The sequence below is a fragment of the Photobacterium sp. GB-210 genome (assembly GCF_003026075.1).
GTDB lineage: Bacteria > Pseudomonadota > Gammaproteobacteria > Enterobacterales > Vibrionaceae > Photobacterium.
In genome coordinates this window covers 1-56,126 of the sequence record NZ_PYNU01000023.1, presented here as the reverse complement: position 1 = coordinate 56,126, position 56,126 = coordinate 1, and the positions used below count along the sequence as shown (strand labels likewise).

Genomic DNA, 56,126 nt, shown 5'->3' with positions numbered 1-56,126 from the left:
ATTGTTCTAATTCAAACAAGATTTTCTCAACTGGTTTTACTGCTTGGCTAAAGATCTCTCGCCCTGCTTGTTCACCTTGTCCGTAACCTTGTTGAAAACCGTCTTTTTGCCCTTCTATAACACCTTGATCACGACCTTGCACAACGCCTTGGTTAAATCCTTCGTCATAGCCTTTGTTTAGCCCTTGTTGAAAGCCTTCATCCAATTTTTGTTGTAATTCAAACTGGCTGTCTTGCCAATTAATCGCAGGATCAACATCGCCTAATTCATCATTAAAACCATGATTTACTGGCTCTGCCACAGGAGGAAAACGATGAGGCCGATATTGCCCCGGTGATAACTGATGTATTTTTACTTTCTTCATCATTACTCCACCGTCATTTCCTGATAGAGCTGAAGATCAATTTCACCATTTTCTGCCAGCTCACGCACTTGATCCATAATGGCAGTTCGGGCGCGTTCTACCTCACTCACAGGTACTGCACCTTTTAGCGCCATTTCATCTTCTAGGGATTTCACCATACGCTGTGGCATTGAACGTTTAATCGCTTGTTGTAAGCTGATCTCAGCACCTTTTAACGCAATCACCCACGTCGCAACAGGGATTTCTTGCACCAATCTATCCATGGTCGATTCTTTCTGGCGACCAAGCACCATAAAGTCAAACATGTTGGTTTCAATTTCGTGCACCATGTCTTCATCATGCAAACGGAGTAATTCCATTAATTGGCCGCGATCACCTTCGAAACGGTTGATAATATCGGCAACTTGCTTAGTTCCTAAAATAGGTGCATTTTGCGCTTGTGACATATGAGCAATGCAACGTTCAATCAAATCATGTAAGTCAGCGGCAACATCATGATCTATTTCATCAAGTTGCGCGATGCGATATAGCAGCTCGTCATGATAATCCACTGGCATTTTCGCCAACACTTTCGATGAGGTTTCTGGCGGTAAATAGGCTAAGAATATTGCCTGCATTTGTGGGTGCTCTTGGCTAACGTATTTAGCCAATAATTCTGCATCCACCCATTGCAATCGCTGCATGTTGTTACGTAATTCATCACCATAAATGTTATTAAGTAACCCTTTGGCTAAATCATTACCCAACGCTTTACGCAAAGTATTTGAAAGGTATTCTTTCGATGCGCCACGAATACCACTGTGCGCACGAAAATCTTCAAAAAAGTGCTGAATTACCCCTTTCGCACTATCACTTTGAATACCACTTAATGCCGCCATCGAACGGGTCACACGCTGCACTTCATCACGGGTAAAGTGCTTCAATACCTCCGCGGCGGCATCTTCTCCCATTCCCAACAATACGACGGCTGTTTTATCAACATAAGTCAGTGCAGGGGTTTTACTATCCGTCTGATTTTTTGTTTGTGATTGACTCATTAACATTCACCCATTGTTTTAAGACTTCAGCAACACGCTCTGGCTCTTCGGTTGAAATAAGCTGTAAGTGTTTAAGTTGGATTTCTAATGGCGAGCCCTGTGGTGGCAGCAAATCATTGTTGGCACTAAAGGCGTTATTCGTTCCGTTTATCCCTTTCGCGGCTAAACGCTCATTTAACGTTTCTTCGTGTTCTTGCTCTTCGCGAGTTTGCAGACTTTCATCGTAAGAGTGCGCCATACCTTCTTCCGCAAAAGTTAACTCATCACGTCGACGATCTAATCCTGTTAAATGACTTATAAGCGGTCTTAGCACAAAAAAGATCATCGATAAGCCGAGAATACCGCCGATCATGTAGCGTAGTGGTTGTTGAACGGTTGGATCTTGCCACCACGGAATAGCAGGAGGCGCATCAATTGCAATCGGTGTGAAGTTGAAACTTAAAATACTCAAACTGTCACCACGAGCAGCGCTGATCCCTACCGCATCTTTGATCATATTGCTAATTTGCTGTGTTTCCGCTTCTGTCCATGCTTTACCATTTGGTGCAGCAGTAGAATTAAGTAACACAGAGACATTGAGTTTATTTAATTTGCCTTGTTGATATTGGGTATGACGAACACTGCTGCCTAACGCATATTGACGATTGATTTCCGTTCGTTCATTGGTGTTTTTACTGTCTTTGTTCTCTTCTTCGCCAGTAATGGGTGGCTTGTTACTTAATGAACCCGGTACACCTAAAGCAATATTATCAATACTGTTATTTTCAATACGGTGCTCGTTTTTCACTACAGGCGTTGAATCAACCACCTCTTTGGTTTCTTGGACATGGCTAAAATCAAGATCAGCGGCGACTTGCACGCGGTAATTACTTGGTCCGACAATCGGCGTTAGCATATCAGCGGCACGTTGGATCACCTGCTTTTCGAGATTCTTCTGATAATCGAGGTATTTAGCATTCACTTTACCCATTTCAGTCGAGCCAACATCAGCACTGAGTAAACGCCCATACTGATCAACAACTGACACATTTTCTGTCTTCATTCCTGTCACACTGCCAGTAACAAGGTTAATGATGGCTTCAACTTGCTCAGTTTTTAGATCTTCACCCGGTTTTAGCTCAACCATTACTGACGCTGTTGGCGCTTCCGCATTGTGGCGAACAAATAAGGTTTTTCGTGGAATGGCTAAGTGAACGCGGGCATTAGCAATAGCATCAAGGGCAATAATAGTACGCACTAACTCGCCTTCCAATCCATGACGGTAACGTGCGGTTTCCATGAACTGGCTGGTGCCTAACGACGAATCTTCTTTTAATGAATCAAGCCCTGTCGGTAACTTGGCTTTGATCCCTTTTGCTGCCAGTAACATCCTAATTTTTGCGACCTCACCTTCTGCCACCAGCACTTGTCCGTTGGCTTCTTGTAGGCGGTAAGGGATCCCTTCTGTTTCTAATACCGAGATGATTTCACCGCTATCAAAACGTTCTTGCTGCCCATATAACGGGCGGTAATTTTGACTTGAACTCCATAGCGCTACCACAATAATGGCAGCGACAATTGCAGCAAGCACAGCAGATAAGACCAAATTGCGCTGACTACTATGCCAAAGATTTTTAAGGTTATTAATATACGGATTTGACGACAATCCACTGCTCGCAGTTGAACCTGTTGCCGTATTTGTCATCGATGGTTGGGCAATGATTTCAGACATAAGTTACACCGGCATCTTCATAACATCTTCAAAGGACGCAACCACTTTATTACGCACTTGCATGAGGGCAGAAAAAGATAAACTGGCTTTTTGGCTTGCCACCATCGCGCCTACTAAGTCGTCACTTTTCCCCAATTCAACCGCTGTCACTTTGTCACTGGCGATTTTTTGATGTTGATTAACGGTGTTTAAAACACCTGTCATAGCTTGCGAAAATGACAATGGCGAAGCGGCAAACTGTGTATTGGTTGCGTCGACCTGCATCAGATTAGGTTTTACGATGAAATCAGCTTGAGTGCGTTGCTGCATCTGCTGCATTTTATCAAGCATGAGTTGTTCAGATGATACAGACGGTAGCGAATTATTTGTGCTCATTTAACTCTCCTTTTATGCCGCAGAACCTAATACAGCATCGATGTCTATTCCCTGTTCACGCATCGCGGCTAACTTGTAACGCAGTGCGCGAGTAGTAACGCCCAATTGCTGAGCCGTCTTGGTTCGGTTACCACCGAATTGTTTAAGAATTTTGATAATGTATTGAAATTCTGCCATTTTCTTCGCTTCTACCCGACCATTCCCTCCCTCCGTTTGAGGTAAAGATGGCGCAGCATTAGGATCAATTGGCAACATTAAATCTTGTGCGGTAATGAAATCACCATGACGCATCACCAAGGCTCGTTGCATGACATTTTCTAACTCTCGGATATTGCCCGGCCAGTGATATTTAGACAGTGCAAAACACGCATCTTCCGACAACTGGCACGCACTTCCCATTTGATATTTATTGATGAAAAATCGCGCCAGAGGAAGAATATCAGCGCTTCGATCTCGCAGTGATGGCCAATGCAACGGCAGCACATCTAAACGGTAATAAAGATCTTCTCGGAACGTCCCTTTTTGAATTTCTACACGAAGATCTTTATTGGTTGACGCTATGACGCGAATATCCAATGGAACGGTTTTATGACTCCCCACTTTTTCGACTTCACGCTCTTGCAACACACGCAATAATTTAGCTTGAAGACTGGGTGACATTTCAGCGATTTCATCTAATAAAATCGTACCACCATTGGCTTCTTCAAATTTACCGGTTTGCGTTTGTGTCGCGCCAGTAAACGCCCCTTTCACATGACCAAACAACACTGCTTCGAGCATGGATTCAGGAATAGCGGCACAGTTAACGGCAACAAAAGGCGCATTTGAACGCGAAGAATGTTGGTGCACATATTGCGCTAATACTTCTTTCCCGGTGCCAGATTCACCGGTGATCAATACGGTCGCGTTTGTCCCTGCCGCACGGTGTGCTAACTGCAACACTTGCTTGCTACGCCATGATTCCACCACGATATTGGTTAAGGGTTTATCTAGTGCTTCAACGCGCGCGAGTAAGCCCAGTAACTGTTCAGATTCAAAAGGACGTAGTAAATAATCGGTTGCGCCTGCTTTCATTGCATCCGCCGCCATCATTCCTTGCGCCTGATCGACAATAGCAATAGAAATAGGTGTGGAAGCACGGTTAGTCGCGACAGTTTTTTGATGGAATTGACGTATAAAATCAGTCAGTGAGATATCTGTAATATGCGAGCTGACCAAAGTAATGGCTGAGCGAGATTGATATAACGCAGCACGTCCAGAAGTGAAGTGATTAACGCTATAACCTTTACCTTCAAGCACAGCAATAATTTGGTTTGCTGCACTTAAATTTGGCTCGACTAATTGAATATTGTTAGGCTGCATTAGCTACCCTTCCTTTTTACTGCATCTTCCTTGCGAATAGCGCGAATAGTCACGCGACGATTTTTAGCTTTTCCATCTTGGGTATTGTTGTTGGCAACAGGATAGCGAGAACCATGAGAGCGAATTTCCATCAGCGATGAACGCACACCGTTTTCACGCAGAATGCTGGCTACATCGTCAGCACGAATTTTTGAAATCTGTAAATTGGCAACATTGGAGCCAACATTGTCTGTATGCCCATCAATCAATACACGTTTGACATTTTTGTCATGTTTTAAATAACTCGCTAAATCAGCCAAGATTTGTTTTTGTGATGAACTGACCACACGTTGACCTAACTTAAATTGCAATACTACGTCTCTCGCATCTTGGTATGCCATTGCAGGTAACTTGGCTCGACACAAATTAAAATCAGCCATTGCATGAGCCATATTCACTGAAGGGACTGTTACATCAAACGTGTTGTTTTGGTTCGACGATGACAGCCTTACTCCTAACCAATTACCTTGCGCCATGGCTTCAAGTAACAGTTCAATATCAGTATAAAAAGAGACTTGTCCTGATTTTTTATCTAAATCCACCTCATCGACTGTGATAGGTGCGGTATTCAATGCCCAAGGTGACTGTACTTGGCTCAATATGGCACGCTCATAAGGCGGTTTTACATGGTAGCTTTGTACCTGTATACCAAGTGGCTGCTTAGGTTTCGCAACGAAGGTAATTGCCCCAAATTGGCTAATGGTTTGACTCAATGAACAACTAAATTTATCGCCTTTATATTCCCACGAAACAAGATCCATCGGTAAAAATAACTCTTTAGCGACAGAACTCATGGAAAAGAATAAAGAAATAAAAATCGAATATATAAATATAATTGCATATTTTATGAGTGTCATAATAAGCATTCACCTCTACCTATTAATCACATGATTTATTATAGCCAAAAAATCTTATGGCGATTTTATATTTAACCCTAATATTCTAACGCTTGAATATATCTATTTAATAACCATAGAAAACAAGTCGAATAAATATTATTTGACGCTCTTGATGGCATTTTTTTGACGTTTGTATTAACGATTTAATGTCATACTAAAGTCTAATATTATTCCATTATTAATCATAAGTTTAGCAACACACTTCTATTTGATTTAACTTCATCATAATCGAAGTTTTTTAAATTTAAACATTAAAACAATTTTTATTTCATCGAATACTAATGCTATGAACTAAAGTCACATTTTTGCTCTTAAAAATTTTTAATTTATATCTTCATAGTTATAAACGCGATAAACATATTTATATATTACGAATAAACATCAACTACACTTTGTTTTTACCCTCTTAACTATGATAACTATGGAATATATAAAATCAGATTTTGACAATAGATATCCCATATTGAATGTGGAATTGCTAGGAAAACCTATTCATATAATCAAAGATGAATTAGCTAATATTTTAAGTAATTCATTACTGGGATTAACTGACCAAATACAAAAGTGGGTGAAAACCCATGAACTGACGATGTCGGTTACTAGTATTGATTTTCAATCGCCAAAACAGGGACAACATGCGGCATTTACGGTGGCCCATAATGACGGGGGTATGATGAATTTTCGCTGTTCTGCACCCTTGCTCATTGTACTCGCCGATCGCTTTTATCACTCATCTGTAAATCGTCTTAATAGTGCTAAAAGTCAAACGATTACAACGAGTGATTTGCGGTTACAAGAACGCATAGGACGACTTTTTTCAGCCCAGATAGCACCAGAAAATATGTGGCAAACCTGTGATAATTCACTATCAGATGATATCGGCTTAGTCATTCAACTTTCCGTTACCTGCGAAGAGACGATTGGCGACATCATCATCTGTATTGATTCCGCATTAATTCAAACATTAACCAGTGTTATTGGCTTACAACCCACATCTGAACTTAATGCACTCTTTAGTCAGCAACTTGAATCGACCAAGGTCAAACTCAATACAGTTTTATGTGAAAGACAGATGCCTTTAGACCAAGTATTGCAGCTAAAGCCCGGTGACATCTTTGATATTGATTTACTGCAATCCTCTCCGATCAGTATTGGTCAAGAGCATTTATTTAACGGCCATGTCGCAGAGCAAAACGGCCAACTTGTTTTAATCATCAACACCAGTAAGGACACATAAGCATGAGCGATATTAACGAATCCGACCTATTTAATGGTGATGACCTCAATTTCGACGATCTTCAGTTAGAACAATTTGATGAAACACCTCAACTTAATAGCAGCATGTCGCAACGTAGCTTAAGTTTTTTCAAAAAGATCCCCGTGACTGTGACTCTTGAGGTCTCAAGCACAGAAATCTCATTAGGTGAGTTAATGAAAGCCGGTGAAGGCAGTGTGATTGAGCTAGATAAACTCAACGGTGAACCGCTTGATGTGAAAGTGAATGGGTCACTGATGGGCCATGCCGAAGTGGTTGTGATCAATGATAAATATGGCCTACGGCTAATTGATGTCGTCGAATCACCTCTTAACACCATGGATAGTTAAAAAATGATCGATCAGGGATACCGCTTGCTGATAACAACATCTCAACAGCGCCATTGTCTGTATTTACTCACTTTGCTACTTATTGCGCTCGGCGTACTGTTTTCTTCGAGCGCAGAAGCCAATAGTGGGCTGAACTTCTTGACCGTTACAGATGATCAAGGCGAGCAAGAATACAGTGTAAAATTACAAATCTTGTTGTTAATGACAGCACTGAGTTTTATCCCTGCCTTTCTGCTAATGGCGACCAGTTTTACCCGCATCATTATCGTACTTTCTATTTTGCGCCAAGCACTGGGTTTACAGCAGAGCCCGCCAAATAGAATACTGGTGGGTATCGCGCTCTCTTTAACAATTTTGATCATGCGTCCGGTCTGGACGGATGTCTACGATAATGCTTTTGTCCCTTATGACAACGGTGATATTACCCTTTTACAAGCCTTTGATACTGCCGAAAAACCCGTTCGTGATTTCATGCTAAAACAAACCCATCAAAGTGCTTTAGAGCAGATGATGCGAATTGCTAACGAACCATTAGACCAAGATGTGGAAGATATTTCGTTTGCTATCGTGTTACCTGCTTTTGTGATCAGTGAGCTTAAAACAGCGTTTCAAATTGGTTTTATGTTGTTCATTCCTTTTTTGATCATCGATCTCGTGGTTGCCAGTGTCTTGATGGCTATGGGTATGATGATGCTGTCACCGCTGATTATTTCTCTCCCTTTCAAATTAATTGTGTTTGTACTCGCTGATGGCTGGACCATGACGGTCGGATCGCTATCTGCCAGCTTTGGATAAAAAAGAAAGGAGTAAATGATGACCCCAGAGCTTGCTGTCGATCTATTTTCTAATGCAGTTTGGCTAATTATTAATATGGTAATGGTACTTGTTATCCCGGGGTTATTAGTCGGGTTAGTGATTGCCGTTTTTCAAGCCGCGACCCAGATCAACGAGCAAACCTTAAGTTTTCTCCCTCGTTTAATCATGACTTTGCTGATGGTGATTTTTGCCGGACATTGGATGCTAAGACGCTTAATGGAATTATTTGATTACCTCTTTTATAACATTCCGGGAATGATTGGCTAATGGCTATCTCGTTTGCAGAGCTTAACGCCCTTCTCGCTCAGTTTTGGTGGCCGTTTTTTCGCATTGGGGCTGCCATGTTAGCCATGCCATTTTTTGGTGATGCGTTAATTCCTATTTGGGTACGCGCTTTATTAGCAGTTGCTATCAGTTTTATTGCCGCGCCACTGATGCCAGCTATGCCCACGACAGATTTACTTTCTCTCTCGGCACTTATGCTGGCTTTTGAGCAAGCAATATGGGGGCTGTTATTTGGCTTAATTATCCATTTCCTATTTTCCATCATGACATTGTTAGGTCAGATCATTTCACTGCAAATGGGCTTAGGGATGGCAATGATGAACGATCCCGTTAATGGTGTTTCAGTCGCAATTCTTGGGCGAATGTTTTTACTGTTTTCTACCTTGTTATTTCTGGCTTTAGATGGGCATTTATTGGTTATTGATATTTTAGTGCAAAGCTTTACCTCTTGGCCTGTAGGCAGTGGGTTGGCTCTATCTTCAGTAAAACAAATACTCGCACTTTTTGGTTGGATGTTCAGTTCAGCCCTTGCCATCGCTCTGCCCGCTATTGTTTCAATGCTTCTGGCTAATATCAGTTTCGGGGTCATGAACCGCGCCGCGCCTAGTTTGAACGTATACGCATTAGGCTTTCCTATGACCATGTTGTTAGGACTGTTTAGTGTCTTAATTTCTGTCAGCGGTGTACCAGCGCGTTATGTCGAGTTAGTCCACTACAGCCTAGATCAGCTTCAACTCTATATTTCGGGAGGCGCATGAGTCAGTCATCGGCACAAGATAAAACTGAAAAAGCCACTCCGCAGAAGATCCGTCAGGCCCGAGAGCAAGGTCAGATCCCACGCGCCAAAGACTTCACAGCAGCTACGATTTTTATTGCGGTTGTGGTTTTCTTTTATTTCCAAATTGATGCGATTTGGCAGGCGCTGAATGGCGTATTTACATTGAACATGACAATCTCTCGTGATGATTTACGCTCACCTTGGCTAGCGATTGAAGCATTAGGCACAAGCTTAGCCATTATTATTCAATTACTACTGCCATTATTTGGTTTAATTCTAATCACCACTATCGCCAGCAGTTTACTGATTGGTGGTTGGCTATTCTACCCTGCAGGCGTATTGCCAAAATTATCAAAAATCGATCCCATTGCGGGGATAAAAAGGATGTTTTCAACCCGATCTTTGGTTGAGCTTTTAAAATCGACACTCAAAGTCTGTGTGATTTTCCTCCTGCTCTATCTCTATCTTGATGCCAATTTAAGCCGCTTATTAGGGATGCAAAACTTGCCACTAAAACAAGGCGTGTCATTAATTCTGACGATTCTCTTTCATGGTATTTTGCTGATGGGCGTGGCGCTATTGTTATTTGGTTTAATTGATATTCCCTACCAAAAATGGGAGCACGCCAAAGAGCTGAAAATGACCAAACAAGAGCTGAAAGAAGAATTTAAAAACAATGAAGGTAGCCCAGAAATCAAGCAACGCATTCGTCAAATTCAACAGCAGTTCGCCCGAAGAAAAATAGATAAAGCAGTGCCTAAAGCTGATGTGGTGATCGTCAACCCAACCCATTATGCCGTTGCGATTAAATACGATACCACACTGTCTGAAGCGCCCTTTGTGGTAGCAAAAGGCATAGATGAAACGGCGATGCATATTCAAACCATTGCCAAACAGCACGATGTTGAGATCTTACATTCACCACCATTAACGCGTGCGATTTATCACAGCACCCAGATAGAGCAAGCGATCCCAAGCCAGCTCTATGTCGCTGTGGCGCATATATTAACTTATGTTTTACAGCTTAAAGCCTTTCGACAAGGTAAAGGAAATCAACCACAAACGTTACCCAATTTTGTTATCCCAAAACATTTACAGCATTAATTTCAGCGCATTTTTACCGGATTGGATGAAGGACTTCACATGTTAAATTGGCTCACAACACTCAAACAGTCGAGTAAAGGTTATATCGGTATTCCTATCGCCTTACTGATGATTCTGGCAATGGTAATTTTGCCATTACCTCCTATGCTGCTCGATGCCTTATTCACCTTTAATATTGTCTTGGCCATCTTGGTATTGTTAGTCAGTACCACAGCAAAAAGGCCGTTAGACTTTTCTGTTTTCCCCACCATTCTATTAGTCGCGACATTAATGCGACTCACTTTGAATGTGGCCTCAACACGTATTGTATTACTGGAAGGTCACAATGGTGGCGATTCAGCAGGTAAAGTGATCCAAGCTTTTGGTGAAGTCGTTATTGGCGGTAACTATGTTGTGGGTATGGTGATTTTCGTGATTTTAATGATCATCAACTTTGTGGTGATCACCAAAGGTGGCGAACGTATCTCTGAGGTAGCAGCCCGTTTCACCCTTGACGCCCTACCCGGTAAACAGATGGCAATAGATGCGGATTTAAACGCGGGGATTATTGACCAAAACCAAGCAAAACAGCGCCGTCGTGATGTTGCCAATGAAGCGGATTTTTACGGTTCAATGGACGGTGCTTCAAAGTTCGTTCGTGGTGATGCCATTGCGGGTTTATTGATCCTATTTATCAATATCATTGGTGGTATCAGCATCGGTGTTTTTGAATACGGACTCAGCGCTTCTGATGCTTTTAAAACTTACGCCTTACTGACCATTGGTGATGGTCTTGTCGCGCAAATTCCTTCACTGTTATTAGCCACCTCTGCCGCTATTATTGTCACTCGTATTAACGACAGTGATGATGACATGACGCAAGCTATGCAGAACCAACTGCTTGCCTCGCCTGCAACCTTATTCACTGTTGCTTCTGTGATGGCCATCATAGGTATTGTGCCAGGCATGCCGCACTTGGCATTTTTCAGCTTTGCCGCAGTATTAGCCTTTGCGGGCTGGCGACAATATAAAAAACCTCACCACCACCAGCAACTCGACGAAGTTGAAGCCGTTTCTCAAGCCATGCAACTCGACCACGAAACGCCATTAACATGGGATGATATTCCTCATGTTCAAAGTATGTCGTTATCGCTCGGTTTTCGTTTAGTTCATCTGGTGAATAAAGAACAAGGCGCGCCACTCACCCAGCGTATTCGCGGTGTTCGTAAAAATCTTTCTGAGCAAGTCGGCTATTTGCTGCCTGAAGTGAATATTCGCGACAACCTAAGCTTAAAACCGAACCATTATACTATTGCCGTTCATGGCGAGATCATTGAACAAGGCAGCATTGAGCCTGAGCGTTTAATGGCTATTGCCGTGGGTGATACCTATGGCGAAATAGATGGCATCCTTGGTCACGATCCTGCTTATCAACTCCCTGCGGTATGGATTGAAAATAGCAACAAAGCAAAGGCCTTGAACATGGGCTACCAAGTCGTAGATGACGCTACCGTCATTGCCACTCACATAAGCAAAGTGATGAAAGTACATTTAGCCGATTTGTTTACCCATGATGATGTGGATTTTATTAATCAACGTTTGGCGCAACAGGCACCCAAATTGGCGGAAAGTTTAAGTGCTGCATTAACGCCTGCTCAGCAACTGAAGGTGTATCGCCAATTACTCATTGATCAAGTGCCGCTTAAAGATATCCGTACCATTGCCAATACCATGTTAGAAGCGTCTGAAAACACCAAAGATCCAATCTTAATTGCTGCTGATGTGCGTTGCAGCTTACGCCGTACCTTGGTGAATCTACTCAATGGTGATAAGAAAGATCTTAACGTCTATGCCTTATCCGATGAACTTGAACAGATGCTATTAACATCGCTCCAACAAGCACAAGCCAGTGGCAATGTGATGCTAGATAGCTTTCCAATTGAGCCAAATATTTTAAGCCAATTTCAACAAAATATGCCGCTTGCGAAGCAACAATTAAAACAGCAAGGCGCAGCCCCTGTGTTGCTAGTAATGCCACAATTACGACCACTGCTATCTCGCTATGCGCGTACTTTCGCCCAAGGCTTAGCAGTATTGTCTTATAACGAAATTCCTGAAAATAAGAATATCAATATCATTGGCAACTTAGGTTAATTCATTCCCGTGAAATTGAACGAGGACGAGCTATGACAACTCAACACACATTACACACCATGGACGAACTTTACAGCTATATTCAAAGTATTATCCCATCGTTAACCCGCAATAACGACGATGCGATCCTACTTGACGCATTTGAGCAAAACGATGTTAGTCATGTCTGTCAGGCTATTCGCGAAACCACCACCAATCAAGTCACCTACCAACACCTAACATTACGTTTTGGTAGTAATAACGAGCAAAGTGTTTACCAATTTGATGTTTCTAAACCTGTACAATTTCTGTTTGATCTCTATAGCTTATATTTAGCCGTCCGCCATATTGAGTTTCAGCTATCGACTTTCCATAAAGATATTATTAATCCGTTAGTGGTGCCGATAAATTCAGAAACGCTATCATGGCCTATTGGACAAGGCTTTATTAATCAGGTTTTTCAACATCATTCCGTTGCAATGCAATACATTATTCCCTGTGTTCAACTTCATGACATGGAAAATAGTGAATGCCATAACGTAATGACATTAAATGCAAATTTAGAATCATTAAAAAAGAAAGCGGTTAAACTCTGGATAGATATTATTCCACCCACCCGCTATTTAGAAACAATAAAAAACATTAAACCTGATGCAATTAAAACGTCGCATATTCTCAATGATGATCATAAGCGCTCAGGCCTGATTCCCGTCATTCGTTTTATCCGTAAAAACAATACATTATTTATTGCTGGACGAGTGGGAAGCCAACACGAACTCAATCAATATCGTCTACTTGGCGCGCAATATTATTTCGGTTATGTCAGTGATATACCAATGTCGGTATCAATGAAAAAAAAGGTTGCGAATAATAATCAAATATAAAACCATGACTTTTATATCTCTACATCCCCTTAAAAATTAATGAGGTTTTCTTATTTAATATCAACACGATTTAATAAGAAAACCTCATTTATTTGGCTCAATATCAAATTTATTCTCCAATTCTTTTATTTTTTGAAAATATTAAAAATAAAAATTAATGATCTTTTCCAACTGACCGCATAGATACAGTGAGCAGGAAATACCTCGATAGATTGATTACAAGGAGAACTATCATGGCTCTATCTATGCACACCAATTACGCATCACTGGTTACACAAAATACACTGAGCAATACTAGCAATTTGTTAAACACAGCAATGGAACGTTTAAGTACAGGTTTCCGTGTAAATTCAGCTGCAGATGATGCTGCTGGTCTTCAAATCGCAACACGTCTAGATGCGCAAACTCGTGGCATGTCTGTAGCTATGCGTAACTCGCAAGACGGTATTTCAATGATGCAAACCGCTGAAGGTGCGATGGATGAAATGACTAACATCGTCTACCGTATGAACGACCTTGCGACACAGGCATCAAACGGCACAGTATCAGCCAATGACCGTGTAGCTTTGGACGCAGAATTCCAACAGCTTGGTGAAGAGCTTGCCAACGTAATGGCATCAACCAGCTTTGGTGGACAAGATATTTTGACCGATGCAGGCTCATTTGGTGCAGGCGCAGTCAACTTCCAGATTGGTACTCAATCAGGTGATCAACTAGCTGTTGATGTATCAACTGAAGTACAAGCCGTGAATGCAACTATTGGTACTTCAGGCGCATTAGCTTTAGGTGATTTGACTTCTGCAGCTAACGCGCAAACAGCACTAACGACCCTAACAGGTGCTAACGGTGAAGCGGGTTTACTGAAAGAAATTGGTGATGCACGTTCAGCACTGGGTGCCAACATTAACCGCCTTGACCACACTATCACTAACCTGGGCAATATGGTTGAGAATGTATCTGCAGCCAAAGGTCGTATTGTTGATGCTGACTTTGCTGTTGAATCTTCAAGCATGACTAAAAACCAAATGTTAATGCAAGCCGGCACAACGGTACTTTCACAAACTAACCAGTTACCGGGTATGGCAATGTCACTACTTCGCTAAACTGTAGTTTCTTTTTCCTAAGCCTCCTTCGTGGAGGCTTTTTTGTAGCCATCATTAAATATCAGTAAGTCGGTATGTCGGAAAGCTAGCCATTAGTAACCCTTTGGTTAATAAACGGAACATAGGAATAAAGCAGGAAATAACAAACGGAAATCACATTTCCGCCACCTAACGCGACAATCATAACTACCTGTTTTTAAATGCTTTATATCGAGAAAGTTTTGGCATAGCTCTTGCCAATATAAATAGTCACTTAAGGAGCAATCAATGAATTCGTTAGATCCTATTCAAATGGCCACTCAACTCGCCACCTTTGATGTACAGCCATTTCAGCAGCGGTATCAATTACAAGCTGATAAGTACCAGAGCCAATTAAGTGCATTGGGTAAAGTAGAATCTGCCCTACGTGATTTTCGCGCAACAATTCAAAGCATCAACAGCTCAACTGCCAGCATTATTCAAAATAAAGCGACATTAAGTGACGACAGCCACTTTTCCGTCAGTGCAAATGCAAAAGCGTTAAGCGGCAATTATCAAGTCTTTGTTGAGCAAGTTGCCAGTGCCCATCAGGTCAAAACTGATATGCCAACAAACTTGGAGTCAACAACGTCTGTACCTAATACAGGAACCCTTTCATTCACTGTCGATGGTCAGACTCTAGATCTTGATCTTTCGACAATAGATAGCGATGGTGACGGGCAATCCACCATATCAGAGCTCACTACAGCAATTAATAACCACCCCGATAACCCCGGAGTCAATGCCACGTTAGTTCGTACCAGTGGTCAAACTCATTTCATGCTAGCAAGTAACGAAACAGGGATTGCGAACACATTAAGTGTTTCTTCGAGCACAGGCACAACATGGTTTGATGATGCTTTTACTAACTTAACTGAAATAAGTGCGCCACAAGATGCAGTGATTTGGCTTGGTGCGGAAACCACGGGCTTAAAACTAACCAATAGCAGTAATACGTTTTCCAATGTTATTGATGGTATTGATATTACTGCAACCAAAGCACAAACCTCTGGTGATACAGCCATTTCTATGGCTATCGATGCCGATCAAGATGCCACCTTGGAGCAAGTTAATTCATTTATTGAAAGCTATAACAAGGTGATATCCAACCTTGATAGTTATACCCAAACAGGGTCAGCAGATACCAAACGTGGTGCACTGGCAAATGATCCCACTCTTCGCTCAATAGAATCGCAATTAAATAACCTTTTACGCGATCAATTTGAAGGCAAGAGGCTGTCTGAAATTGGGATCAGTATTAACCGCGAAGGCAAACTTGAAGTTGATAAAGATACCTTTAAAAACGCACAACAAACCATGGGTTCAACCATTGAATCCATGTTTAACGGTGACGGTAATTTATTCGATTCATTAGAAGATTCACTTAAGCCTTTTCTCCAATTTTCTTCAGGCATGTTTACTTCTCGCAAAGATGCCCTGAGAAACAACATCGATCGTATCGACGATAAACAAGCCAACCTTGAACGTAAATATGACATGGCTTACACCCGCTACCTCAAACAATTCACCCAAATGAATCAAATCATGACCCAAATGCAGCAAACCCAAGGTTTATTTGGTTAAAAGGAGTACAACAATGTTAATGCAAGATGCAGGTTTTAATTCATATCAACAAGTCGACTTGGATGCACAAGCCGCTTCAGCCTCCCCTCATCAATTAGTTTTAATGCTTATTGATGGCTTTCAAGATGAACTGATCCGTGCACAAGGACATATCGAAGCAAAACGACTCGATGCCAAGGGGATCAGTATCAATAAATGCATGAATATCTTAATAGGGCTAGATAGTGCGTTAGATCTAGAACTTGGCGGCGAAGTTGCAGCTAATTTGCATGATCTTTATGAGTTTTGTCAGCTTGAGCTTTACCAAGCAAGTGTCAAAAACGATCTCTCCCACCTCGATAATGTCACTTTAGTGATGAACAATATTCGAGAAGGTTGGCAAGGGTTTGGGCAGCATGCAGCCAAATAATTCCATATCGCTCAAAGTACTCACAGCAAAAATTCAGCAAGCTGCTGAGACTGAAAATTGGTCTCGCTTACAGCAGCTTGATGAAGTGTTACGTGCGCTGTTACTACCACTTAAATCAAAACCTAAAACAGCGCAACAGCAAGGACAAATAACGGCGTTAATGGCTGCACATCGCCAAGCCTATCTTGCGTTACAACAAGCACAACAAATACTGCAACACAAAATAGCAACTGCTGACAAGGAAAAAGAACGCCTTGAGGCTTATCAGTCAGCCAACAATATGGAGTGAACGATGTTAATTAATACTGCGCTCACCAAAATTGACAATGTATCGTCATCATCTGATATCAAACAAGCTGGGATGCTTGTTGAAAGCTCAGACGCTACGGTAGGGCAAGAAGGTTTCTCGCAAACATTACAAATATTTTCTCAGCAAAGCGAAAGTACGTTACCAGAGCTACTATCAGGCAATGCCAATACAACCGATCTTGAACAGCGAGACTCTGCATCAGCACCGCAACATCAAACATTGCTGCCGATACCGCCAAGTGAAATTGAAATAGCCGTAACTACACCAACCATTGGCAATTTTCCACTTAATCACTTAGCTACACCATCAACAACAAGCACACTATCCTCTGCTTCATTTGCGCAGAATGCATTATCAAGTTCTCATCAGGTGCTAAACGGTGTCAATACATCTGCGCTTAACCACGCAAACAATCCTATTAAGGAAGTCATCGCACCACTAACTATAACTTCACTACCCAGTTCTGCCTTAGAACAAATGTCATCGTTAAACGCGGTAAAAATACCGCTTTTCAATGGTGAAATGCCTGCACCACAATTGGTTCAAAATCTTACCGCAGTCGAACAAGTTTTATCTGCTCAAGCACAAACACAAACACAAACCAACATAACGGTTAATCGTGTGAATTGGGCTCCCATAAGTGTTGATCCTCAATCTTCACAATGGGGTGAGAAAATGCTGAATATTCTACAAGATCGCGTTTCTCTTCAAGCGACACAAAACATGCAAGAAGCACGTATTCGTTTAGATCCACCAGATCTTGGCAAGCTTGATCTGATCGTCAAAATGGATGGCGATAAGTTGAATGTTCAAATCAGTGCTAATAACAATGCAGTACGTGATGCACTTAACCAAGTCTCTGAACGTTTACGTCATGATCTCCAGCAGCAATTTGTCAGTGTCGATGTCAACATCAGTCACGGTAAGCAAGATTCCCATTCAGATCAAACCGCACAACATTCAACCCAAGATGATAACGATCACAGGGTAATCACTTCCACGTCATCTGCAGACGTTGAAACATCGACAACCAATGAGCATTGGCTATCTACGCTCGCATAATTTTCTTATTTAGGATCAGGATGATGACTAATAAAAAAACACTTTCTAACCTGTTTATTATATTGCTGATCAGCATTATTGTTGCTATTGCCACTTTTAGCGCCACTCTATGGTATAGCCAACAGAATACGTCCACTCCAAACATCGATGTATGGTTCACAAACGTCTTTGAATCAGAGCCAGAAGCTACGGCACAACCTGCCTTTCATCCTCTCGATAAGGTCGTTGTTAGTGTAAAAGGTGAACGCCAAACTCATTATGTGATGATTGAGCTAGCAGTCCAAACCCACTATCCCGAACGAATAAAACAAATCGATAGCTACATGCCGCTCGTTCGCAATGCATTACTCAAAATGTTCAGCAAGAAAAAGTATGAAGAGTTACAAAACCAACAATCTATCGATCAATTACAGCAAGAAGTAAAACAAACCCTGACCGCAGCCTTTGCCAATACCACGATCGCTCGTGATATTGATGATGTGCTTTTTACCAAATACGTCATTCAATAATGAGGTGAGTATGCTTGATCACAACCCAACCACTCACTATAACCTCGACACGGCCCCATCGCCGCAACAGCATCATATTGATGAAGATTTATTAATCCGTCATCACCTTGTTTTAGTAAAGCGCGTGGTTAATCAACTTCGTCACCATACTAGCCCACATTGCAGTTATGAAGACATGCAGCAAATTGGATTAATTGGGCTGTTAGAAGCGGCGCGACGTTATGGCGATGTCGAAGATCCTCAATTTCCAGCATTTGCTGTATGTCGTATTCGTGGGGCGATTTTAGACGAACTGCGACGATTAGATTGGCGTTCTCGTCATACACGCCAACAAGCTCATGAGCTGAACGACATCACCCGTGACTTAATGAAACAACTTGGCCGACAGCCCACAGAAGCTGAGATCACATCTGCGCTTGGTATTGATAGTGAAAATTATCAACTGCGTTTACAAGCCAGTATGGCAAGTGAAATGCAAAGCCTTGATCAACTGCTAGAGGCCGGTAAAGAGCTAGATGCACCGTTGGAATATAACGGTGTTGAACATGAACATATGCGTCGCACACTGGAATACGCTTTAACGCAATTATCAAAACGAGAGCAGTTATTGCTGACCCTGTTTTATCAACATGAACTCAATCTACATGAGATCGCGTTAGTGCTAAACCTTACTCCACCGCGTATTTGTCAGCTGCATAAACAAGCACTGAAATCCCTCAATCACTATTTATCGGCTTAGGAGCTGTATATGCAAAAGTTAATCGGTGCCATCATCATTATTATTTGTGTTTTTGGTGGCTATGTTTGGGCTGGCGGAAATTTACGTGCAATTTGGCAACCCGCCGAGTTTTTAATTATTGCCGGAGCAACATTGGGCTCCTTGATCATTGGTAACCCACCGCATGTTTTAAAGGAAATGCGTCAGCAATTTCGTCAAGTACTCTCGCCTCGTAATAATGAGGCTCAGTACTACATGGAATTAATGGCATTACTGCAAACCTTGCTTGATACCGTTCGTAATAAAGGCTTTAAAGCACTCGATGAGCATATTGAGTCGCCTCAAAGCAGCACGATTTTTAATCGCTACCCTCTCATTAAGCATGACCATCATGTTATTTCTTTCATTACAGACAATTTACGTTTAATGGCAATGGGACAAATGTCGCCTTATGAACTTGAAGGGTTACTAGAACAAGAAATCAGTGCAATAGAAGAAGACTTACTCTTGCCTTCGCGTTCTATGCAACGTACCGCAGAAGCCTTACCTGGATTTGGTATTTTGGCAGCGGTCATGGGGATCATCATTACCATGCAAGCCATTGATGGCTCTATCGCCATGATTGGCTATCACGTTGCTGCCGCATTAGTCGGTACTTTTCTTGGAATTTTTGGCTGTTATTGCATTCTAGATCCTGCCAGTAATGCCATGGCACAGCGTGTTAAACGCAATATGTCAGCATTTGAATGTATAAGAGCAACACTTGTCGCCTATGTCGCTAAAAAGCCGACCTTATTAGCTATTGACGCAGGAAGAAAACATATTCAGCTAGACATTAAACCTACATTTAACGAAATGGAGAGGTGGCTAACTGAACAGGAGGGATAATGCAGAACACAGAGCAGATCGTCTTTAAACGTGCAACAAAACGACATTCACATGAACATCACGGTGGCGCATGGAAAGTCGCTTTTGCTGATTTTATGATTGCTCTTATGGCACTATTTTTAGTGCTTTGGTTAATGCAAGTGGTTGATCAAAAGGAACGTAAAGCCATTGTTGCTTATTTAAATAGTGCCAGTGTTTTTGACGAAGGCGCTGGCAATCCTTTTGATACCGCCAACAGCTTATCCCCTATTGATTTCGGTGGCGAAGCTGCCGATCTAAGTTCTCACAATGCAGCGATGACAATAAAATCGTTTTTTGATGGTAACGGTGATGGCCCTGAAAGTGATGCGTTAATTCCAGGTAGTTTTGAAACCCAAGCGCAATTAGCGATCCTTGCTTCAGTTGTTGAAGAAACCGCTAAGCAAGTATCAGCTCAAGGTAATATTTCAGTTGATGTGACACCGCAAGGGTTGAGGATCATTTTACAAGATGACTTCAAACAAAATATGTTTCATCGTGGCAGTGCTGATTTAACGCCCTTTTTTGAAGATGTATTATTAAACATTGCCCCTATTTTTAAACAAATCAGCAATTCACTGATCATCAGTGGCCACACAGATGCGACTCCGTTTAAACGCCAGTTTAGTAATAGATCAAACTGGGAACTCTCTTCTTCCCGTGCCAATGTCGCAAGACAGACGCTGATTGCTGGCGGCATGCCAAGCAATCGAGTACTTCAAGTTGCAGCAATGGCAGAACGTGCCCTACTGAACAAACAATCCCCTAATGCCAGTGAAAATCGTCGAATTGAGTTATTTATCTTAACGACACCCGCAGCCAGTGTTGTAGATGCTCTTTTTGGTACAGGAAATCCTGATAACATTGTTGATAAAGCTTACGAAAAAGCGCGTCTTAATCAACCCGTGCTACGAAGCGACTATATAAACCATTCAGTCACCCAACCAAAAGAAATACAGCCCGTCGTGTCTAATTTATAAGCTATATTTTATAAATATTGAATACAATGCTTGGTTTTGGTGAGATTTTAGTGGATGTGTGCCCAATGACTCATACACAAATAAAACAGCGTAAAGCTGATAATTTACAAAAGACTTTTCTATGGCTGATCGTCATTGATTATGTTCTGCTGTCTTTTTTTCTATTTCAGCTTGGTTCGCTCGATTTACGTACTGGCACAATGATCAGCCTGTTATTAATCTTTTATAATGGTTTGTTAGCGTTTTTTTGTTTTCATCGCGCGAATAGAATAGATGATAGCTACATTATTTACCCTATCATCTCGGCTATATTGCTCGCTTTCGTCTGCTTCTTGTATTTCTTCTTTTTAGTGGCTTAACGTCGACGACAAAAAAATCTTACCACTATTTTCCCCAGCCAAAAGCTAACCGCAAACAATGAGATAAAAAAGACACTACTACATGCGTACGCCCACATAGCAGATAAACGAAAGAAATATCCAAAGCTAAATGCTATGCCATTAAATGCTTCAAATGGCATCTGTAACCATGGCGTATTGGAAGAACTTCCTATTGTTGCAACGACACAAATTAAAACAATGCAGGCAATACATAAGCCCAGTTTATTTTCGACATGCTTCATTTTATTCATCAGCTCAGTATTCGTTATTGTGTTTCATAAACGAATATATAAATTACCATAGAATGACTTCAGCATTAATTGAAGCAAGACAATTAAAGAAATAGAAAAATACAAATGGATAAATCTAAAACGGGTTACCCAGCAGTCATCATTAATCACTGCTGGATGCCCCTTTAATCGTTACTTCTTCACACACACGACGATTGCATTACCTGATTCCCCATTCCAAGGAATAAGTTTCTCGTAGTCATGTTCAAACATATGAACATCGAAATATGGCTCAAGTAGTGCTTGAAGTTCAATAAAGCTCACCGCAACCATTGGATGCTCATCATGCCAAATTTCAGTATTGAGTGTGTCGGCTTTTTCAATACTCAATTTCAGCGCTTGTTTCTCACCTTCACCTTGATAATACCAACCAGAGCTAAAAGTAAAACGACTGTTATCATGTTCCACACTGTGGCTGACAAAGTAATTATTGTTGATTAAGTTCTTTTCAACCGCATTGAAACAAAATATACCATCTTCTTTTAATGCCGCATGTGCACTTTCAATACAGCGCGTTAAATTGACAAGACCGTCACTGTAATGAATGGAATATAAAAAACAGGTAATCAAATCCAATGGCTGATCAACTTTAAATTCGCACATATTCTGTAAAACAAAGTCGGCTTCTGGACAGCGAAGTTTTGCTAGATCAAGCATTGGCTGATTGATATCTAAGCCAGAACTTTGAAAACCATGATCAATAAAGTGACGAACATGAGGACCTGTTCCACAGGCAAGATCTAGATGTCGCGTACCTTTATTACCAAATAATTGGTGAAGTCGACGAACACATTCTGCTTGGGCTTGGTAGTTAATATCTGCACACATGAGATCGTAGTAAGAAGATAGATCAGTGTACAGCGCAGTAGAAGATGTTGTAGTCAATTCGATATACCATACAGGAGTAATTGACGCGGATAGTATAGTAATTACTAATCGTTAAAAAACACACTTCTTTGTCGTAACGATAAATATGATTAATCAAAAACCGCGAGATCAATATTGCTTGGATGTATTCCAAAAACGCTAAGCTAAAGCTCACCTAATACATCAGATTACATTTTATTTTTTACATCCCGTTACAAAATAAAACGTGAGTTCAAAGCCTTGCTTATAAACTCACCTTTCACATAGGATAAAAGCATACTTTTACAGCTAAATTTAATTAGAACGCTATAGCTAAATATTATTTCAATGTATTAGCAGCACCAAAGACGTATTACTCAAACTTTCGTTTTCAATTTTTATACGCTTGGTGAAATATAAGGGAATAATTATGGCGATTAAATTTCAGTTTTTTACGCTTAACAACGACAGAAAACAATACACTTTTATAGATATGTCATCTTCGACATTTCTGAAAGAGAAAGAAGCATTACTGTCTCAAGGCTTTGAAGTGTTAGATGATGTGATTTATGCAGAAACAAGTGAAGAAGCAGTAGAGCACTATAAGTCGAACTTCATCTACGTATTAGAAGAATATAACAAAGCTGATAATCCCTTTTATAGTGTATTACTCATTTTCGAATCTATTCGAGATTACTTTAAGCGTAAGTAATTAAAACAAAACTATTTAGCTAAACTCATCGTATAGATACTTTGTTATTTCAATACGATGAGTTTCTCTTTATGCATATATTGATATTAGGTGGCACAGGTGGCATTGGTTCAGCCTTAATAAAAGCATATCTAAGCCAAGATGCAGTCAATCATATCCATGCGACATACCACAACAGCCATCCAACTATTGAATACCCTCAACTTACTTGGCATCGTACTGATGTCAGCAAAGATTCTGATGTGGCTAAATTATCAGAAACAGTTGGCCAGCTTGATATCGTGATCAATACGGTTGGCATGTTACACAATGGCGATATGATGCCAGAAAAAACGATTACTCAATTTGATAGTGATTTTTTCAATCAAAATATCGCAACGAACGTATTACCTACACTGCTCATCGCTAAGCACTTATCTCCTAAATTAAAATCAAAAACATTGAATTACTTTGTTACTGTTTCGGCAAAAATTGGCAGTATTGAAGACAATCATTTGGGTGGATGGATAAGTTACCGAAGTTCAAAAGCAGCATTAAATATGGCTTTGAAAACCATTAGTATTGAATGGAAAAATAAAAAATTTAATACCTGTGTATTCGCTTTTCACCCTGGCACGACAGACACAAACTTATCAAAGCCTTTTCAGCGCAACGTGCCAGAAGGTAATTTACAAACGCCAGAAAAAGTCGCTGCAGCATTAATTAGCTTGCTACAGCGACTGAGCTTAAAAGATAATGGAAAATTCTTCAGTTACGATGGCACTGAAATTCCATGGTAGTTAAAAAATTATCCATACTAATAAGAAGTGGCCACTACCCACTTTCCTGATTCAAAAGGGGGACGTACTACTGGCCTTGGTATTGAGCATCTACAGGTCCAAAAGCTGCTGCATAATATTCGGCACCAGCAGAAACGGCACCATAAACAGCATTTTGTATAAAACCGCCATCACCTCCAGCATCCACTCTTGATATTTCATCTACAGTTAAATTATTCCTTCTATATTATAAATACACTACAATCATTTAAAATTATAATATAAAAATATCATACACATTCTCGTTACATTAACGAATAACTCTTTTATGACAACAAACTTTTGAAATGAACATTGGTATAAACGCCACTATTGATATTAATATTAATTTAGTAAAGAAAGGAAATTTAGAAATTACAATAAAACTTATACAAACAGATGATATTGCAATGTAAAAATAATAAGAATTTTTAAACTTTATTTCAGAATTACATTTAGAACACACTACCTTTTTTCGAACAGATAATTTATATAAATCATATATACTTATCGTTTTATTAAAACAGTTAGGACAACTTTTCATTTGTAGTCTCTTCTCCTTATATATCAAGAAATAAATTTTCACCTTCATTCCATGACATTGGTTGGAGAACATACCTATTTTCAATCATGAAATCTGAATAAGTATTGTCATCAACCCATGCCTACGTAACCAGAATATTCTAACTTTCCTTTCTCTCTTATTAAGAAAAATTGATCATGAAGAATTGCAGGTTTAACCCAGTTCAAGAAAGAAGATATATTCACATTACTATTTTTTTGTTTTTAATAGCAACTTCAATCAAAAGACCAATTTAATAACATATTTGTTCTTTTCCTTTTCCTGTTTGATTCCTATCTAAAAACAATGAATTTCTTTTACTAACAGGGACTTTAATAATCGCGATCAAGGATTTAAACCATTTAGTTGATTAACTTAAAACTAATATTATCAAGGTATTTAATAATCAAAAGTTATTTATCAAAATGTATCTAAAATATTAGACGCAATTCATAGATAAAATTTTTATTACACCCCTCTTTCAAAAAGTAATAATAAAAACATATCACCAAATAAAAACAGATTTAAAGCACCTTTAACTACTTAAAGGTGCTTTAATACGCAATATTAATATTTAATTTAATATTTATTCTTATTAAATGTTAACCATAAAGCGTCAACATGATATAAAAAACCAGACAAAACACACGCGTCATAAATATGTAATATTTAATTCACAATAATACTATAAAGATAATGGAAAATTCTTTATCTACGATGGCACTGAAATTCCATGGTAAGGATTAAAAAATCCAGCTATATAAGTAACCTGAACTCATAGCCATGGTTAAAACAACCGCAACAAAAGCAATAATCATTGGTGTTTTAAATATTGATTTCAATAAGATAACTTCTGTTAAACTTGCGCCAGCACTACCAATAATTAATGCCATCACCGCCCCTAATCCCATTCCTTTTGCAGCTAATGCGGCACTTAATGGAATGACAGCTTCTGCACGAATATATAATGGAATACCAATGACAGCCGCTACCGGAATGGCAAATGGATTATTATCACTTGCTATTTTTGCAATGAATTCAGTTGGCATAAAACCATAAATAAATGAACCAATAGCAATACCACCGATTAAGTATGGCAGTACTTTTTTGAAATCTTTCCATGTTGTATTCCAAATTTTTTTCCATTTATTGGTTTCAACTTTCACTCCACCATAGCTTTTAGCACCACATGATGATTCAGGTTCAATATAGGCTTCTGGTTTTACAAAGCGCTCAAAATTGAGCTTTTCTAATAGCACGCCGGCAATAACAGATACACCCATCGCCATCACAAAATAGAATGCCGCAACTTTAATACCAAAGGTTACAACAAATAAGCCAATGATTACGGGGTTAAGCAGTGGACTCGCGAAAAGGAACACCATCATAGTGCCAAAACCCGCTTTAGCTCTGAGTAATCCTTTTAAGAACGGAATTGTCGAACAAGAACAAAACGGAGTAATAGCTGCTAATAATGCAGCAACAACATAACCCTTACCTTTCTTTCCGCTTAATATCCTCTGAATTTTTTCCGGTGGTATATAACTTTGTAACACACCAACCAAAAAGCTAATCAACAAAAACAGTAGCGTTAATTCAATAGCCAAAAAGAGGAACATCTCTAACGTATCTTTTAACATCACAACACCAATCTATATTTCTAGAATAATCGAAATATAGTTGATCTCTATTGGATAGATCAAGTTATTTCTAGTATTATCGAAATATAAAGTCAGTAAGGGTAGTAACAATGGATACAGAGATCATCGCTAAAGCATTTAAAGAATTAGGACATCCGACACGATTGATGATTTACAAAACAGTGATTAGAGCAGGTCATCAAGGTATTGCAGTAGGTGGTTTACAAGAAAAATTGTCCGTTCCAGGCTCAACCCTCTCTCATCATATTGCTGGGCTGGCTTCTGCTGGACTCATTTCACAACGCAGAGAAGGACGAACTTTGTTTTGTGTCGCTGAATACCAAAAACTAGAATCAGTGATGGCATATCTGCAAGATGAATGTTGTGCTGACGAAAATCAGCAATAAACATGCAGTCAGTGACATTATTTCAATAAAGCGACAACCGTATGACGATGTACATTTGCTTGTGCTGCTAAAGAGCGATACGTTGCACTAAATTGCTGGTTTCCAGCCCCCGAGAGTTGGCTAAGCTTTTCTTCTACTTGCTTAACATCTCCCAGCGACGTGTTTGCCTTCGCATCTGCCATTTGTTTAGCCAATACCGCCTGATAAGCTTTGATATCATCAAGGCTTTGTTGCACTTGCCGTAAATGTTGGTTCACTTTTACTAAAGTATCGCGAATTTGCTCACGGTTATTAAAAGTAAATTGACTATCTTCAATACCTTCTGGCTCAGGCTTAATCGTGAGTGTATTGGCCTGTCCTGCAGGGTATCGATGCCCTTGACCAATAACCTGTACTTTTCCTTCCAACCCTTGAAAGCTTTGCTCATTGGTTCGAAATACAATATCGCCGTTATCTTGTTGCGATGCTCGAAGACCAAAAGGGATTACATGACGATCTATTTGCGAAACTAAGGCTTTATCGCTTAATTTCGCATCCATATTCACAACAACCGTTCCTAACTGTTGAAAGCTTAATTTAATCAGTTCACTGTGCTCTCGCTGACGCTGAACATTCAGACCGGGAACAGAAAATGTACGTGTTATTGGTCTATCAATATTAACTTTAAGCTCTGCATCAATAACACGAAGTCCGTCGCTCTTAGCGTTATTCAATGTGTGTTTTATCGAATCAAGATGATGATTCGCATTGCTTTGAGCTGACGGAGAAACTGCGCGTTGAGCAATAAGCTCAGTACTTAAGATCTTCTTTATGGCTTGTAAGTCACGCCCTACAACGCCTAAAGCTTGTTGTGCTATTTGTACCGATGTTACTTGCTGCTGCCCCTTGGCAAGTAAGGTTTTAGAAACCGTATATCCATCTTGCTGATAGCTTAATTGTTTTAAGTTCGAACCCGCAATTTTCTTGGTATCGATTGTGTCTGCGGCTGACGGAACAATGGCAGCTTGCTTGCTCGCATTAGCAAAATTTATACTCTGAGTTCTGACTTCCGATGTACTTGTCACCATAATTCTTTGCTACCTTACAATCGCTTAAACAATGAAAGGTCGTTAATTTTCATATAGCTTGCCTGTGTAGCCTGAAGCGCAGCCATGTAATTATTTAAACGAACCGATGCTTCACCATAATCCAACGCTTCTAGATCATTGGTTACGGCTTCAACAAATAACTTATTATCACCATGGCTGGTTTCCATTAAATCTAAATTATTATGGCGCCCACCAATATCGGTTACTGCTGCTAATACATTATCATGCGTCGTATCTAGAGTATTTAACGTTGCTTGTAAGGTGTTATTGAGATTTGCTGTCGGGGCTTGTAACTCGGTTATCGCGGCGTCAATCTGATTTAAGATATTATTACCGCCAAGATCGAGCATTTCTTGTGAAGCAAAATTGGCTTCCATCGTAACGCCTTTGGCTACCGTCACTACCCGCTTATCACTATTACCTTCAAAAATATAACCACCAGCAGGTTGTGCTGTAATCGCTGGGACATCACTTTGAGTACCGGAAAAAAGGTAATTACCCTCTTCATCTTGAACATTAAATGAAGACATAAAAGCATCGCGTAAGCTGACTAATTTATTCGCATAACTTTCTCTATCAGCATCTGAGATGGCACCATTTGACGCTAGTAACAACGTATCTCGCATATCTTTTAACGTATCACTTGCAGCCATTAAATGAACTTCTTGCGACGATAACGCGGTTTTCACATTATTAATGTTGTCTTGGTACTGATTTATCGCGCTATTTTCACGATCTAAATTCAATAAGTTAATAGAATCAATTGGGTTATCAGATAATTTGAGTAAGCGCTGACCAGTCGACATCTGCGCTAACACTTCCCCTAAGCCTTGGTTATTCTTTGATAGGCTAGTTAACATTAGCTGGCTAAATTGCGTATCACTGACTCTCATCATTCATCCCTTACAATAATCGTAATACTGAGTCGAACAGTTCATTGGCTGTACTGATCACTTTCATGTTTGCTTGATAAGCATTAGTAAATGTCATTAGGTTTGCCGCTTCTTCATCACTGTTAACCGCACTTAAATTATCTCGTGCTGCATTGGCTTGACTAAATAAGGTTTCTGCGGCTTTTTGATCAACGGCGGCTTGTCGCGTTTCTATTGCCGTTTTACCCACCATAGAAGCAAATGCATCATTCAAGGTCACACTCCCTAACCCTGTGATCGCCATTGGTTTCGTCGACAAATTGATCAAGGCTTGTAACGTATCACTGTTACCCGGTGTCCCATCTGAAGATAATGCCAGCTCAGCCGGTGTGATCGCGGTGATATCAAGGCTGGCCGCTGGTGAATTGGGATCGAATGAAAACAATGCTTGGCCTGGATTACCGTTTAAATCAAAACCCGTCGCGAGTACCTGATTAAATTCGGTTGCTAGGTTTTGTGCCATCTCATCAAGGGCTTGTTGGGTCGGTTTTAAGGTGTCTTTAAGATAGCTATCAAATGCTCCTAACTGCCCTCCTAACTCACCTGTAACTGCAAAGGTTTGCCCAGAAAAATTAATTTCAATATTCTTAATAAACGGCTCATTAACTATCGGAGTCGATTTTAATTGCGCAGCATCACTACCTAAGATCAAGGGCTGACCCGATGCCAGAGTGACTTGTAGGCTACCATCTGGTTGCTGGGTTGAACTGATCTCTACTACTTCAGATAGTTGTTTAATTAATACATCACGTTCATCAATAAGCTGAGAAGGATTACCGCCTGTCGCTTGTGTCTCAACAACGCGATGGTTTATATCAGCAATGTTGTTCATTAAGCTATTAGCATGCTCAATCGACGCCGTGGCCTTGTCACTGATACGTTTACCTTGACCATGTAAAGATTCAGACAAGGTATTAAAGCGACGAGATAACGCTTTAGCTTCATTAATAATTTGCTGGCGATTAGGGGTAGATTCAGGTTTAAGCGTCGCGTCATTTAGCGCCGAATATAAAGAATCAAGACCAGCACTAATGTTAAAGCCCTCGCCACCTAAAAGGCTTTCGAGCATCGTCATATTGTCTAAATTCGCATTGCTTGCTGCTTGTTGACTGGTTGCTGCCCATGTTTGCTTTACAATAAATTGGTCTGAAATACGACGTATGCTGGCAACGTCAACACCACTTCCCGCACTTAATATATCGTTGCCAGCAAGAGCACTCATCATTGCCTGCTGTCGACTAAATCCTGGCGTATTAACATTAGCAACATTATGAGCAGTAACATCAAGCGCCGTTTTATTGGCATTTAACCCTGTTAAACCAATATTAATCATATTCATAGCGATTACTGCTCCTTGTAAGATTGCAATGATTGTTGAAAAGCAGTACACGTTCGAATCGCCAATTGATTGGCCGCTTCATTGTTAACAGGCTTTGGTGTGTCTTGTTTTTCCAGTACTTGATGAGTTAATGCGGCACTATTTTGAACATCATTAAATCCTTGGTTAGGATTTAACTGTTTCATCAACATTTCTTTAATGCCTGTTTGCTGTTGTTTCGCCATTTCAATCGCTAACTGGCCATCATAAAAGTCGCGATAGACGCTCTGTTGTTTACTGGAAAATGGATTATCTTCATCAGCCAAGACATCACTGCTACTTCGCATCTGGCGTAAAACCATTTGTAAAAACATCGCTTCAAATTGCCCAGCAACCACCTCTAAACCTTGCTCATCAGATAGCGAATGTTTGATTTGCTGCAAACCATTATTATCATGGTATAGAACATTAGTTTTGTTCATTACGCTGATATTGTCGTCGAACTTCATCTAACTCTCCTAAATCACTACCAGTTCTGCATTCAATGCGCCTGCTTCATGTAGCGCTTGTAGAATAGACATAAGATCATCAGGTGACGCACCTAAGCTGTTCACGGCATTTACGATAGTATTAAGCTCAGTCCCTTCAGGCCAAATGTACATTTGTGCCTCATCTTGGTTGATATCAACTTTAGAATTATTGACTCGCTCTGTTGTACCTTGGCTAAAGGCGTTAGGCTGGCTGATTTGATCACTTTCTGAAATCGTCACGGTAAGGTTACCGTGGCTCACAGCCGCTTCACTCACACGGACATTTTTGCCAACCACAACCGTTCCTGTTCTCGCATTAAATACCACCCGCGCGGCTTTTCTCCCTGTCATTACTTTTAAGTCTTCCAACATCGACATAAAAGTCACCCGCTGTTGTAGGTCTTGCGGCGCACGCATTTCCACTCGACCTTTACTTACCGCAGTCGCCACTTTTGGACCGAAAGTCGCGTTGATTGCACGGGAAATATTTTTCGCGGTGGTAAAACTCGGTTGGCGTAAATTTAACGTGACGATGCTGCTGTTATTAAAGTCCGTCGGTATTTCTCGCTCTAACGTGGCACCATTAGGAATTCGCCCTGTTGTGGGTGTATTGACCGTGATTTTTGAACCACTTTGCCCTTCTGCTTTTACCCCTCCAACAACGACATTCCCCTGTGCAACAGCATAAACTTCACCATCGATACCTCTAAGTGGCGTCAATAATAAAGTACCGCCACGTAGGCTTTTTGCATCACCAATAGAGGAAACAACAACATTAAGCTCTTGACCGGGTCCCGCCATCGCTTCAACGGTGGCTGTCACACTCACTGAAGCGACATTTTTTAGCTTTGGATCGATCCTATCGCCAATTTGTACCCCAAACTGACGCAGCATATTGGTGATAGATTGGCTGGTAAATTTCACTTGATTTCGATCTCCTGAGCCATCAAGACCTACCACCAAACCATAACCCACCAGCTGATTTGAGCGTATGCCTTGCACATCCACTAAATCCATCATAGGAACTGCTGTTTTAGCGCTAACGTTAAGTGGCATCCAACCCAACGTTACCCACAAAAAAGACAGGATAAAATAAACTATTTTTTTCATTAGAAAGGCATCCATGGGCTAGTGAAAAATTGCGTTAACCAGCCTGCAGCATTGCTATCAGCCAGTGCGCCTCTGCCAGAATAAGTGATCCTCGCATCACCAATACGTTGAGAAGACACTTGGTTATGACGATTAACATCATCAACCCGAACCACGCCCGTTAAGCGTATATATTCATCCCCTTGGTTAAGTCGGATCCACTTTTCACCGCGGATCATCAACACGCCATTAGGTAATACCTTATGAACAGTGACAGTGATTGCCCCTTGCAACTTATTACCTTGAGTGCTGGCAGCAGTGCCATCAAAACCACGATCACCGCTAACACTGGCAGAGAGATCATCAAAGGTTTTATTACCTAATGTTGGCGCTGCAAATTCAATAGAGGAAGATTTACCAAACTTGGTATTGGCTTTTTTGCTTGACTGCGTTTGCTCATCCAACTCCACCGTTAATACATCGCCGACCCGATAGGCACGGCGATCTTGAAACAAGGTCATCGAATAATTATGGCGATACAAGCTGCCATGCTTGGCTTCAGGTAAGCTGTAATCAAGATCCGGTGGCGCAAATGCAGCATCATTAGGTTCAGGCGGAATAAACTCTTCACGCACCGCACAACCTGATACAAATGAGAGCAAACATAGCAGCATTAAAAGCGTCTTCATCCTCACTCCTTACACGGCTTGAGCGACAAATTTCAGCATGTCATCAGCGGCAGAAACGACTTTGGCATTCATTTCATAAGCGCGTTGAGTGGTGATCATATCGACCATTTCTTCAACTACTTGCACGTTCGAACCTTCTAGCGCCCCTTGTTTCAAACTGCCTGCGCCATCAGTGCCTGCAATCATTTCTTGCGGCTGACCACTGGCTTGTGTCTCTTTATAAAGGTTACCGCCCACCGCTTCTAAGCCTGCTGGATTAATAAATTTCGCTAAGGTAATTTGCCCTAACTCTTGCGGCTCTGGATCCCCTGCTAGCGTCGCCGTGACAAGGCCATCAACACCAATGGATATCGTATTCGCTTCTTCAGGTATTTGAATTTGCGGTTGAAGTGGCAGACCTTGTCCGTTCACCATTAAGCCTTCAGAGTTAACGTGAAACTGGCCATTACGGCTAAACATCACTTCACCATCGGAATTTTCTATTTGGAAAAAACCCGAGCCCATTACAGCAAGATCCAACTGTTGTTGGGTATTTTGTGAATTTCCTTGCGTAAACACTTTTTGTGTACCGACTACACGCACACCACTACCAAGCTGTACTCCACTCGGTAATTGATTTAACTGATCAACTTGCGCCCCTGGTTGACGTTGAATGCTGTAAAACAAATCTTCAAAAACAACACGATCACGCTTAAAACCTACCGTATTAACATTGGCAAGGTTGTTGGAAATCGCAGTCATTTTTGTATCTTGTGCTGCCATTCCTGTTTTACTGACCCAAAGTGCTGAATGCATGATGACTCTCCTTGTAATTATGTTTACCTACGTGATTAACGTGGGTTCATTAAGCGGGTTCCAGCTTGTGCTAAAGTTTCTGCGGTTTTCATCATTCGCACTTGCATTTCAAAGTTACGAGTTAGCGACATCACACTAACCAGCTCATTAATCGCCGACACGTTACTGCCTTCTAAATGCCCAGCCGTCATCGCTACACTCGGGTCTTGAGCAAAGACTTGGCCATTTACTGGATGTAATAAGCCATCACTTTGTTTTTGCAGTTGATTAAACTCCGGATTAACCAACTTTAATTGTCCGACTTCAAGCTTGGCACCACCGCCAGGAGGCACCACAGTCACCACACCTTTATCGCTGATTTCCACATCTTGATGTTCTGGTAGCACTAAGGCTTCCCCTTCTGACATCAATGGAAAACCGTTAACTCGCATCATGCCTTGATCATCAACACGAATGTTGCCAGCACGGGTATAGGCTTCATTACCAGCGACAGTTTGTACGGTAAAAAAGCCATCACCATTAATCGCAATATCCAGTGCGCGCCCTGTTTTGATCACATCCCCTGCATCAAAGCGTGTCGCTGCTGAGTTAGTTACAACCATAGTGCGACCATCAAATCCCGCGCCCTGTAACGGGATACTTTTCACTCGCTCCATATCAGCACGAAAACCTGCTGTGTCAGCATTTGATAAGTTATTTGAACGCACGTGCTGCGCTTTCATCACTCGGCTTGCGCCACTGGTTGCGGTATATAAAAAACTATCCATAACAGCCTCTCACTACACCGCGTTAAAGAGTGATTGCGTTAATTTATCTGACGTCGATATAGTTTTGGCATTCGCTTGATAGTTGCGCTGAGCGGTCATTAGGCTTACCAGTTCACTGGTGAGATCAACATTTGAGCCTTCTAAAGCGCCAGCAACTAATCCACCTAAGGTCCCCGTACTTGGCGCACCATTAACTGGGGCACCCGAGCTGAAGCTTTGGATCCAAGAAGTGCCATTGGTTTTTACCAATCCTTGAGGGTTGGCAAAATCAGCTAGCATCACTTGACCTTGTAACTGAGATTGTCCATTAGTGTAAGTAGCAAACACCATCCCATTATCTTCAACACGCACACCAGCAAGCTCACCCGAGGTATAGCCATTCGGCGCATTGGTACTCACGCCAAAATCCGCACCAAACTGAGTCGTCCCAGCTATATCAATATTGATATTCGCCGCATCCGCACCTGCAGGGTTGAAATTCACAACAAAAGGAGCCGTTGGTGATTGCAATGTACCGTCGGTATTGAAAACAACATTTTGGGTTTGCGTCGGGGTAGCCGCGCCATCAACGACCACATTTACCTGCCACTCATTGGCATTGGTTTTGGTGAAGTACTGTGTAACGGTGTGGGGGTTACCTAAAGAGTCATAAACTTTAGAAGTATAAGAAGAGTTAAAGCTGTCAGTCGCATTAGGGTCGAAAGGATTAATGGCAGGATCAATCACACTAGAACGGGCATCTAAGTTAGCCACAAAAGCAAGCTCATCTGTCGCTTTTGCTGGCAGTGAACCGGTGGTGATTTTTAAATTACCGACTGCGCCAGCTTGTAAATTGTTATTCGCATCAACGGTATAGCCTTGAAGCTTGGCGCCATTATTACTAACAATGTTGTTATCTTTATCAGAACCAAACACGCCTGAACGGGTATATAAGGTTTGCCCAGTATGATCTTTAGTAACAAAAAAGCCGCTTCCCGAAATTGCCAGATCTAACGGTCGACCAGTCCCTGTAATTGAACCTGTTTTATCAAAGTTCTGCGAAATAGCGGCAACTTCAACCCCTCCGGCTTGCATACCATTGTATACCGCTGAAAATTCAGTACGTGACTCCTTAAAACCCGAGGTAGAAACATTGGCAATATTATTACTAATAGTATTTAACTGAACATTGGTTGCGTCTAATCCACTTAATGCGATATCAAAACTCATAACTTCCTCTTCTCTTCATTCCTTGATTACTTTCGTTCACGGTTTAAACCAAGCGAAAGCTTAAATAGATTTACTCGCCAAACTGGCTAATTTGATAAAACGGTACTCGACCAATACCTTCAACATTTACCAACGCGGCACCGCCATTAGAGGGCACGCGGACCTGCGATACTTCTCCTGCGAGCAGAACACTGGGTTGTGGTATATCTTTCGCCACCTCAACACTGATTTGATATTGCCCTTTAGCTAAACCCAACGCGTTAGGATCAATCGTAAATTCTACTTCCCCCTTATTTTTAGGGCCTAACGGCATCACTTTTTTATTACCAAGTTGATCTGTTAAAACAATCGAGACGGTACTCGATGCATGGTCTAATTCGATCCGTCCTTGCTGCTTAGCATCCGTTAATGCAACCTCATTACCTTCAACATAAACGGTTTGCCCTACTAACCCTGCCGTTGAAAGGACTTGCATGTTATCCAGTAAAACCATGCTGTTTTGCATCAACTTCGCCATATTCTCGGTACTTTCAACCTGAGAAAATTGCGCTAATTGGCCGACATATTCAGTGCCATCAAGCGGATTTAACGGATCTTGGTTTTGAATTTGAGCCACCATTAAATTAATGAATTCATTTTTTAATGAGTTAGCATCGTTGGCATTATTCGGGTTACCCGCGACAGCCATATTGGTCGACTCAATCGCAGGCACATCGGTACTCAGTGCGTTAAATTGTGCAATGGTCATCAGTTACCCTCACCTAAACGAAGCAACCCTTGCTGCATGCTTTTCACATTACTCAGCACTTCTACATTGGTTTCAAAACTGCGGGTAGCTGACATCATGTCTGCCATCTCTGCGACTACATCTATATCAGGGTAATAAACATACCCCTCTTCATTGGCCAGTGGGTTACTCGGCTCAAAGCGTTTTTCAGCCTCTCCAGCATGTTGAACCACATCCATAATGCGCACTTCAGCACTCGGGTAATCTGCTTGATCCCCTGTTAATTGAGTTTTGTTGTAAACGGTGGCGAATACAGGTTTTAACGCCTTGTAAGCATCGTTAGGATTAGCGGCAACAGCATCGGCATTCGCTAAATTACTTGCGACAGTATTTAAACGTATGGTTTGCGCATTCATTGCAGAACCCGCTATGGAATAAATATCAGTAAATGCCATTGTTAACGTCCTTTAATCACGGCAGCTAAGCCCTTAAATTTCATATTCATAAACGTTAAGCTGCTCTGAAAATCCATGTTGTTTTTAGTAAACTTTGCCTGCTCGACACTGAGCTCTACCGTATTGCCATCTTTTGAGTTCTGGTAAGGCACAGCGTAGCCATCAGACACCACAAGTTGTGTCGGGGCTTTTTGTACTTTTCCAAAACTCATTTGACTTACAATGGCATCAAAACGAATATCTTTTGCTAGGTATCCAGGGGTATCTACATTTGCTAAATTACTGGCAAGCACTTTGGCTCTTTGCACCCGAAAATCGAGCGTTTGAGGATGAACACCAAGTGCATTTTCAAAACTTATTGCCATTAACCACTCCTTAGACAGTACAACCAAGATTGCAATAGAGTGTATTAATCCAAAATGCGTGCCAAAATATTTTTTAAATATTATCAGGGAGTTATATTTAAATACGGAAAGTTAACTTCCCATAGGGGAAATAATCGGAAAGGAAATAACACGATTGAACTAAATGTAATTATTCCTTTGATACTATTAATGAATCTATTTCAAACTTAATAACAGTTTTTATATTTAACTATCTCTATCTCAACATTTAAATATAATAAATATCTAGACATACCTGCATAAAAAGCTTGACTAAACACTAGGTATGAAGTTATTTTCCGCTCTCAAACCACATCATCCACATAGAAATATAAGTCTAATAAGTATTGGCACTAATCTTGCTTTTAATTACTAATACAAAAAACTTATCGAGAGAAAAATGTTTAAATTTATAGTTAGTTTTATTTTATTATGCTTATCACAATCAAGTTTTAGTGAAGAGATAACCATAACATTTATTGGAAAAGTAACGGAACCCGCAGAAAGAATAATATCAAGCAAAATCAATAATATAGATGATATCAAGTCAGATAAAAGCCGTTTTAGTATCAAAGAAGAAGAGATACCATCAAACCCTTTAGCAAAGTTATATATCATGACTTACTATTGATGCTAAGTTATTATTAATAATTGAGTTTTAATATTTACAAGAGCACTCTTAAACCTAAATTATTTATTAAATCATAAGGTTATCATCAATAAATCAGATAACTTCATCTAATTAATGCCTTTGTAGAAAGCGACTATTAAAGGCATGCTAATTTAACATTAATAATGTAACTAAGAGTGAACATGTTGAAGATACTTGAAGTGGTGTCAAACCCAGCAAAAAAAGCATTTGTGAGTTTAACGTATTTAATAATTCTAGTTATATTTTTACCTTTTAGCGTTTTTGCTGATAATTTACAAGAGGTTAAATTAATAACCTCAAATAGCGTTAATATACAGAAAATTAAAAGCGCCTTGGTAGACGAAATAAAAAATGAAATCCAGCATTACAGTGATATTCATGGCTGGAAAAAAGTGGTTCCAAATATAAATGTCAATATTCCGAAGGCCATATCATCATTACCTCATTGCCCTGAACCTGTTCGTTTTACTGCACAAGATAATCAATCGCAGCCCGTAGGCAGATTAAAAAGACAAGTTAAGTGTGAAAGCCCAACAGTGAACTGGCGACTCAATGCAACGGTTTATGTCCAATTAACACTTCCAGTAATGGTAGCCCGCACGTTAATCCATCGCGACGAGGTTATTACAATGGACATGCTAGACAGCAAAGAACTGCAACTAAAAGCACCTAAGAACATCATCACTGATGCGGATCAAGTGATAGGGTTACATGCCATCCGTCGAATTCGCCAAGGACAACTGATTACTGAAAACGTGTTAAAAAAGCCGTTTCTGATTAACAAAGGGGATCAAGTACTGATTGTCGCTAAGAAAGGTAAATTTGAAGCATCAACCAAAGGAATGGCGTTAGAACATGGAAAAATGTACGAACAAATTAAAGTAGAGAATACAGCAACTCAAAAAGTCATTCATGCTCGTGTTGTTGCACAAGGGAAAGTAGAAACAATATTTTAAAATAAGTAAAAATAACCGCTACATTAAATATAAGCATTGATAATAAATAGAGCTCAACTTGTTGTTTTATGCTTCGCATCCCGACATTACATAAGAACAATCAACAATGATTATGCTTCTGTGAGAAAGCCCTATTCTTTTAATGAATAGGGCTACTTAACGTTTCGGTTATCAGCAATCAGATGTGAACAATGTAAAATGTGGTTTAGCTAGATTATCAACGTTATATTGTAAGTAGCATTTCTTTTGTTCAGGGTGACTATAGTAATCATTTACTTGTGGGAAAATTCTAAAATCACCGTCTCTATTTGTATAAAATTCAATGTTTAATTTGTGTGTTGCATTACCCTTGTTATCCAGAGGGTATACGTCAATATTAGCCAGTTTTTTTATTGCTTCGATGCCTGAATATTCAGTTTTAGAGCTAATAGAGCTAAACCACGGGTAATTATCATAATTTGATATACGAATGCCTTTATTTTCATTACTCGGTGTAGTGGAGCTTCCACTAAGCATAAACCTATAGCCATACTTATCAGTATAAATGTTTGCAGATGGTAATTCCGTCTTTGCTGCAAATATAGCAAATGAAGACTCTAAGGCCCCTTTTGTCGCTTTTAGGGTAGCTATTCTTGCATCACGCTGAATATTTAAGAATTTTGGGACTGCAACGACAGCTAATATTCCTAGGATAACAATAACAACGACGATTTCTATCAGTGTGAAACCTTTACTTTTTTTCATTCAAGACGCTCAACATGAAAATGGATTAAGCCATGCGTGATTTTAAACAATCACAATGAGTTTTCGGTATGCATAACAGCTTTGTTTCTTCGAGACCGTTCGATTACTATATCCACGAACGTTATCTATCGTATACGCTCTAACACTATTTTCGATAAAAATACTGAAACTGTCATTTCTTATTTAATCTTCCTATGAGTTTGGTCGCCTAAGTAAACTAAGCGTCTTGTTTAGGAATTAAAACGATGAAAATAGATAAAATTGCAACCGCGCAGTTTTCCCATACCCAGTTAAAACCAGCAGAACAACAGCCAAGCTCTCAGACCGTAAAAAATAGCGCTATCAACACGCCCAGCACCATTGATAGCCAACTGTTAGCACAAGCACAGCAACCGTTAAATGCCCTACCTGATGTGGATATGGCAAAAGTGGAACAAATCAAAAATGCTCTAAACCGCGGGGAAATCAACCTCGATATTGAAGCGCTTTCGAGTGCGATTTTGCAATTTCATACCGGTCATGAATAAACACATTGCTAATGTTATATGGAGTAAAACATGCCTAATCCTCACAATAAACAGCAAATGCTCACTGTACTTATAAAAGACATTCAGTGCGATATTGTTGATTACCGCCAGCTTTATCAACTGATGTTAAAACAGCACCAATGCTATTTGAAATTTGATGGTATGTTACTTTCGCAGCTAACGGAACAACAACTGCCACTGCTAAGCAAACTGACACAACGAAGCCAACAGCGCGCACAACAACTACATAAGCTCGGTTTACCCATTAATAATCAAAGCATGAATAAACTGATCCATGCTTTACCAAATGCAATAAAAAGCAAACTTCAGCAACAATGGCAAACGTTAGAAACCTTAGTAAAACAGTGCCATGACTTAAATCAGCGCAACGGAATATTATCAGCGAACTTCAGCGAATTGCTCAATCAAGTGTATACTCAAATGCCCCAACATAATGACAATAACGCTTATAGCTCACCGCATTTAATGCAGTATTAAAATTAAAGGCTAATGAGGTATCATTTGGGCAATAAAAAATGCACTATTCTCTCTCTACCTCTCAGTATGTTCATCATGCTGATTTTGTTATTGTTTGCAAATCCAAACCAAGCATCCACGCCAATACCCACCAAGTACCAAACGCAATTTGAACAACAAGTCAGTAAACATTATCAACGATTATCACCGCATAAAAAAGTGATAAATAAACAGTTCACGCGACATCAAACAACGGTACAGCATATAATCAAACGGCTTGATGCTAAAAAGCTACCGCGTAATCTGGTATTAATACCAATGATTGAATCGACATTCGATCGCCATGCCGTCTCTCACGCAAAAGCGGCTGGTCTTTGGCAGCTCATGCCCGCAACAGCACAGCGTTTTGGTTTAACTGTCTCCAAGACTAAAGATGAAAGATTCAATATTGCCCGTAGTACCGATGCTGCTATACAGTATTTGATCTTTCTCTATAACAAATTTGATCAAGATTTAAAGCTGACTTTAGCAGCCTATAATTCAGGGGAAGGACGTGTACAGCGGGCATTAAAGCGCGTCGTGGATAAACATTTTTCAGCTCTACGCTTACCGAATGAAACCGTTGATTACGTGCATAAATTTTACGCTTTAGAAAAGTTGGTCGATCTTGATACGTTAGTAAGCTCAATACCGAGAGCCCAGTCTCCCTTCGCAATCAATGCAGTATCTATTAATAATGATGTCGTGTTTCTAAAACAATTATTTGAAACCAAAACAGTGATAAATATGAAGCCTATTAAGCCAATCATTACATTTTAAACCGTCATCAGCCAACCTAAAAAGTAACAAATACTTGAATTAATAAGCAACTTGTCTAGTTGAAATAAAACGACAGAAGAAAAATACAATAGAAAAAACAATAAAATTACGGTAATAACAGAGGAAGTTTGCGGCGCCCAAAAATCTGAGAGCATATCGCTATTTGTTTCTCAGATACTTGGTCATAATGTATAAGGCTTTGATATAAATTGCTAAGGTAGTCTTGTTCCCAATGACTTAACGTTCAAAATAGAGTAATAATGCATGCATCATTAATCTTCTGAATAATTAATGAGCTATTGATCATAGCTCCCACTCTTTATCCCATTCGCGCTGCATGTGTAAGTTTTCAATTCGCTCGCGAACACTCACTTTTCTTTCTGTTGTCTTTGGTGCTACTTTTCTTTTTGTTTTAGCTTCTGTAGTTGTTCGTTTGATGTCAGTTTGCTTTGTCATGAATGTCTCTCTGTTAATACATAATCGTAAATAGCTATATCGGTCGATAATTGAATGTTGCCGTTATCAAGCAACAATAGTGCATGATATGGAAAGATATAGATAAGCTAGGAGGTCAATATATGGCTTTGCTGGTGAAGTTATTCAATTCATTAAAAGTAATATAAAGACTTGTTTACATAATACCAAAATTATTGCATAACTTCCACACAAACATTTTTAATCGGATTTGTAAACTGATTTTTTCTAACCAAATACCTTATGGTTCGCTTCTTGTTGTTCCCTGATGTAGATAATTAAAATCATCTATATATGGATGAATAAAAAACTATATATCAGAAACTTAACAATGAGTTAACAACATACGCAGGGTGACTTGCTACGATAATAATAAATAAGAGAAAGAAGAGTAGGAAATAATGGATATCGAGATCTATCAAGTTGATGCTTTTACCAATGAAACATTCAAAGGTAATCCTGCGGGTGTTTGCATTACAAAAGAAACGTTATCGAAAGATTTAATGCTATCGATTGCAGCGGAAATGGCAGTATCAGAAACCGCTTTTTTATCATTAAATAACATGAACTTAAAATGGTTTACACCTCAAGCTGAAGTCAAACTATGTGGCCATGGTACACTTTCCGTTACTCATATTTTAAAAGAAAAAAAACTTTTTAACGTTAATGATACCGTGACATTTAATACCCTGTCAGGATCATTAAGCGCCTTAATTAGATCATCAACTATAGAACTCGATTTTCCGGCACCAATACTTGATTTTAATATCACACCATCCACAGAATTGTTAGCGTCTTTAGGCATTGAAGCTACACATGTTATTGCTTATGGTATTTTTGATTCGAAGATATTTATTGAAGTTGATAACGAAGAGATTGTATTAAATCTTGCGCCAAACTTTGATCGCCTAACAAAAATTGATGGTCGTGGTGTGTTAATTACTGCACCAACTCAGCGTGATGATCTTGATTTTATCTCTCGCTTTTTTGCCCCTTGGGTTGGCGTTAATGAAGATCCCGTAACAGGTTCAGCACACTGTGCTTTAACACTTTACTGGTCAGAAAAGCTCAATAAAGTAAAACTTAATGGTTATCAAGCATCTGCGCGTGGTGGATATGTCAGCACCGAGTTATTACCCAATGGACGTATAAAACTCATAGGCTCAGCGATTACAACCATAAAAGGTACAATGCAGTTACCTAATGTATAACGACATCTGATATATACGATATTTAGAACATGGCACATCATTGGAAAACATAAGATAGCAATGCCGTTTTGGGGTATGATGCGGCATTGAGTTACTTAAAGATAACTGTGTTTTTCAAGCTATGAACATCCCAATTAAAAATGAAACCACACCTGAAGTCTCATGCTCTAACTGTAAAGCATGCTGCTGCCGTTTAGAGGTGATGATTATCTCAGATACAGGTGTACCAGAAAGGCATATCAAACGAGATATGTGGGGGGGTGAAACTATGCTTCGACTCGCTGATGGTTGGTGCTCTGCACTTGATAGAGAGACCTTCATGTGTACGATTTATGAAAACCGTCCTTGGATTTGCCGCGAATTTGAAATGGGCTCTTACGAATGTGTTGATGAACGTACTGAATTTCTATAGCTCCAATATCTATCACTAACGAGTTAGCGCTTACATTTTATATAAATGCTAACTCGTCTACCTTACTCAATTAAAGGCGGATCCCTTCAACATTGAGTTCTAACTCAACCTCTGTAGAAGCAGGGCCTAAATTTGTTTTAATATCATAATCTTTCAATGAGATCATTGTAGTACCAACAAATCCACGACGATAGCCGCCCCACGGATCATTACCTGCACCAACATGTTTAACATCAATCGTAACCGGCTTTGTAACGCCATTTAACGTTAAATCACCTGTCATGGTAGCGTTGCCATCCCCCAACTCTTTAAAAGTGCTACTAACAAAAGTCGCTTCTGGAAATTTTTCAACATTTAAAAAATCACTGCTGCGTAAATGTTTATCACGCTCAGCATGGTTGGAGTCCACACTCGCCGTTGCTATATTCACTTTAACTTTTGATGCTTCAGGCTGCTTTTCATCATAACTAAACTCACCATCAAAGGTATTAAAACGCCCTACCAACCAACTGTAACCAAGATGCTGGATCCGAAATTGAATCGATGCATGTGAGCCATTAGTATCGATTTTATAATCGTCTGCTAGCGCTACTGATGACATACTAGCCGCAGCCAAAAGTGTGCAAGGAATAAAAGATCTTAGTAGGCGCTTTTTCATCATAATCTCCGTTTATGTCGTAATACGTCTTATCTAATTTTGTCATTATGCTTTGCCTAGCATGCGTTTTAGCGTGTTATCTTTATCTATAAAGTGATGTTTTAACGCGCCAATAGCATGTAAAAGAGCAAAACCAATCAACACACAAGCACCATACCAGTGAATAGTACCCGCGATATCTTCTTGATTTTGAATACTTGTAAGCGTTGCCGGAATATCAAATACACCAAAGATACTGATCGCTCTTCCATCGGCAGTTGAGATCAAGTAACCACTGAACATCACCACAAATAACAGCAGATACAATAGCCAATGCGTTTTTTGTGCGAGCCATTGCTCCCATTGAGCATGACTAGAAAGAGTGGCTGGTGCGTCAGTTAATGCTCTTAATAGCAACCTTACGATCAATACAAAGAATAAGATCAAACCAGTACTCTTATGAGTATCAGGCGCAGTGTTATACCAAGCATGATAATAATTTAAATCAACCATCCACCAGCCAAGCGCAAATAATCCAACGACAGTCAGCGCAACCAACCAGTGAAGAAAAATAATCATGGGGTTCCAATTTTTATTTGGTGTTTTTTTCATGGTTATTCGCTCGATGAGGAAAGTTGTTTTTAGTATGATAAACAAATAAGCAACAATTTATTAACCAACTTTATCAGTGTTTGTGTATCAGACCGCTATATTTATTCGCATAGAAGATAAAAATGGATATTTACCTGTAAAGTGATAATGCTCTTTCGCATAAAAAACACTCGCTAAATTAAGGTTCAGGATTGCTAAATAGAAATGATAACGGATAATAATGCGCTTGTTTCCCTACTTGTGTTCAGTGTTATGCGTCTTGATAAATTTATTTGTAAAAGTACCCAACTGACTAAAGCAGAAGCCATAGAGCGAATACACGCCGGTAATATTAGCGTCAACGATGCTGTAATTATCAATGAAACAACACAAGTACATGAGAATAATACCGTTATCATGGATGGCAAAAGGCTAATTGCGCGTGAGTTTCGCTATATCCTAATGCATAAACCTGCGGGCACTATCTGCTCAAATATTGATGAAGTTTATCCCTCTCTATTTAACTACCTTGATATTGAAAATATCGCTGAATTACACATTGCAGGGCGTTTAGATGCGGATACCACAGGAATGGTACTGATCACTGATGATGGGCGTTGGTCATTTAACATCACATCACCAAATCAAAAATGCAGTAAAGTTTATCGGGTTGGTTTGTCTCGAGATATTGCGGCAGACGTGGCCGAAAAATTTAAAGCAGGGATCAAATTACAAGGCGAACAAAAGTTAACCGCACCAGCGATATTAACCATTATTTCAGTGAAAGAAGTATTGCTGACGATTACTGAAGGCAAGTTTCATCAGGTTAAGCGCATGTTTGCCGCTGTTGGTAATCGCGTCGTGTCTCTTCACCGTGAAGCGATTGGCGAGGTGACGCTTGATCTTGAAGTCGGGCAATGGCGTTACCTAACCAAAGACGAAGTCACCTCTTTTATTAAAGCTGATTAACCAAAACAAATACTGAAATATACAAAATCCGACTCATTTACCTTTCCTCAAAGAAAATGTAAAGCCGGATTTTGGTTATAACAACACCGTATTATTTACAACAAAGCTAACACTTAACGCTTATTTATATGCACCAGCACTGTAGTGTAATTCATAGCTATGAGAGTAAATTTCAATGATGTTACCAAATGGGTCTTCCATGTAAATCATACGGTATGGCTTCTCACCAGGGTAATAAAAACGTGGTGCTTTCATACGTTTTTTACCGCCAGCTGCAACGATCTTTTCTGCAAGCTCTTCAACATTAGGATCTTGAACACTAAAGTGGAATACCCCTGTCTTCCAATACTCGAAGTTATCTTCAGGATTGGTTTGGTTTTTAAACTCAAACAGTTCGATACCAATACGATCACCTGTTGATAAATGTGCAATACGAAAACGCTCCCAGTTACTACCAAAAACATCTGTGCACATTTCACCAATCGCGGAATCATCTTCAATAATTTCTGTTGGTTCCATGATCACATACCACCCCAGAACTTCGGTGTAAAACTTAACCGCAGCATCAAGGTCAGGTACTGAAATACCAATATGAGAAAAGCTACGTGGGTAAGTCTGATTTGTCATGGTTTGTTCTCTTCATCGTTATTGTTGATGTGAGTAGATTACAAATCACATGTTATTAAGTAAAATTATCATTCATAATAAAAATGAGTACGTTTTGTAATGATTAATCCCATTTGGTTACGTAGCTTTTGTACTTTGGTAGAAACTGGACATTTTACTCATACCGCTGAAAAGCTTTATATGACGCAATCCGGTGTCAGCCAACATATAAAGAAATTAGAGCAATATTTAGAGCAACCTCTGCTCACTCGCCACGGAAAAAAATTCACGTTGACTCACGCTGGTGAACGCTTGTACAACGAAGCTAACCAAATTGTATTGTCGCTTACAGATTTAGATAAAAGGATCAGTATTGATCCTCGTTATGAAGGCATGGTACGCATTGCTTCTCCTGGTAGCATTGGTTTGAAGCTCTACCCTCATTTGCTGGCTTTTCAACAACAATATCCTGAATTAGTTATTGATTATCGCTTTGCACCTAACCATGAAATAGAAACCTTACTTGCAGAGCAGCGTATCGATATTGGCTTTATGACACGCCTTTCAAATAAAGCCGATATAACCCTGAATGCCATGGGTAAAGAAGCGCTTTTGCTGGTTACGCCAGCCTCTATTTCATCGCCAAGTTGGGACAAGCTTACTGAGTTAGGTTTTATTGATCACCCTGATGGGGTTTATCATGCAAGCCAGTTACTCAGTGTTAATTACCCTGAGTTTAAGCATATTAACCAATTTAAGCGGTCAGGATTTTCTAACCAAATTAACCTTATTTTAGAACCTGTAAAACGAGGACTAGGATTTACTATTTTACCTCGTTACGCTGTGGATGCCTTTCAAGATAAAGCGCATGTAAATATCCATTTATTTAACAATGAAGTCAGCGAGAATATATACTTAGGCACTCACGCCAACCGATTTATTCCTAACCGCGTTGCAGCTGTGATTGAAGAAGTAATGACCTGTCTAAGTGCTTAAACTATAAGAATGAAAAATGGCGCAACGTTTTTACAGCAAATTATTGAGTAAATAAATGAGTAAAGTAATTGATAAGCTCGCTTGGGTTTTAATTCAAGACGGTAAATTTTTAGTAGTAAGATCTCAAGGTAAAGCGCTGTTTTACCTTCCTGGTGGTAAACGTGAAGCCGGTGAAAGTGACATTGAAGCACTAACCCGTGAAATCAAAGAAGAACTGTCCGTTAATCTTATACCAAACAGTATTAAATACATGGAAACATTTACGGCTCAGGCCGATGGTAAGGCAGAAGGCATCTCAGTAAAACTGACGTGTTACTTTGCTGATTATTCTGGGGATCTTATACCTGCCGCTGAAATCGAAGAACAAAGGTTCATTGATAGTACCGATGAAAGCCTGTGTTCTACCGCTGCATTAGCGGTATTAAAGTGGCTAGAAAAAACCTCACTGATTGCAGGAACACTTGCCTAACAGATAAATATAGGTGTCGTTCAATCGGCACCTATCAAGAGTGTTAGACAAGCCCGAGCATCTTTGCAAGTAAATATCTTAGGTAATTCCTATCCATTGTTAGTTAATCATTATCGTTAATTCGTAATCGTAAATCGCTCTGCTATTATTTTAAATCCATATTCAACCTATTAACATCCTTCTTTACATCCCTCGTTAAAACGTATAACTATATTTAATAATTACCCACTTTATTTGCATATATAGCTAATATACAATCGTTCACACATGCTAGCCTTTATATTTTTCGCCATTTATTTACTGATATTTGGCAGCCACTCGAATTTTTTAACTCTTTTTTATTACTGTATTTCAATAATAAGATTGCAGCCAAAAAACTAACGCAAGCCACTGTTTTAAATACACATTAAAACTAGTGGCAATTAAATGCAACCAACCAAAATTAACAACTTATATTTAGGTAATTGCTGATGACGGATAATACTAGTACTTTTTCAAATAGGTGTCTTTTTCTAACACTGAATAGCTAAAAATACAGAAAATAAAATAATTATAAAATTTAAGGGTACGCAATGTCCGAAGTAAATATATTTAAACAACCAAAACCTTTCTATTTAATATTTTCAATTGAATTTTGGGAACGCTTTGGCTTTTATGGTATGCAAGCGATTTTAACTGTGTATATGGTTAAAATTCTTGGTATGTCGGAATCTGCGTCATTTACTTTATTTGGTGCCTTTTCAGCACTGGTGTATGGATCTGTCGCGATTGGCGGCTGGGTGGGTGATAAAGTATTAGGAACCAAGCGTACCATCACACTGGGTGCCATTATTCTTACTGCGGGTTATGTTTTTCTTGGGCTTTCAGCCAGCCATGAAAATAGCAGTCCTATGCTGATTTACATGGCGATGGGCTTTATTACTATGGGTAATGGTTTATTTAAAGCGAACCCTTCAAGTTTATTAGCCAAAGTTTATGGCGAGAATGATCCCCGTTTAGACGGTGCCTTTACCTTGTATTATATGGCGATAAATTTAGGCTCTTTTTTCTCAATGCTATTAACACCTTGGATTGCAGAAAAATTTGGCTATGATTTGGCGTTTTCCGTCAGTGCTATCGGCTTGGTGATCACGATTGTGAATTTTATAATCAGTCACTCTACCGTGAAAAACGTTGGTTCAAAACCTGATATGAAGCCTGTTAATGTTGTGCATTATATTAGTGTATTAGTCGGTGCAATTGTGCTGAGCTTCGTCAGTGCTTTTTTGCTACAACATTTATTCTACGCACACGCTATTTTGGTGGTAGTGGGAATCACTATTGTTGCGTTGTATTTCAAAGAAGCATTAAAAACATCTGGTATTGAACGCGCTAAAATGTTGGTGGCATTTTTATTAATGTTACAGGGCATTGTTTTCTTTGTACTGTATTTCCAAATGCCAACCTCGCTTAATTTCTTTGCTATCCATAATATCTCTCATGATCTGTTTGGTATTAGTGTTGCGCCAGAACAATTTCAAGCGCTGAATCCACTATGGATCATGATTGCTAGCCCTGTTCTTGCCATTATTTATAATAAGTTTGGTGATCGTTTCTCTATGCCGTTCAAATTTGCACTCGGCATGGTGCTATGTAGCTTTTCTTTCTTAGTACTGACTTTTGGTTCGCACTTTGCCAATAGCCAAAGTGTTATCAGCTCTAACTGGTTAGTGTTATCTTACTTCTTCCAATCTATTGGTGAGCTGCTAGTATCTGGTCTTGGATTAGCGATGGTCGCTCAGCTTGTTCCTCAACGTATGATGGGATTTGCGATGGGTATGTGGTTCTTAACATCAGCAACGGCTGCGGTTCTTGCTGGCTGGGTAGCAACACTAACAACAGATTCAAGCAAGATTGTGGATCCACAACAAACATTAGCCATTTATAGCCATGTCTTTGGGGTGATTGGCTATGTTACTGCCGCGATTGCTCTACTTACCCTAATTATTGCGCCAAAACTAACACGCGTGATCTACGCTAAAGAGACAACAGAAGAAACTGCTGCAGCATAATATTTTCTAGCGATTTCTTTTAACGAAAATTTGAACAATGTACCCAAGCAGCTTCAAACAATAGGTTTTGATAATACGATAGGCCTTGTAGTTTGAAATTACTTGGGTATATTTTTAGCATTTTATCAGCAATATAGCTAAACTTTTAAAAATATTATTTATTATTAGTTGTTTAGGAGTTTAATTCATATGTCGCTGTTGGAGAGTTTAGGGAAGAAACTTGAACCGCTCATGTTGTTTATGGGGTTAGTAAGCCCAATTGCAACATTGCCTCAGTTATATAAGCTTTTTATATCCCATCCCAATCATGCCCATGGTTTATCGTTAACCACCTGGTCTATGTATGCGCTTATTTCTTTGCTCTGGTTTATTTATGGTCTCTACCATAAAAACCCGACAATTTGGGTTGGTAATTTTTTAGGATTTCTCGCTTACTTTGCCATGATGGTAGGCATAGTAATGAAGGCAGGTATCACCTTCTAGGTATTCATAAAAATGAAAGAATGGAATATCTTCCCTTCTTTTCATTAGTTTAAAGAAAATGGGCGAGTTGATAATTAACACGCTCATTTATTGTGATAACAAAGGCCATCTCAATATTGCATATTAGCTACTTCGCTATCATTAATTCGTAAATCACTCTGCTTTTTTAAACCTATATAAACCTATTACCTCCCCCCTATTACGCATCGCTCCCAATATAAAACAAAGTTTTATATTTATTCATTTTTGGTGCAATTTTAAGTAATACACAACCTATTAAACACTGTGTAATTGATATTTTTCAGTCACTCGATATTTATAACTTTTTTCTCTATTATATTTTAACAATAAAAAAGTTGACCATCATAAAGGTAACCCATTGTTTTTATGTTATAAATAAAAAACACAAAGCCATTAACCGCAATCAACCAAAAATAATAACTTATATTTACCCAATTGCTGATGACTATTCAAAATAGTAGCTTCGTCAAGAATGCAACCTTATCACAACAAAGATACAAAAAAACAACAATGCAAACTAAGGAATGTAATGTCTGACGTTAATATATTTAAACAACCAAAACCCTTCTATTTGATATTCTCCATCGAATTTTGGGAACGCTTTGGCTTTTATGGAATGAATGCAATTTTGACTGTTTATATGGTCAAAATTCTTAATATGCCAGAGTCTGCTTCCTTTACATTATTTGGTGCCTTTACAGCATTGATATATGGTTCAGTAGCGCTTGGCGGTTGGGTTGGTGATAAAGTTTTAGGAACCAAACGTACAATTACGCTTGGTGCAATCGTCCTGACAATAGGTTATGCATTACTTGGTCTTTCAGCGAGTCACGGTAATGGTAGCCCATCTATGATTTATATCGCGATGGGTTTCATTGCTATGGGTAATGGTTTATTTAAAGCTAACCCTTCAAGCTTACTGGCGAAAGTATACGGTGAAAATGACCCTCGCTTAGATGGTGCTTTTACCATGTATTACATGGCGATTAACTTAGGCTCGTTCTTTTCAATGCTTTTAACACCATGGATTGCTGACAAATTCGGTTATAACTTTGCGTTTTCAGTGAGTGCTATTGGTTTAATCATTACCATTGCAAACTTTATTGTGAGCAAAAAAACCGTTCAAGATGTTGGCTCCCCAGCTGATATGAAACCCATGAATAGCTTTTACTTTTTATGTGTTGTTATTGGTACAGTCGCTTTAAGCTTTGTGAGTTCATTCTTGCTTCAGCATTTATTTTACGCACATGCCATTCTAGTCGTTGCAGGTATTGCTATTGTTTCACTGTACTTTAAAGAAGCTTTTTCAACATCAGGCAACGAACGAGCAAAAATGCTCGTTGCTTTTGTACTTATGCTTCAGGGGGTTGTGTTCTTCGTACTTTACTTCCAGATGCCGACATCATTGAACTTCTTCGCCATTCACAATGTTGAACATAACATCTTCGGAATATCCGTTGCTCCAGAACAATTCCAAGCACTAAACCCAATGTGGATTATGCTTGCAAGCCCACTATTAGCGATTCTTTACAATAAGCTAGGCGAACGCTTTTCAATGCCGTTCAAATTTGCATTCGGTATGGTGCTATGTAGCCTTGCTTTCTTAGTCCTTCCAGTAGGTGCTAAGTTTGCAAATAGCCAAAGCATTATTAATTCTGGTTGGTTAGTGGTCTCTTACCTATTCCAGTCTATTGGTGAATTATTGGTATCAGGTCTAGGTTTAGCCATGGTGGCACAGCTTGTACCACAACGTATGATGGGCTTTGCTATGGGAATGTGGTTCTTAACCTCTGCAACAGCGGCTGTTATCGGTGGCTGGGTAGCATCATTAACAGCAGTACCGAGTAATATTGATGACCCACATCAGACACTTATCATATATAGCAAAGTGTTTAATGAAATTGGTGTTGGTACAGCCGCAATAGCTCTGATTACATTACTTATTGCGCCTAAATTAACGCGTATTATTTATGCAAAAGATACAACAGAAAAAAAAACAGTAACAGCGGCGGCTTAGAATAACAAATACAACAGCGGTCGTGTTAATAATTAACACGACCGCTGTTTTTATTTTTTACTTTGAACGTATATTAGCGAAGGATCATTTGATCACGCTCAGGACCAACAGAAACCATTTTAACTGGCACGCCCATTAGCTCTTCAATACGAAGTACGTACTCTTGTGCACCTTTAGGTAGCGATTCAAATGTACGACAACCTGTAATATCTTCTTCCCAACCAGTCATTTGCTCGTATACAGCCGTTAGTGATGCAGTTTGAGGCCAAATTGGGTTTTCAGTATGCTCACCGTTGTAAGCCACACAGATTTTCAGATCTTTCATACCTGTTAAGCAGTCGATCTTAGTTAGTGCAATTTCAGTTGCTGCTTGTAGTTCAACACCGTTACGAGTAGCCACTGCATCGAAGTAACCCATATCACGTGGGCGACCGGTTGTTGCACCGAATTCTTTTGCATCTTCACGGAATTGATCTTGATCTTCCATTGCAGTGATCAACGTACCCGTACCTACTGAAGAGCTGAATGCTTTTGCTACTGCAATAACACGCTCAGGATGAAGAGCAGGTAAACCACTACCAATACCAGCGTAAGCTGCAGTTACGTTAGAAGATGTTGTCCATGGGTATTCACCGTAAACTAAGTCACGACCCGCACCCAGTTGTGCTTCAAACAATAACGTTTTGTCTTCTTTTTGTAGTGCTTTAAGTGGCTCTGTTACGTTACAAATACTGTCACGCCAAGGTTGAGAAACCTCTAATAGCCACTCTGTCATTTCTTCTGCTGTTTGGGTGAATTCAAATGATGGGTATAGCGCTTTAAGTTGAGGAAGTTTCCAATCCATCATGAATTGAATACGTTCACGTAACACTGCAGGTTGTTTTAACCAACCAACAAGAATACCTTTTTTCATTACACGATCGCCGTATGCAGGAGCGATCCCTTGACGTGTTGAACCGTAAGCACCATCACCTAGACGTTGTTCTTCTAAGGTATCTTCCAGTGCGTGAAGCGGTAGACATAATGTTGCACGATCTGAGATGCAAAGTTTCACTTCAACACCTGATGTTGCTACTTCTTCGATTTCTAAAGACAGTTTTTCAGGGCTGATCACCATGCCAGGGCCTAACACAGCAATACAATCAGGATTAAATACGCCGCTTGGTAATTGGTGCAATTTGAACGTACCAAAATCGTTAACAACAGTGTGACCTGCGTTATTACCACCTTGGAAACGGATACTTGCTGAAGCTTGGTCTGCTAAATAATCAACAATACGACCTTTACCTTCATCACCCCAGTTAGCACCAACAACAACAATAGACGACATAATTTAAATCTCCTCAAAAGCAATGACACCTATCCTATGCTCATCTAGTCAATAAGAATAATTAATAATCGTTATTAACTTGATAAGAATATCATATATGGAGTATGGTTAATCTTCTCAACTCAATATGTTATGTATGATAATAAATATCATCTACTGCTTAGGAAATCATTGCGAATATGATTGATATCCACTGGCTCAATACCTTTGTCGCTTTGGCAAAGCACCAGCACTTTGGTAAAACTGCAGCTGCGCTACATATGACGCAACCTAATGTAAGCCTTCATCTCAAGCAATTAGAACAAACCACGCGGGTTAAGTTAATTGAGCGTAACCCTTTTCGTTTAACTCAAGCCGGTGAACGTCTGTTACAAAGTGCAGAAAATACTTTAATGGAACTGCAAATTTGTCAGGCCGATCTGAACGCTATCAATGAGCTTAATCGCGGTACTTTAACCATAGCAGCCAGTGATATTATTTCTCGTTTGTTATTAATTAGCCCTTTTCAGTCTTTCAAGAAAGAATATCCAGGGATTGATCTGTCTCTTTTTAATACCACTTCATCTCAAGCAACCGAGTTAGTCAAAAGCGCGAAAGCGGATCTTGGGTTCGTTATTGCACAGAAAGAGAGTCAACCACTGCATTTTACTGAATTACGACAAGTTAAATGGTGCGCATTAGGTAATGGCTTATCACGCTGGCAGGCATTGTCGGCTAACCCTTCACAAATCATCCCAGCCGAACCTCTCGCAGCAGAAGAACCAACATTGATTTTGCTCGGCCACGATACCCGAACCCGTGAATTAATTGATATGGCATTGCCTTTATTAAAATTAAAAAAATACCATGTAATGGAAGTAGGCAGTGTAGATGCGCAGATTGATTGGGCGGAAGCGGGATTTGGTGTCGCAATAGTACCGAGTTTTTCTTTACATTCAAAACCACACTTACAAACACAAATAACACCACTGCCTGATTTCCCGACAACCAGTTTGGGATATATCGTGCGTCAAAACCAAGTGCTTTCACGAGCGATTAAGCAACTCTTACGCTGGGTAGATGATGAAATCCAACGCTCTCAGTAATACTCGCGATCTTCATCGCATATCCTAGCACTAGATATAAATTAAGCCCTGTGATCAGGGCTTAATATATATGCTAACAACAAAGTGTTCCGAGCATAATGGGTTATTTGTGATCTTGTTTTTTTAATGTATACGCATCAGCAAGATCACCTTGGACACGCTTACCATCTTTATCTAAATGGAAGATACGTTGTTCACCCACGAAATACTGAGCTGTTTGACCACCACCTAAATTCAAGGTGATCGTATCGCCTTTATCATTCCAGTCAAACTTACCTTCTGTAGTTAAAGGTTTGGTTTCTTTATCTTGATAAGTTTGATCTAAAATGTAAGTGCCATTGTCTTTTAGCGTTAAGCTTGTTTCAATTCCAGAACAATCAGCACAAGGCTCAATACCTGTATACTCCCCCATCCAATCAAGTGAGTTCTTCGCATTATCAGCAGCCTGTGATAATTCTGTAATTTGATCATTCGCCGCAGATGCCGTTGGTGACGTTTTATCTGAAGCTTGATCACAACCCACAAGTACTAAACCAAGAAGGGCTGTAGCTAAAAGTGTTTTTTTCATCTGAATCTCCTTGAAATAACACAAAATATTATGGATATGTACACGTCATAAAACAGAACACCATAATAAACTATGTTATCAATTACTCAGCAGTTGCATCCTTAACTGCGTCTTTCATATTGTCCGCAGCTTTGCCTGCATCATCTGCCATCTCTTTTGTGGCATCAACTGCTTTATCTGCAACATCATTCGCCGCTTTTGCTGTATCGTCAGCCGCTTGCTTTGTGGCATCAACAGCATCATTGGCAACTGCTTTGGTTGAATCAATCACTTGTGTTGCGGTATCTGATGCCTTGTTTTGCATATCTGTCGCGGTTTTATCTGTGCTTTGGTCACAGCCAACAAGTGCTAAACCGAGAATTGCAGCAACTAATAATGTTTTTTTCATCTTAATCTCCTTAGAAAAAACAAGATACCTTGAAACTCTCAACTGAGAGTTTCACGGTATCTTGCTATAATATTCGAAATTTTAGGACGCTTAATTTAGTAAATCTGATGCTTTTTTCTCTAAATCATCAGCAGCATTTTCTGTTTTATCAACAGCAGAATCGGTCATTTCAGCGGCTTTTTTTTGCGCAGCTTGAGCTGAATCATCGACAGACTTCATTGCATCATTTGCGGCATTTTTTACGTTATCTTCTGTCACTGCTGTTTTATCCACTGCAGCATCTTTCATTTCTGTCGCTGAATGTTTCATTTCATCCATTGAATGATCCGCGGAATCTTCAGCTTTATTGACCGCATCAGACGCTTCAGTTGCTTTTTCTTTTGTCACATCTATTAACGCTTTTGAATCATCAGCAACAGTATCTTTTACTTCTGATACTGAACTATTCATTTCTGCAACTGCCGCAGACGTCTTTTCATCGGCTGATGAATTTGTTAAAGAGGTTTTCAATTCAGATGCTTTTTCTTTCATAGAATCAACAGAATCATCAACAACTTGCTTTGATTTATTAACCATGTCAGTTGTTTTCTCTTTTACAGCATCTGTCATCTCCGACGCTTTTGTAACCGCTGAATCACTTAATTCAGCCGCTTTATCAACCATTTTGTTGGTTTGATCTTTGACTACGTCAGCAGCATCGGACACCGTATTTTTAGTTGCATCTAACGCCGTACCTGATTGTTCCGTCACTTTATCTTTCATTTCAACGGTTGAATGTTGGGCAGCAGATGTACTATCTGTAGCTGTATTTTGTTTTGCCTGATCACAACCAACTAAAAATAAACCTGCAATAGTCATCGCGATAATTGTTTTTTTCATACAAACCCCTGTAACGAATACTGTTTTAATATGACCCTGACAGTATCTATCTACTAGATAAACCTATGTCTTAATGACGTCATTTCCAAGTCAATAATAGGTCAATTTATTACTTTTAGGTATTAAATCTCTTTTAATTCAAGATGGAAAATATGAAAAATGGAAAATAATATAACAT

Annotated in this window: 64 protein-coding genes (1 of these 64 running past the window's edge); 34 read left to right on the top strand and 30 right to left on the bottom strand. The window is 39.7% G+C overall.

What is annotated here, in order from left to right; translation table 11 throughout:
* The 6 genes in view from fliH to C9J38_RS18570 are tightly spaced (at most 12 nt apart) and all read right to left on the bottom strand, a layout consistent with a single transcriptional unit that may run on beyond the window.
* Nucleotides 1–367: the 5' portion of a flagellar assembly protein FliH gene (fliH, locus tag C9J38_RS18595; protein WP_107208384.1), read on the bottom strand. It extends 431 nt beyond the left edge of the window; only the first 367 of its 798 coding nucleotides appear in the window; it begins with the start codon at nt 365–367; the stop codon falls past the left edge of the window.
* A complete protein-coding gene (locus C9J38_RS18590; protein WP_107208383.1) occupies nt 367–1,401 on the bottom strand; it encodes a flagellar motor switch protein FliG in 1,035 nt (344 codons plus the stop codon). Before C9J38_RS18590 ends, fliH begins: the two co-directional genes overlap by 1 nt.
* Nucleotides 1,367–3,112 carry a flagellar basal-body MS-ring/collar protein FliF gene (fliF, locus tag C9J38_RS18585; protein ID WP_107208382.1) on the bottom strand — a complete coding sequence of 582 codons (1,746 nt, stop codon included), beginning with the start codon at nt 3,110–3,112 and terminating at the stop codon, nt 1,367–1,369. The genes C9J38_RS18590 and fliF overlap by 35 nt, the downstream gene beginning before the upstream one ends.
* A 3-nt stretch (nt 3,113–3,115) precedes the next feature.
* Nucleotides 3,116–3,487, bottom strand: a complete 372-nt coding sequence (locus C9J38_RS18580) for a flagellar hook-basal body complex protein FliE (protein ID WP_107208381.1) — start codon at nt 3,485–3,487, stop codon at nt 3,116–3,118.
* Between the two features lie 12 nt (nt 3,488–3,499).
* Nucleotides 3,500–4,849: a sigma-54 dependent transcriptional regulator gene (locus tag C9J38_RS18575; protein WP_107208380.1), complete on the bottom strand. Its 1,350-nt coding sequence runs from the start codon at nt 4,847–4,849 to the stop codon at nt 3,500–3,502.
* Nucleotides 4,849–5,649 carry an OmpA family protein gene (locus tag C9J38_RS18570; protein WP_233218532.1) on the bottom strand — a complete coding sequence of 267 codons (801 nt, stop codon included), beginning with the start codon at nt 5,647–5,649 and terminating at the stop codon, nt 4,849–4,851. The genes C9J38_RS18575 and C9J38_RS18570 overlap by 1 nt, the downstream gene beginning before the upstream one ends.
* Nucleotides 5,650–6,376: 727 nt before the next feature.
* Between C9J38_RS18570 and C9J38_RS18565 the strand changes: the two genes are divergently transcribed.
* The 18 genes from C9J38_RS18565 to C9J38_RS22100 all read left to right on the top strand — a co-directional run bounded on the left by C9J38_RS18565 (nt 6,377) and on the right by C9J38_RS22100 (nt 21,329).
* On the top strand, nt 6,377–7,024 hold the full coding sequence (locus C9J38_RS18565) for a FliM/FliN family flagellar motor switch protein (protein WP_233218531.1): 648 nt from the start codon (nt 6,377–6,379) through the stop codon (nt 7,022–7,024).
* A gap of 2 nt (nt 7,025–7,026) precedes the next feature.
* Nucleotides 7,027–7,392: a flagellar motor switch protein FliN gene (gene fliN, locus C9J38_RS18560; protein ID WP_107208378.1), complete on the top strand. Its 366-nt coding sequence runs from the start codon at nt 7,027–7,029 to the stop codon at nt 7,390–7,392.
* A gap of 3 nt (nt 7,393–7,395) precedes the next feature.
* Nucleotides 7,396–8,187, top strand: coding sequence for a flagellar type III secretion system pore protein FliP (gene fliP, locus C9J38_RS18555; RefSeq protein ID WP_107208377.1), 792 nt, complete (start codon nt 7,396–7,398; stop codon nt 8,185–8,187).
* Nucleotides 8,188–8,205: 18 nt separating this feature from the next.
* Entirely contained in the window at nt 8,206–8,475 is a 270-nt protein-coding gene (fliQ, locus tag C9J38_RS18550) for a flagellar biosynthesis protein FliQ (protein ID WP_107208376.1), read from the top strand.
* The gene (gene fliR / locus C9J38_RS18545) at nt 8,475–9,251 is read left to right on the top strand and encodes a flagellar biosynthetic protein FliR (RefSeq protein WP_107208375.1); all 777 of its coding nucleotides are present in this window, start codon (nt 8,475–8,477) and stop codon (nt 9,249–9,251) included. The genes fliQ and fliR overlap by 1 nt, the downstream gene beginning before the upstream one ends.
* Nucleotides 9,248–10,375, top strand: coding sequence for a flagellar biosynthesis protein FlhB (flhB, locus tag C9J38_RS18540; protein ID WP_107208374.1), 1,128 nt, complete (start codon nt 9,248–9,250; stop codon nt 10,373–10,375). The genes fliR and flhB overlap by 4 nt, the downstream gene beginning before the upstream one ends.
* A gap of 39 nt (nt 10,376–10,414) precedes the next feature.
* Nucleotides 10,415–12,508: a flagellar biosynthesis protein FlhA gene (gene flhA, locus C9J38_RS18535; protein WP_107208373.1), complete on the top strand. Its 2,094-nt coding sequence runs from the start codon at nt 10,415–10,417 to the stop codon at nt 12,506–12,508.
* A 32-nt stretch (nt 12,509–12,540) separates the two neighbouring features.
* The gene (locus C9J38_RS18530; protein WP_107208372.1) at nt 12,541–13,371 is read left to right on the top strand and encodes an EAL domain-containing protein; all 831 of its coding nucleotides are present in this window, start codon (nt 12,541–12,543) and stop codon (nt 13,369–13,371) included.
* Between the two features lie 233 nt (nt 13,372–13,604).
* Nucleotides 13,605–14,474 carry a lateral flagellin LafA gene (lafA, locus tag C9J38_RS18525; protein ID WP_107208371.1) on the top strand — a complete coding sequence of 290 codons (870 nt, stop codon included), beginning with the start codon at nt 13,605–13,607 and terminating at the stop codon, nt 14,472–14,474.
* A 267-nt stretch (nt 14,475–14,741) separates the two neighbouring features.
* Nucleotides 14,742–16,076 carry a flagellar filament capping protein FliD gene (fliD, locus tag C9J38_RS18520; RefSeq protein ID WP_107208370.1) on the top strand — a complete coding sequence of 445 codons (1,335 nt, stop codon included), beginning with the start codon at nt 14,742–14,744 and terminating at the stop codon, nt 16,074–16,076.
* Between the two features lie 13 nt (nt 16,077–16,089).
* Complete coding sequence (gene fliS, locus C9J38_RS18515) at nt 16,090–16,485, top strand: flagellar export chaperone FliS (protein ID WP_107208369.1); 396 nt, start codon at nt 16,090–16,092, stop codon at nt 16,483–16,485.
* Nucleotides 16,472–16,774, top strand: a complete 303-nt coding sequence (locus tag C9J38_RS18510; protein ID WP_107208368.1) for a hypothetical protein — start codon at nt 16,472–16,474, stop codon at nt 16,772–16,774. Before fliS ends, C9J38_RS18510 begins: the two co-directional genes overlap by 14 nt.
* A 3-nt stretch (nt 16,775–16,777) precedes the next feature.
* The gene (locus C9J38_RS18505; protein ID WP_107208367.1) at nt 16,778–17,857 is read left to right on the top strand and encodes a flagellar hook-length control protein FliK; all 1,080 of its coding nucleotides are present in this window, start codon (nt 16,778–16,780) and stop codon (nt 17,855–17,857) included.
* Nucleotides 17,858–17,880: 23 nt separating this feature from the next.
* Nucleotides 17,881–18,366: a flagellar basal body-associated protein FliL gene (fliL, locus tag C9J38_RS18500; RefSeq protein WP_107208366.1), complete on the top strand. Its 486-nt coding sequence runs from the start codon at nt 17,881–17,883 to the stop codon at nt 18,364–18,366.
* Between the two features lie 10 nt (nt 18,367–18,376).
* A complete protein-coding gene (locus C9J38_RS18495; protein ID WP_107208365.1) occupies nt 18,377–19,105 on the top strand; it encodes a FliA/WhiG family RNA polymerase sigma factor in 729 nt (242 codons plus the stop codon).
* A 9-nt stretch (nt 19,106–19,114) separates the two neighbouring features.
* Complete coding sequence (gene motA, locus C9J38_RS18490) at nt 19,115–19,972, top strand: flagellar motor stator protein MotA (RefSeq protein WP_107208364.1); 858 nt, start codon at nt 19,115–19,117, stop codon at nt 19,970–19,972.
* Nucleotides 19,972–20,970 carry a flagellar motor protein MotB gene (locus tag C9J38_RS18485; RefSeq protein WP_107208363.1) on the top strand — a complete coding sequence of 333 codons (999 nt, stop codon included), beginning with the start codon at nt 19,972–19,974 and terminating at the stop codon, nt 20,968–20,970. Before motA ends, C9J38_RS18485 begins: the two co-directional genes overlap by 1 nt.
* 65 nt (nt 20,971–21,035) lie before the next feature.
* Nucleotides 21,036–21,329: a hypothetical protein gene (locus C9J38_RS22100; RefSeq protein ID WP_107208395.1), complete on the top strand. Its 294-nt coding sequence runs from the start codon at nt 21,036–21,038 to the stop codon at nt 21,327–21,329.
* On the opposite strand, the gene C9J38_RS18475 is transcribed toward C9J38_RS22100, so the two are convergent.
* Together C9J38_RS18475 and C9J38_RS18470 are read right to left on the bottom strand one after the other, a co-directional pair.
* Nucleotides 21,326–21,601: a hypothetical protein gene (locus tag C9J38_RS18475; RefSeq protein ID WP_107208362.1), complete on the bottom strand. Its 276-nt coding sequence runs from the start codon at nt 21,599–21,601 to the stop codon at nt 21,326–21,328. The two genes, C9J38_RS22100 and C9J38_RS18475, sit on opposite strands and share 4 nt — an antisense overlap.
* 171 nt (nt 21,602–21,772) lie before the next feature.
* Nucleotides 21,773–22,468: a class I SAM-dependent methyltransferase gene (locus C9J38_RS18470; protein ID WP_199187102.1), complete on the bottom strand. Its 696-nt coding sequence runs from the start codon at nt 22,466–22,468 to the stop codon at nt 21,773–21,775.
* 448 nt (nt 22,469–22,916) lie between these two features.
* Here C9J38_RS18470 and C9J38_RS18465 point away from each other — a divergent pair, with 448 nt between their 5' ends.
* Entirely contained in the window at nt 22,917–23,198 is a 282-nt protein-coding gene (locus tag C9J38_RS18465; RefSeq protein WP_105062575.1) for a hypothetical protein, read from the top strand.
* Nucleotides 23,199–23,269: 71 nt separating this feature from the next.
* Nucleotides 23,270–23,977: an SDR family NAD(P)-dependent oxidoreductase gene (locus C9J38_RS18460; protein ID WP_107208360.1), complete on the top strand. Its 708-nt coding sequence runs from the start codon at nt 23,270–23,272 to the stop codon at nt 23,975–23,977.
* A gap of 1,323 nt (nt 23,978–25,300) precedes the next feature.
* Here the strand turns inward: C9J38_RS18460 and C9J38_RS18455 are convergent.
* Nucleotides 25,301–26,197 carry a permease gene (locus C9J38_RS18455; RefSeq protein ID WP_107208359.1) on the bottom strand — a complete coding sequence of 299 codons (897 nt, stop codon included), beginning with the start codon at nt 26,195–26,197 and terminating at the stop codon, nt 25,301–25,303.
* 110 nt (nt 26,198–26,307) lie between these two features.
* Between C9J38_RS18455 and C9J38_RS18450 the strand changes: the two genes are divergently transcribed.
* On the top strand, nt 26,308–26,604 hold the full coding sequence (locus C9J38_RS18450; protein ID WP_107208358.1) for a helix-turn-helix transcriptional regulator: 297 nt from the start codon (nt 26,308–26,310) through the stop codon (nt 26,602–26,604).
* A gap of 17 nt (nt 26,605–26,621) precedes the next feature.
* Here the strand turns inward: C9J38_RS18450 and C9J38_RS18445 are convergent, their stop codons facing one another.
* From C9J38_RS18445 to flgB, 12 genes are all read right to left on the bottom strand, one after another.
* Nucleotides 26,622–27,671, bottom strand: coding sequence for a flagellin (locus tag C9J38_RS18445; RefSeq protein WP_107208357.1), 1,050 nt, complete (start codon nt 27,669–27,671; stop codon nt 26,622–26,624).
* Nucleotides 27,672–27,685: 14 nt separating this feature from the next.
* Nucleotides 27,686–28,585: a flagellar hook-associated protein FlgL gene (gene flgL / locus C9J38_RS18440; protein ID WP_107208356.1), complete on the bottom strand. Its 900-nt coding sequence runs from the start codon at nt 28,583–28,585 to the stop codon at nt 27,686–27,688.
* A gap of 10 nt (nt 28,586–28,595) precedes the next feature.
* A complete protein-coding gene (gene flgK / locus C9J38_RS18435; RefSeq protein WP_107208355.1) occupies nt 28,596–29,963 on the bottom strand; it encodes a flagellar hook-associated protein FlgK in 1,368 nt (455 codons plus the stop codon).
* Nucleotides 29,964–29,968: 5 nt separating this feature from the next.
* Nucleotides 29,969–30,451, bottom strand: a complete 483-nt coding sequence (locus C9J38_RS18430; protein WP_107208354.1) for a rod-binding protein — start codon at nt 30,449–30,451, stop codon at nt 29,969–29,971.
* A gap of 9 nt (nt 30,452–30,460) precedes the next feature.
* Nucleotides 30,461–31,582 carry a flagellar basal body P-ring protein FlgI gene (locus C9J38_RS18425; protein WP_107208353.1) on the bottom strand — a complete coding sequence of 374 codons (1,122 nt, stop codon included), beginning with the start codon at nt 31,580–31,582 and terminating at the stop codon, nt 30,461–30,463.
* Entirely contained in the window at nt 31,582–32,250 is a 669-nt protein-coding gene (gene flgH / locus C9J38_RS18420) for a flagellar basal body L-ring protein FlgH (RefSeq protein ID WP_107208352.1), read from the bottom strand. Before flgH ends, C9J38_RS18425 begins: the two co-directional genes overlap by 1 nt.
* A 9-nt stretch (nt 32,251–32,259) precedes the next feature.
* Nucleotides 32,260–33,045: a flagellar basal-body rod protein FlgG gene (gene flgG, locus C9J38_RS18415; RefSeq protein ID WP_107208351.1), complete on the bottom strand. Its 786-nt coding sequence runs from the start codon at nt 33,043–33,045 to the stop codon at nt 32,260–32,262.
* Between the two features lie 35 nt (nt 33,046–33,080).
* Nucleotides 33,081–33,812 (bottom strand): flagellar basal body rod protein FlgF, encoded by a 732-nt coding sequence (locus C9J38_RS18410; protein WP_107208350.1) that lies wholly within the window; start codon nt 33,810–33,812, stop codon nt 33,081–33,083.
* Nucleotides 33,813–33,824: 12 nt separating this feature from the next.
* Entirely contained in the window at nt 33,825–35,021 is a 1,197-nt protein-coding gene (gene flgE, locus C9J38_RS18405) for a flagellar hook protein FlgE (RefSeq protein ID WP_107208349.1), read from the bottom strand.
* A 70-nt stretch (nt 35,022–35,091) separates the two neighbouring features.
* The gene (gene flgD, locus C9J38_RS18400) at nt 35,092–35,769 is read right to left on the bottom strand and encodes a flagellar hook assembly protein FlgD (protein WP_107208348.1); all 678 of its coding nucleotides are present in this window, start codon (nt 35,767–35,769) and stop codon (nt 35,092–35,094) included.
* Nucleotides 35,769–36,203, bottom strand: coding sequence for a flagellar basal body rod protein FlgC (gene flgC, locus C9J38_RS18395; RefSeq protein WP_005364289.1), 435 nt, complete (start codon nt 36,201–36,203; stop codon nt 35,769–35,771). Before flgC ends, flgD begins: the two co-directional genes overlap by 1 nt.
* Nucleotides 36,204–36,205: 2 nt before the next feature.
* Nucleotides 36,206–36,568: a flagellar basal body rod protein FlgB gene (flgB, locus tag C9J38_RS18390; protein ID WP_107208347.1), complete on the bottom strand. Its 363-nt coding sequence runs from the start codon at nt 36,566–36,568 to the stop codon at nt 36,206–36,208.
* An 831-nt stretch (nt 36,569–37,399) separates the two neighbouring features.
* Here flgB and flgA point away from each other — a divergent pair.
* Complete coding sequence (gene flgA / locus C9J38_RS18380) at nt 37,400–38,194, top strand: flagellar basal body P-ring formation chaperone FlgA (RefSeq protein WP_233218530.1); 795 nt, start codon at nt 37,400–37,402, stop codon at nt 38,192–38,194.
* A 171-nt stretch (nt 38,195–38,365) separates the two neighbouring features.
* Here the strand turns inward: flgA and C9J38_RS22140 are convergent, their stop codons facing one another.
* Entirely contained in the window at nt 38,366–38,938 is a 573-nt protein-coding gene (locus C9J38_RS22140) for a prepilin-type N-terminal cleavage/methylation domain-containing protein (RefSeq protein WP_107208345.1), read from the bottom strand.
* Between the two features lie 245 nt (nt 38,939–39,183).
* On the opposite strand from C9J38_RS22140, the gene flgM reads away from it, so the two are divergent.
* From flgM to C9J38_RS18360, 3 genes are all read left to right on the top strand, one after another.
* Nucleotides 39,184–39,465 (top strand): flagellar biosynthesis anti-sigma factor FlgM, encoded by a 282-nt coding sequence (flgM, locus tag C9J38_RS18370; protein WP_107208344.1) that lies wholly within the window; start codon nt 39,184–39,186, stop codon nt 39,463–39,465.
* A 30-nt stretch (nt 39,466–39,495) separates the two neighbouring features.
* Nucleotides 39,496–39,963, top strand: a complete 468-nt coding sequence (gene flgN / locus C9J38_RS18365; protein WP_107208343.1) for a flagellar protein FlgN — start codon at nt 39,496–39,498, stop codon at nt 39,961–39,963.
* 75 nt (nt 39,964–40,038) lie between these two features.
* Complete coding sequence (locus C9J38_RS18360) at nt 40,039–40,761, top strand: lytic transglycosylase domain-containing protein (RefSeq protein WP_107208342.1); 723 nt, start codon at nt 40,039–40,041, stop codon at nt 40,759–40,761.
* Nucleotides 40,762–41,064: 303 nt separating this feature from the next.
* Here C9J38_RS18360 and C9J38_RS21925 read toward each other — a convergent pair whose 3' ends face one another.
* Nucleotides 41,065–41,217: a hypothetical protein gene (locus C9J38_RS21925; RefSeq protein WP_199187097.1), complete on the bottom strand. Its 153-nt coding sequence runs from the start codon at nt 41,215–41,217 to the stop codon at nt 41,065–41,067.
* Between the two features lie 419 nt (nt 41,218–41,636).
* Here C9J38_RS21925 and C9J38_RS18350 point away from each other — a divergent pair, with 419 nt between their 5' ends.
* Nucleotides 41,637–42,446 carry a PhzF family phenazine biosynthesis protein gene (locus C9J38_RS18350; RefSeq protein WP_107208341.1) on the top strand — a complete coding sequence of 270 codons (810 nt, stop codon included), beginning with the start codon at nt 41,637–41,639 and terminating at the stop codon, nt 42,444–42,446.
* 121 nt (nt 42,447–42,567) lie between these two features.
* Entirely contained in the window at nt 42,568–42,858 is a 291-nt protein-coding gene (locus C9J38_RS18345; RefSeq protein WP_107208340.1) for a YkgJ family cysteine cluster protein, read from the top strand.
* Nucleotides 42,859–42,928: 70 nt separating this feature from the next.
* On the opposite strand, the gene C9J38_RS18340 is transcribed toward C9J38_RS18345, so the two are convergent.
* Nucleotides 42,929–43,516, bottom strand: a complete 588-nt coding sequence (locus C9J38_RS18340) for a YceI family protein (protein WP_107208339.1) — start codon at nt 43,514–43,516, stop codon at nt 42,929–42,931.
* Nucleotides 43,517–43,561: 45 nt separating this feature from the next.
* Nucleotides 43,562–44,107 carry a cytochrome b gene (locus C9J38_RS18335; protein ID WP_107208338.1) on the bottom strand — a complete coding sequence of 182 codons (546 nt, stop codon included), beginning with the start codon at nt 44,105–44,107 and terminating at the stop codon, nt 43,562–43,564.
* Nucleotides 44,108–44,359: 252 nt separating this feature from the next.
* Here C9J38_RS18335 and C9J38_RS18330 point away from each other — a divergent pair, with 252 nt between their 5' ends.
* Nucleotides 44,360–45,055: a pseudouridine synthase gene (locus C9J38_RS18330; RefSeq protein WP_107208393.1), complete on the top strand. Its 696-nt coding sequence runs from the start codon at nt 44,360–44,362 to the stop codon at nt 45,053–45,055.
* Between the two features lie 120 nt (nt 45,056–45,175).
* On the opposite strand, the gene C9J38_RS18325 is transcribed toward C9J38_RS18330, so the two are convergent.
* A complete protein-coding gene (locus tag C9J38_RS18325; protein WP_105061909.1) occupies nt 45,176–45,682 on the bottom strand; it encodes a lactoylglutathione lyase family protein in 507 nt (168 codons plus the stop codon).
* Nucleotides 45,683–45,781: 99 nt separating this feature from the next.
* Here C9J38_RS18325 and C9J38_RS18320 point away from each other — a divergent pair, with 99 nt between their 5' ends.
* The 5 genes from C9J38_RS18320 to dtpA (C9J38_RS18300) all read left to right on the top strand — a co-directional run bounded on the left by C9J38_RS18320 (nt 45,782) and on the right by dtpA (C9J38_RS18300) (nt 51,698).
* Complete coding sequence (locus C9J38_RS18320; protein WP_107208337.1) at nt 45,782–46,657, top strand: LysR family transcriptional regulator; 876 nt, start codon at nt 45,782–45,784, stop codon at nt 46,655–46,657.
* A gap of 55 nt (nt 46,658–46,712) precedes the next feature.
* Nucleotides 46,713–47,126 (top strand): NUDIX domain-containing protein, encoded by a 414-nt coding sequence (locus C9J38_RS18315; RefSeq protein WP_107208336.1) that lies wholly within the window; start codon nt 46,713–46,715, stop codon nt 47,124–47,126.
* A gap of 572 nt (nt 47,127–47,698) precedes the next feature.
* Entirely contained in the window at nt 47,699–49,177 is a 1,479-nt protein-coding gene (gene dtpA, locus C9J38_RS18310; RefSeq protein WP_107208335.1) for a dipeptide/tripeptide permease DtpA, read from the top strand.
* A 189-nt stretch (nt 49,178–49,366) separates the two neighbouring features.
* Nucleotides 49,367–49,660: a SemiSWEET transporter gene (locus C9J38_RS18305; protein ID WP_107208334.1), complete on the top strand. Its 294-nt coding sequence runs from the start codon at nt 49,367–49,369 to the stop codon at nt 49,658–49,660.
* Nucleotides 49,661–50,210: 550 nt separating this feature from the next.
* Nucleotides 50,211–51,698: a dipeptide/tripeptide permease DtpA gene (dtpA, locus tag C9J38_RS18300; RefSeq protein WP_107208333.1), complete on the top strand. Its 1,488-nt coding sequence runs from the start codon at nt 50,211–50,213 to the stop codon at nt 51,696–51,698.
* A gap of 73 nt (nt 51,699–51,771) precedes the next feature.
* Here the strand turns inward: dtpA (C9J38_RS18300) and C9J38_RS18295 are convergent, their stop codons facing one another.
* A complete protein-coding gene (locus tag C9J38_RS18295) occupies nt 51,772–53,028 on the bottom strand; it encodes an adenylosuccinate synthase (protein WP_005364252.1) in 1,257 nt (418 codons plus the stop codon).
* A gap of 179 nt (nt 53,029–53,207) precedes the next feature.
* Here C9J38_RS18295 and C9J38_RS18290 point away from each other — a divergent pair, with 179 nt between their 5' ends.
* Entirely contained in the window at nt 53,208–54,113 is a 906-nt protein-coding gene (locus C9J38_RS18290; RefSeq protein WP_107208332.1) for a LysR family transcriptional regulator, read from the top strand.
* A 103-nt stretch (nt 54,114–54,216) separates the two neighbouring features.
* Here C9J38_RS18290 and C9J38_RS18285 read toward each other — a convergent pair whose 3' ends face one another.
* From C9J38_RS18285 to C9J38_RS18275, 3 genes are all read right to left on the bottom strand, one after another.
* Complete coding sequence (locus C9J38_RS18285; protein ID WP_107208331.1) at nt 54,217–54,681, bottom strand: copper resistance protein NlpE; 465 nt, start codon at nt 54,679–54,681, stop codon at nt 54,217–54,219.
* An 82-nt stretch (nt 54,682–54,763) separates the two neighbouring features.
* Entirely contained in the window at nt 54,764–55,069 is a 306-nt protein-coding gene (locus C9J38_RS18280; protein WP_107208330.1) for a hypothetical protein, read from the bottom strand.
* A gap of 90 nt (nt 55,070–55,159) precedes the next feature.
* The gene (locus tag C9J38_RS18275; protein WP_107208329.1) at nt 55,160–55,948 is read right to left on the bottom strand and encodes a hypothetical protein; all 789 of its coding nucleotides are present in this window, start codon (nt 55,946–55,948) and stop codon (nt 55,160–55,162) included.
* Nucleotides 55,949–56,126: the final 178 nt, after the last annotated feature.

What these genes read in the sequence shown, in the direction of transcription:
- C9J38_RS18590 (WP_107208383.1), bottom strand. Translation starts at nt 1,401, where the DNA reads ATGAGTCAATCACAAACAAAAAATCAGACGGATAGTAAAACCCCTGCA.
- fliF (WP_107208382.1), bottom strand. Translation starts at nt 3,112, where the DNA reads ATGTCTGAAATCATTGCCCAACCATCGATGACAAATACGGCAACAGGT.
- C9J38_RS18580 (WP_107208381.1), bottom strand. Translation starts at nt 3,487, where the DNA reads ATGAGCACAAATAATTCGCTACCGTCTGTATCATCTGAACAACTCATG.
- C9J38_RS18575 (WP_107208380.1), bottom strand. Translation starts at nt 4,849, where the DNA reads ATGCAGCCTAACAATATTCAATTAGTCGAGCCAAATTTAAGTGCAGCA.
- C9J38_RS18570 (WP_233218532.1), bottom strand. Translation starts at nt 5,649, where the DNA reads ATGGATCTTGTTTCGTGGGAATATAAAGGCGATAAATTTAGTTGTTCA.
- C9J38_RS18565 (WP_233218531.1), top strand. Translation starts at nt 6,377, where the DNA reads ATGTCGGTTACTAGTATTGATTTTCAATCGCCAAAACAGGGACAACAT.
- fliN (WP_107208378.1), top strand. Translation starts at nt 7,027, where the DNA reads ATGAGCGATATTAACGAATCCGACCTATTTAATGGTGATGACCTCAAT.
- fliP (WP_107208377.1), top strand. Translation starts at nt 7,396, where the DNA reads ATGATCGATCAGGGATACCGCTTGCTGATAACAACATCTCAACAGCGC.
- fliQ (WP_107208376.1), top strand. Translation starts at nt 8,206, where the DNA reads ATGACCCCAGAGCTTGCTGTCGATCTATTTTCTAATGCAGTTTGGCTA.
- fliR (WP_107208375.1), top strand. Translation starts at nt 8,475, where the DNA reads ATGGCTATCTCGTTTGCAGAGCTTAACGCCCTTCTCGCTCAGTTTTGG.
- flhB (WP_107208374.1), top strand. Translation starts at nt 9,248, where the DNA reads ATGAGTCAGTCATCGGCACAAGATAAAACTGAAAAAGCCACTCCGCAG.
- flhA (WP_107208373.1), top strand. Translation starts at nt 10,415, where the DNA reads ATGTTAAATTGGCTCACAACACTCAAACAGTCGAGTAAAGGTTATATC.
- C9J38_RS18530 (WP_107208372.1), top strand. Translation starts at nt 12,541, where the DNA reads ATGACAACTCAACACACATTACACACCATGGACGAACTTTACAGCTAT.
- lafA (WP_107208371.1), top strand. Translation starts at nt 13,605, where the DNA reads ATGGCTCTATCTATGCACACCAATTACGCATCACTGGTTACACAAAAT.
- fliD (WP_107208370.1), top strand. Translation starts at nt 14,742, where the DNA reads ATGAATTCGTTAGATCCTATTCAAATGGCCACTCAACTCGCCACCTTT.
- fliS (WP_107208369.1), top strand. Translation starts at nt 16,090, where the DNA reads ATGTTAATGCAAGATGCAGGTTTTAATTCATATCAACAAGTCGACTTG.
- C9J38_RS18510 (WP_107208368.1), top strand. Translation starts at nt 16,472, where the DNA reads ATGCAGCCAAATAATTCCATATCGCTCAAAGTACTCACAGCAAAAATT.
- C9J38_RS18505 (WP_107208367.1), top strand. Translation starts at nt 16,778, where the DNA reads ATGTTAATTAATACTGCGCTCACCAAAATTGACAATGTATCGTCATCA.
- fliL (WP_107208366.1), top strand. Translation starts at nt 17,881, where the DNA reads ATGACTAATAAAAAAACACTTTCTAACCTGTTTATTATATTGCTGATC.
- C9J38_RS18495 (WP_107208365.1), top strand. Translation starts at nt 18,377, where the DNA reads ATGCTTGATCACAACCCAACCACTCACTATAACCTCGACACGGCCCCA.
- motA (WP_107208364.1), top strand. Translation starts at nt 19,115, where the DNA reads ATGCAAAAGTTAATCGGTGCCATCATCATTATTATTTGTGTTTTTGGT.
- C9J38_RS18485 (WP_107208363.1), top strand. Translation starts at nt 19,972, where the DNA reads ATGCAGAACACAGAGCAGATCGTCTTTAAACGTGCAACAAAACGACAT.
- C9J38_RS22100 (WP_107208395.1), top strand. Translation starts at nt 21,036, where the DNA reads ATGACTCATACACAAATAAAACAGCGTAAAGCTGATAATTTACAAAAG.
- C9J38_RS18475 (WP_107208362.1), bottom strand. Translation starts at nt 21,601, where the DNA reads ATGAATAAAATGAAGCATGTCGAAAATAAACTGGGCTTATGTATTGCC.
- C9J38_RS18470 (WP_199187102.1), bottom strand. Translation starts at nt 22,468, where the DNA reads ATGTGTGCAGATATTAACTACCAAGCCCAAGCAGAATGTGTTCGTCGA.
- C9J38_RS18465 (WP_105062575.1), top strand. Translation starts at nt 22,917, where the DNA reads ATGGCGATTAAATTTCAGTTTTTTACGCTTAACAACGACAGAAAACAA.
- C9J38_RS18460 (WP_107208360.1), top strand. Translation starts at nt 23,270, where the DNA reads ATGCATATATTGATATTAGGTGGCACAGGTGGCATTGGTTCAGCCTTA.
- C9J38_RS18455 (WP_107208359.1), bottom strand. Translation starts at nt 26,197, where the DNA reads ATGTTAAAAGATACGTTAGAGATGTTCCTCTTTTTGGCTATTGAATTA.
- C9J38_RS18450 (WP_107208358.1), top strand. Translation starts at nt 26,308, where the DNA reads ATGGATACAGAGATCATCGCTAAAGCATTTAAAGAATTAGGACATCCG.
- C9J38_RS18445 (WP_107208357.1), bottom strand. Translation starts at nt 27,671, where the DNA reads ATGGTGACAAGTACATCGGAAGTCAGAACTCAGAGTATAAATTTTGCT.
- flgL (WP_107208356.1), bottom strand. Translation starts at nt 28,585, where the DNA reads ATGAGAGTCAGTGATACGCAATTTAGCCAGCTAATGTTAACTAGCCTA.
- flgK (WP_107208355.1), bottom strand. Translation starts at nt 29,963, where the DNA reads ATGAATATGATTAATATTGGTTTAACAGGGTTAAATGCCAATAAAACG.
- C9J38_RS18430 (WP_107208354.1), bottom strand. Translation starts at nt 30,451, where the DNA reads ATGAAGTTCGACGACAATATCAGCGTAATGAACAAAACTAATGTTCTA.
- C9J38_RS18425 (WP_107208353.1), bottom strand. Translation starts at nt 31,582, where the DNA reads ATGAAAAAAATAGTTTATTTTATCCTGTCTTTTTTGTGGGTAACGTTG.
- flgH (WP_107208352.1), bottom strand. Translation starts at nt 32,250, where the DNA reads ATGAAGACGCTTTTAATGCTGCTATGTTTGCTCTCATTTGTATCAGGT.
- flgG (WP_107208351.1), bottom strand. Translation starts at nt 33,045, where the DNA reads ATGCATTCAGCACTTTGGGTCAGTAAAACAGGAATGGCAGCACAAGAT.
- C9J38_RS18410 (WP_107208350.1), bottom strand. Translation starts at nt 33,812, where the DNA reads ATGGATAGTTTTTTATATACCGCAACCAGTGGCGCAAGCCGAGTGATG.
- flgE (WP_107208349.1), bottom strand. Translation starts at nt 35,021, where the DNA reads ATGAGTTTTGATATCGCATTAAGTGGATTAGACGCAACCAATGTTCAG.
- flgD (WP_107208348.1), bottom strand. Translation starts at nt 35,769, where the DNA reads ATGACCATTGCACAATTTAACGCACTGAGTACCGATGTGCCTGCGATT.
- flgC (WP_005364289.1), bottom strand. Translation starts at nt 36,203, where the DNA reads ATGGCATTTACTGATATTTATTCCATAGCGGGTTCTGCAATGAATGCG.
- flgB (WP_107208347.1), bottom strand. Translation starts at nt 36,568, where the DNA reads ATGGCAATAAGTTTTGAAAATGCACTTGGTGTTCATCCTCAAACGCTC.
- flgA (WP_233218530.1), top strand. Translation starts at nt 37,400, where the DNA reads ATGTTGAAGATACTTGAAGTGGTGTCAAACCCAGCAAAAAAAGCATTT.
- C9J38_RS22140 (WP_107208345.1), bottom strand. Translation starts at nt 38,938, where the DNA reads ATGAAAAAAAGTAAAGGTTTCACACTGATAGAAATCGTCGTTGTTATT.
- flgM (WP_107208344.1), top strand. Translation starts at nt 39,184, where the DNA reads ATGAAAATAGATAAAATTGCAACCGCGCAGTTTTCCCATACCCAGTTA.
- flgN (WP_107208343.1), top strand. Translation starts at nt 39,496, where the DNA reads ATGCCTAATCCTCACAATAAACAGCAAATGCTCACTGTACTTATAAAA.
- C9J38_RS18360 (WP_107208342.1), top strand. Translation starts at nt 40,039, where the DNA reads ATGCTGATTTTGTTATTGTTTGCAAATCCAAACCAAGCATCCACGCCA.
- C9J38_RS21925 (WP_199187097.1), bottom strand. Translation starts at nt 41,217, where the DNA reads ATGACAAAGCAAACTGACATCAAACGAACAACTACAGAAGCTAAAACA.
- C9J38_RS18350 (WP_107208341.1), top strand. Translation starts at nt 41,637, where the DNA reads ATGGATATCGAGATCTATCAAGTTGATGCTTTTACCAATGAAACATTC.
- C9J38_RS18345 (WP_107208340.1), top strand. Translation starts at nt 42,568, where the DNA reads ATGAACATCCCAATTAAAAATGAAACCACACCTGAAGTCTCATGCTCT.
- C9J38_RS18340 (WP_107208339.1), bottom strand. Translation starts at nt 43,516, where the DNA reads ATGAAAAAGCGCCTACTAAGATCTTTTATTCCTTGCACACTTTTGGCT.
- C9J38_RS18335 (WP_107208338.1), bottom strand. Translation starts at nt 44,107, where the DNA reads ATGAAAAAAACACCAAATAAAAATTGGAACCCCATGATTATTTTTCTT.
- C9J38_RS18330 (WP_107208393.1), top strand. Translation starts at nt 44,360, where the DNA reads ATGCGTCTTGATAAATTTATTTGTAAAAGTACCCAACTGACTAAAGCA.
- C9J38_RS18325 (WP_105061909.1), bottom strand. Translation starts at nt 45,682, where the DNA reads ATGACAAATCAGACTTACCCACGTAGCTTTTCTCATATTGGTATTTCA.
- C9J38_RS18320 (WP_107208337.1), top strand. Translation starts at nt 45,782, where the DNA reads ATGATTAATCCCATTTGGTTACGTAGCTTTTGTACTTTGGTAGAAACT.
- C9J38_RS18315 (WP_107208336.1), top strand. Translation starts at nt 46,713, where the DNA reads ATGAGTAAAGTAATTGATAAGCTCGCTTGGGTTTTAATTCAAGACGGT.
- dtpA (WP_107208335.1), top strand. Translation starts at nt 47,699, where the DNA reads ATGTCCGAAGTAAATATATTTAAACAACCAAAACCTTTCTATTTAATA.
- C9J38_RS18305 (WP_107208334.1), top strand. Translation starts at nt 49,367, where the DNA reads ATGTCGCTGTTGGAGAGTTTAGGGAAGAAACTTGAACCGCTCATGTTG.
- dtpA (WP_107208333.1), top strand. Translation starts at nt 50,211, where the DNA reads ATGTCTGACGTTAATATATTTAAACAACCAAAACCCTTCTATTTGATA.
- C9J38_RS18295 (WP_005364252.1), bottom strand. Translation starts at nt 53,028, where the DNA reads ATGTCGTCTATTGTTGTTGTTGGTGCTAACTGGGGTGATGAAGGTAAA.
- C9J38_RS18290 (WP_107208332.1), top strand. Translation starts at nt 53,208, where the DNA reads ATGATTGATATCCACTGGCTCAATACCTTTGTCGCTTTGGCAAAGCAC.
- C9J38_RS18285 (WP_107208331.1), bottom strand. Translation starts at nt 54,681, where the DNA reads ATGAAAAAAACACTTTTAGCTACAGCCCTTCTTGGTTTAGTACTTGTG.
- C9J38_RS18280 (WP_107208330.1), bottom strand. Translation starts at nt 55,069, where the DNA reads ATGAAAAAAACATTATTAGTTGCTGCAATTCTCGGTTTAGCACTTGTT.
- C9J38_RS18275 (WP_107208329.1), bottom strand. Translation starts at nt 55,948, where the DNA reads ATGAAAAAAACAATTATCGCGATGACTATTGCAGGTTTATTTTTAGTT.